The organism is Streptomyces kunmingensis (genome assembly GCF_039533535.1).
In the GTDB taxonomy this organism is placed as follows: Bacteria; Actinomycetota; Actinomycetes; order Streptomycetales; family Streptomycetaceae; genus Streptomyces; species Streptomyces kunmingensis.
The window spans coordinates 231,706-287,425 of sequence record NZ_BAAATS010000006.1; the positions used below are offsets into that span (position 1 = coordinate 231,706).

Consider the following 55,720-nt stretch of genomic DNA (forward strand, 5'->3'; position numbering starts at 1 on the left):
GTCGCCACACTGGCGCTGATGGTCGCGGGCCGCGGTCTCGCCCTCGTGCTGCTGCCTCAGCTCAAGGACGTCCGCGACCCGGGCCTGCGCTCGCTCGGCACCGGGGACGTGCTCGGCATCCCCTATCTCGTACTGATCGCGGCGGCCCTCGCGCTGCTCGTCGCCTTCGTCGTGCGGCGCACCACGTTCGGCCGCCAGCTCCTCGCGATCGGCGACAGCCGTCCGGCCGCGAAGCTCGCGGGCCTGCCGGTGCGGCGGGTCCTGATCCTGGTCTACGTCGTGTCGGGCGTGCTCGCCGCGACCGCCGGTGTCCTGGCCACCGCCCGCCTCACCGCGAGCGACCCGACCTCGCTCGGCAATCTGATGGAACTCTCCGCGATCACCGCGGTCGTGGTCGGCGGCACCCCGCTGACCGGCGGCCGGGTGCGTATCGGCGGCACCGTCGCCGGCGCGGTCCTCATCCAGCTGCTGACGGCCACGCTCATCAAGCACGACCTGCCGCCGTCGTGGACGCAGATCGCCCAGGCCGTGGTGATCGTGCTCGCCGTCTACGCGGCCAGGGAACGGGGGAAGCGATGACGATGACCGATGTCGAAGCGGCACAGCCGGCCAAGGACGCCGCGGAGGAACCGCTCGGCGCGACGCGCGCAGAACGGCTGAGCGCGCTCGCCCAACAGCACGGCGCCCTGGTCACACTGGTGATCGCGGTGATCGCCGCCTCGCTCTCCTTCGACACGTTCCTGACCGGCGACAACCTGGAGAACATGGCGCTGTCGTCCGCGTTCCTCGCGGTCGTCGCGCTCGGCATGACCTTCGTGATCATCACGGGCGGCATCGACCTCTCGGTCGGTTCACTGTTCGCGCTCGGCGGTGTCCTCGCGGCCTGGGGCTCGCAGTACGGGACGCTGGTGGCGCTGCTGCTGCCGCTCGCGGTGTGCGGTCTGATCGGCCTGGTCAACGGGCTGCTCATCGCCCGCTCACGCCTCGCCCCCTTCATCGTGACCCTCGCGGCGATGCTCGGCGCCCGCGGCATCCTCCTGGCCATCACCGACGAGGGCTCGAAGACGTACCTCGTCGACAAGTCGACGGTCTTCGCCTCGCTCGGCCAGGAGAAGCTGTTCGGGATCGGCCTGCCGGTCTGGATCACGCTCGCCCTGTTCGTGCTCGGCGCGGTGGTGCTCCGCCGGACCCGGTTCGGACAGTACGTGTATGCCGTCGGCGGCAATGAGGACGCGGCGGCCCTGATGGGCGCGCCGGTGGCCCGCACGAAGATCGGCGTGTACACGCTGTCCGGTCTGTGCGCGGGCCTGGCCGGCGCGCTGAACGCGGCCTGGCTGGTGTCGGGCGTGACGATCCTCGGCTCCGGCATGGAGCTGGAGGCGATCTCGGCGGTCGTCATCGGCGGCACCCTGCTGACGGGCGGGTTCGGGTTCATCAGCGGTTCTCTGGTGGGCGTGCTCCTCCTCAAGGTGATCCAGAACGTGATCAACCAGATCGGGTCGCTCGACTCCGCCTATCAGCAGGTGGTCAGCGGGGCGTTCCTGGCGCTCGTGGTGATCGCGCAGACGTGGCTGGGACGGCGGCGCCGGGTGCTGTGAGGCCCGACTTCGGTCTGCGGGCGAGCAGTTGGAGCCCCACCGCGAGCGCGCAGACCAGGCCTCCGCAGGTCCAGATCGTCAGATACGCGGCCAGCGTCGGGGTGTCCGTCGAGCCGATGACCAGGGCGCCGAGGGCGACCGCGAAGGCGGCGCCGCCGATGCTGCCGCCGAGTGTCTTGAGGTTGTTGTAGACGGCTGTGGCGCTGGCCGTGCGGTCGGCGGGGCTGCCCTCCACGATGACGGTGGGCAGTCCGCCGAGCGCGAGCCCGCAGCCGAAGCCGATCAGGGCGTTGGCGACGGCGAACGGCACGAGCCCGCCATGCAGGACGATCAGTCCGAGGTACCCGGCCGTGAGCAGGGCGAACGCCAGCAGGAGCAGCCGCCGGTACCCGATGCGGACGGCGAGCGCGGCGCACAGCGCGGACCCGGCGAAGGCCGTGATGTTCGGGGCGACCCCGTAGAGGCTGATCTGCCAGGCGGCGAGGTCGAACCCGTATCCCTCGTCGCCCGTCGACGCGGCCATGAAGCTGACGGCGACGCTCTGCCCGCCGAGCATCACGGCGCCGAGCACGAATCCGGACGCGTAGTACGGGGCGCTCTGCGGGCGCGCAAGGGCGCGGACGTCCACCAGGGCGTGCGGGCGGGCGAGTTGGAGCCGGGTCCATATACAGAGGAGGACGACGGCCAGGAGCAGGCCGCCTAGCGTGGGCGCGGACAGCCAGCCCCAGGCGGAGCCGCGGGATACCGTGCCGAGCAGGACGACCAGGGCGAGCGCGAGCAGGGCCGCGCCGGACCAGTCCATGCGGCCGCTCGCGCGGGTGCGGGACTCGGGGACCGCGGTGAACGACACGGCGACGCAGGCCACGGCGAGCGCCGCGAGCGCGAACAGGGTGGCGCGCAGGTCGCCGAGGAGCGAGAGCAGGGGGCCGACGAGGGCGTGGCCGAGGACGGTGCCGAGGGTGAGGGAGCCGACCAGGAGGCCTACGGCCCGGCGCCCGCCGTCGACGGTGAGCCGGTCCCGTACGAGGCCGATCTCCAGGGGCAGGAGCGCGGCGAGGGGGCCCATCAGGGTGCGGCCCAGGAGCAGGACGCCGAGGTTCGGGGCGCAGGCCACGAGGAGAGTGCCGGCGGCGATCGTGCCGAGGGCGACGCGGACCATGCGCCGGTGCCCGTACAGGTCTCCGAGGCGCCCGAAGGCGGGCACGCTGATGGCGGCGGCGAGGTACTGCACGGTGGTGAACCACTGGGCCTGGCCCGTGCTGATGCCCTGCCACTTCTGGACGTCGGGGACCAGGGGCACGGCGGCGCCCTGAAGGAAGCCGCTGATCAGCTCGAAGGCGACGAGCAGGCCGACGACGGCGCGGACCTTGGGGGCAGGTGTTCCGGCCGGCGCGCTCATGCCGCGGCTCCGCGTGCGAGACGCTCCTCGGCGAGCACGGTGAGCAGGGCGGCCTGGCGCTGGAGGACCCGGTCGTCGAAGACGGCGAGCGGCGAGTGGTTCATGGGTGCGGTGGCGGCGTCGACGCCCTCGGGGGCGGCGCCGACCAGGAGCATCGCGCCGGGGGCGCGCTGGAGGACGAACGCGAAGTCCTCGGAGCCGTTGGCCGGGTCGGGTGCCTGCCACACCTGGGTCGGGCCGAGCAGGTCGCGCGCGGTGTCGAGGGCGAAGGCGGTCTCGCCGGGGTCGTTGACGGTCACCGGGTACATGACGTCGTAGACCACCTCGGCCTCGACGCCGTGTGCTTCGGCGATGGAGCGGACCAGGCGGGGCAGCCCCTCGACGAGTCGCTCGTGGGCCTGTTCGGAGTAGCTGCGTACGGTGGCCTGGAACTCGGCGGTCTCCGGGATGACGTTCTGCTGGGTGCCCGCGTGGAAGGTGCCGACGGTGACGACGGCCGGGTCGAAGAGGTCGAAGCGGCGCGTCACCCAGGTCTGCATCGCGGTGACGATCTCGCAGGCTACGGGGATGGGGTCCTTGGCGCTGGCGGGCGTCGAGCCGTGGCCGCCCTTGCCGCGGACCGTGACGCTGAGGACGTCGGAGGCGGAGGTGACGGTGCCGGGCCGGGTGGCGACGAGGCCGCCGGGCAGCCGGTTGGCGGCGACGTGCAGGGCGAACGCGGCATCCAGGGGTTTGCCGGCGGCGTCCAGGACGCCCTCCTCGATCATGGCGCCCGCGCCGTTGTGCCCCTCCTCCCCCGGCTGGAACATGAACACGACGTCGCCGTGGAGGTGTTCGCGGCGCTCGGCGAGCAGCGTCGCCGCGCCGACGAGCCCGGCGGTGTGCAGGTCGTGGCCGCAGGCGTGCATCGCGCCCGGCACCTGGGACATGTAAGCGACCCCGCTCTTCTCGGTGACGGGCAGGGCGTCCATGTCACCGCGCAGGAGCACGGCGCCGCCGGACCTGCCGCCGCGCAGCACCGCGGTGACGGAGCTGAGGTCCTTGCCGAGGGTGATCTCCAGGGGCAGCCCGTCGAGGGCGGTGAGGACCTTCTCCTGGGTGCGGGGCAGATCGAGGCCGAGCTCGGGTGCGCGGTGCAGGGCGCGCCGCAGCTCGACGAGTTCGGGCTGGAGCTCCGCGGCGCGTTCGGTGATCGACATACGGGGATGAACCTCCTGGTACGGTCCGGCGGGACGGCGGGGAATGGCGTTCAGGGTGGAGCCCTGGCGCAGGTAAGGGTCGCAAATCGCAGGGAAAACGCAGGGGTGGGTCGATGGCGCAGGAATTCGGCGGAGTGCTCGACGGCCTCGATCAGGCCCTCGTGCATGCTCTGCAGATCGCGCCGCGGGCCGGGTGGGCCAGGGTCGGCGCGGCGATCGGGGTGGATCCGGTGACGGTGGCCCGACGCTGGGCCCGCCTGACGCGAGCGGGGGCCGCCTGGGTCAGCTGTCATCCGGCGCCGGTCGTCGCCGACTCCGGCCAGGGGTGCCTGGCGTTCGTCGAGGTCGACTGCGCGAACGGCCGCCTCCCCGATGTCGCCCGCGCCCTGACGGCGGAGCGGCACGTGGCGGCGGTCGAGCACGTCAGCGGCGGACGCGACCTGTTGCTCACGGTGTTCGCGCCGCACCTCCCGGCGCTCACCCGCTGGGTCACCCACCGCCTCGGCTCGCTCGAAGGCATCGTCGCCACGCGCACCCATCTGGCGAGCACCGTCTACACGGAAGGCAGCCGGTGGCGGCTGCGCGCGCTCGACTCCGCGCAGGTCGCCCGCCTCACGGGCTCGGCGCCCGCCCGCGCGGACGCGCAAGTGTTCGCGCTGACCGATCTCGACCACGCGTTGCTCGCCGAGTTGTCCGTGGACGGCCGGGCGAGCCACCGCGTCCTGGCCGAGCGGTGCGGGACCAGCCCGGACACGGTGCGCCGCCGCGTGAACCGGCTGTTCGCCGCGGGCATGGCGCAGACCCGCTGCGAGGTGGCCCGGCCGCTCTCGGAGTGGCCGGTGTCGCTGATCCTGTGGGGACAGGTGGCGGCCGGTGATCTGCGAGGGGTGGCCGAGCAGGTCACGGGCGCGCGTGAGGTGCGGCTGTGTGCGGGGGTGGTGGGCCGCCACAACCTCAAGGTGATCGCGTGGGTCCGCTCGCTCGACGACGCGCAGCGCTTTGAGGTGCGGCTCGCCGAGCGCGTCCCCGCCCTGACGGTGGTGGACCGGGCGGTGGCACTGTGGCCGATGAAGCTGAACGGCCATCTCCTGGACGAACGCGGCTACCGCGTCGGCGCCGTGCCGATCGACGTCAGAGGGGTGGCGCCGGACTGAGCGGATTGCGAGACGGTGCTGCCGGCACGAGCGGGCTTGAAGACGGTGGCGTCGGCATGAGCAGGTTCCGGGCGATGCCGTTCTTCTGGATCTCGGAGGATCCGGTGAGCACCCGGAACATCCGTAGCCTGCGGAAGATCCACTCCACTTCGGCGCCGCGCACAAGCCCCGCCTTGCCGTGGATCTGCACGGCCTCGTCGGCGATACGGAACGCGTTCTCGGCGACGAACAGCTTGCACATGAACGCCTCCGTACGGGGTTTCGCCCCGGCGTCCAGGGCGGCGAGCGCGTCGTAGGTCATGCTGCGGGCCGCGTAGTAGGCGGTGGCCATGTCGGCGAGCTTGTGCTGGACCGACTGGAGCGCGCCGAGCGGGGCGCCGAAGACCTGCCGGGTGCGGGCGAAGTCGAGTGTCAGGTCGAGGGCGCGGCGGGCGAGCCCGAGGACGGTCGGGCAGTGCAGGAGCCGGTTGGTGGTGACCCGGCCGAGCCCGATGCGCAGCCCGTCCCCCACCGAGCCCAGCAACTGCCCTGGTCCGACACGGCAGTTGTCGAGCACGATGTCGGCCTCGATGTGCTCCCCTGACATCGGGGTCTGTCCGGGCAGCACCGTGCAGCCCGGCGCGTCGAGATCGACGAGGAACGCGGAGAACACCGGCTCGGCGTCGGATTCCTCCGTCGCCCCGCCCGCCATCCGCGCGATGAGCACGGAGAAGTCGGCGAACGGGCCCGCGGACGAGAACACCTTGTGCCCGGTGAGACGCCAGCCGTCCCCGTCCGGTACGGCGACCGTCGTCATGGCCCGTACGTCGGACCCGGCGTCGGTCTCGGTCAGCGAGAAGCAGCAGGCGCGTTCGCCGCGGACGACGGGCAGCAGGTACTTCTCCAGCTGGTGTCCGGTGGCGTACTCGATGATGGACCCGGCGCGCAGCGGCCCGCCCATGTCGCCGAGCACGCTGTGCTGGAGGATCCGCCCGGAGGCGCCCACCTCCTCCTTGAGGGCGGCGAGTTCGGTGTGGGTGAGGCCGAGGCCGCCGTGTTCGGGTGGCAAGTGGACCCCGTAGAAGCCGAGTTCGCGGCTGCGGCGCCAGACGGGTTCGAGGACGGCGCGGGTGTAGGTGCTCTCCGGGACGAGCCCCGCTTCGGCCTCGTAGGCGGCGAGTTCACCGTCGAGGTAGTCGCGCAGGCGGTCCACGAGGTCTTGCAGGCGCGGGTTGTCGTCGTAGGACGGGGTGAGGGTGAAGGGCATGACGGCGCTCTCCTGTCGGCCGGGGGTCAGTGGACGCGGCGTTCGGCGCCGGCCCAGTGGCGGGCGCGGACGGCGCGGCGGTCGATCTTGCCGTTGCGGTTGACGGGGAGCGCGTCGACGAACTCCACGGACCGGGGCTTCTTCACCCGTGCCAGGCGCTCGGCGCAGAACGCGACGATCTCGTCCTCGCCGACGTCGGCACCCGGCCTGCGGACGACGACGGCTTTGACGGCCTCGCCCCAGTGCTCGTCGGGGACTCCGACCACACACACCTCGGCGAGCGCGGGATGCGTGTACAGGACGGCCTCGACCTCGCTGCAGTACACGTTGTAGCCACCGGAGATGATCATGTCTTTCTTGCGGTCGACGATGAAGAGATAGCCGTCCGCGCGCAGATGTCCCAGGTCACCGGTGTGCACCCAGCCGTCCTTGAAGGTCTGCGAGGAGAGTTCGGGTTCGTGCCAGTACTCCCGTACGCAGTCGGGTCCGCGAGCGATGACCTCGCCGACGGTCCCCGCGGGCACGGCCGCGCCGGTCTCGTCCACGATCCGTACCTCGGTGTCGTAGACGGGTCGGCCGCAGGACAGCAGCAGGTCGGGGTCGGTCGTGGTGCCCGCGAGGACGTCGTCGCGGGTGAGCAGCGTGATCCCGCTGGTCGTCTCGACCTGCCCGTACTGCTGGGCGACGATCGGCCCGAACGTCGCTACGGCGTCCCGCAGCCGCTGCGGCGCGACGGGAGCCCCGCCCACGTGCAGCGCTCTCAGGCTGGAGAGGTCGGCCGTGGCGGTGGCGGGGTGGGCGAGCAGCATGTTCAGCATCGTCGGCACGAGGAACGTCGAGGTGATCCGCTCCCGCTCGACGGTCCGCAGGAACAGTTCGGTGTCCCAGCGGGGCAGGACCACCACCGTTGAGCCGTTCGCCAGCGACGCGAGCAAGGGCATGCCGGGGGCGTGGGTGATGGGCCCGGCGGCGAGATAGCGCTCCCCGGCAGCGGGCGCGCTCTCCGAACTCATCATCCGCTTGCGCATGTTGGCGAGCCGGTTGCCCTGGGTCTGTACGGCGGCCTTGAGCCGGCCGGTGGAGCCCGAGGTGAAGTTGAGTACGGCGGGATCGTCCTCGCCGACCTCGACGGCGACGGCCGCCTCGTCCCCCTCCCCCAGCAACTCCTCGTACGTCAGGACGTCTCCGCCGTCGTACGTGATCAGCAGGCAGTCCGTGGTGGCCCTCCACTGTGCGGCGCGGGCCGTGTCGAGGCGCTCGGTGTCCACGAACAGCACGCGCACCCGGGCGTCGTCGAGGATGTGCGCGACCTCGTCGACGGAGAGCCGCGGGCTGATCGGCACGCGTACGAGCCCGCTCTTGCTCAGGGCCATCTCGGTCTCGACGGCCTGCGCGCAGTTGCCCGCGTAGGTCGCCACGGCCTGCCCCGGCGTCAGCCCGCGCCCGATGAGAGCGGAAGCGAGACGGTTGGTCGCCCCCTCCAACTCCCGGTACGTGAGCCTGCGTTCGCCGCATATCAGGGCTTCGCGATCGGGCTGGAAGGTACTGCTTCGAGTGATGTACGCACCCAGGTTCACGGGCTGCTCCCCTGCTCTCAGCCACGATCATCATCATGGCGGCCAGTAATGGACAGCGTGTACAGAAACCGTCGGGCTGTCAATGATCCGGTGTAGGCTGCCGCCACCGAAGGGGACGCGAGAGGAGCCGGGACCATGCCGCCGCAAGCGGGCGATCGACGAGTACGCCGCACGAGGCGCCTGCTGCGGGACGCACTGGTCTCACTGGTCCTGGAGCGGGGGTACGCGGCCGTGACCGTGGAGGACATCACTGAGCGGGCCGATCTGGGGCGGGCCACCTTCTACAGCCACTACACGGACAAGGACGATCTGCTCGACCGCGTGGTGACGGACCTGCTCGACGAGCTGGCGGAGCGGCTGCGTCCGCTGGAGCTCGGCTCCGAGGTGGGGTTCACCGGCAAGCCGGCCCTGGAGATCTTCCGGCACGCCCAGGAGGAGCGGGACGCCTACCGGATGATCCTGCGCGGCGAGGGCGACGGCCGGGCGCTGCGCCAGTTCACCGCGGCGCAGACGGAGGCGGCGGCCGGGGTCTTTTGGGCGCGCGCCGCCCACGAGGAGGTCACACCCCGGATCAGCGTCGAGGTACTGGCCCGCGCCTGGGTGGGCGAGCAACTAGCCGTGCTGCACTGGTGGTTGGAGTCGCAGCCCCGCCCGATGGAACCGGAGGAGGCCACGAAGATGCTGCTCGATCTGTCACTGCGCGGCCGCTACTGGGCCAACGGCTTCGAGGGCGAGCCGCCGGCCCAGGATGCGCAGTAGTCGGCCGCGTCAGCGCACCGCCTGGCCCTTGCCCAGGGCGATCACACCGTTCTTCGAGACCGTGTACAGCTCGGCGTCCCTGATCGGGTTGACGCCGATCGTCGCCCCGGCCGGGACCTCCACGTTCTTGTCGAGGACGGCGCCGCGCACGACCGCGCCCCGGCCGACCCGCACGTTGTCGTGCAGGACCGAGCTCTGGACGACCGCGCCGTCCTCGATCGTCACGCCCGGGGAGAGGACGGAGCCGGTGACCTGGCCGCGGATGACACAGCCGGGGCTGACGATCGACTCGCTCGCGATGCCCGCCGCGCAGAACTTCGCCGGGGGCAGCTGACCGGCGTGCGTGTAGATCGGCCAGCGCCGGTTGTCCAGGTTGAACATCGGCTCGTCCGAGATGAGGTCCATATGGGCCTCGTAGTACGTGTCGAGAGTGCCGACGTCACGCCAGTACGCGTGATCCCGGTCGGTCTCGCCCGGCACCCGGTTCTCGTCGAAGTCGTAGACCTGGGCGACACCGCGCTCGGTGAGCATCGGCAGGATCGAACCGCCCATGTCGTGCGCCGAGTCGTCGTCCTCGGCGTCCTGCTGCAACGCGTCGACGAGGGTCTTCGTGGTGAAGAGGTAGTTGCCCATCGAGGCGAACACCTGGTCGCCGCCACCGGGCAGCGGCGGCGGGTTCGTCGGCTTCTCCAGGAACGCCTCGACGCGGGTGCTGTCGCGGGCCGGTGTGATGATGCCGAAGGACGGGGCCTGGGCGCGCGGCACCCGGATGCCCGCGACGGTGACGCCCGCGCCGGACTCGATGTGCTGCGCGAGCATCTGCCGCGGGTCCATCCGGTACACGTGGTCGGCGCCGAACACCGCGATGAAGTCGGGCTGTTCGTCGTGGACGAGGTTGAGGGACTGCAGGATCGCGTCGGCGCTGCCCGAGTACCAGCGCGGGCCGAGCCGCTGCTGGGCCGGGACGGGTGTCACGTAGTTTCCGAGCAGGCTCGACATCCGCCACGTCGTGGTGACGTGCCGGTCCAGGGAGTGCGACTTGTACTGCGTCAGCACGCAGACCCGCAGGATGTCTCCGTTCACCAGGTTCGACAGGACGAAGTCGACCAGGCGGTAGGTGCCACCGAACACCACCGCGGGCTTCGCCCGGTCCGCGGTCAGCGGCATCAGCCGCTTCCCCTCTCCCCCCGCCAGTACGATCCCGAGTACCGAAGGCCCACCGCGCATGACCAGCCCCCTTCGAGTCACGGCGCTTCACGCGCCGTTGAGGATCCCGTCGTACACCCCGACCGTGCGCCGGGCCACCGCGGCCCAGCCGAACTCCGTCGCCGCCCGCTCCCGGCCGGCCTCCCCCATCCGGCGGGCCGCACCGGGATCGCCGACCACCTCGTTCAGGGCGCGCGCGAGGCCGGCCTCGAACGCCGCCGGGTCCGCCTCCGCGTACGGGACGAGTACCCCGTTCTCCCCGTCCGCCACCACCTCGGGGATGCCGCCGACCCCGGACGCCACGACCGCGGTCCCGCAGGCCATCGCCTCCAGGTTGACGATGCCGAGCGGCTCGTACACGGAAGGGCACACGAACACCGCGGCGTGCGTGAGGAGTTGGACGACCTCACCGCGGGGCAGCATCGACGGGATCCAGCACACGCCGTCGCGGGTCTTCTTCAACTCCGTGACCAGTTCCCGGAACTCGCGCCCGATCTCCGGTGTGTCCGGCGCGCCCGCGCACAGCACCAGCTGCACGTCCTTCGCCAGTTCGCGGGCCGCGCGCAGCAGATGCGGCACACCCTTCTGGCGTGTGATGCGGCCGACGAAGATGACGTACGGGCGCCCCGGGTCGATGCCGTAGCGGCGCAGCACGTCCGTGCCGGGGTCGGCCTGGTAGAGCGTCACGTCGATGCCGTTGTGCACGACGTGCACCCGCTCGGGCTCCAGGGCCGGATAGCAGGCGAGGATGTCGTCGCGCATCGCCCGCGACACGGCGATCACGGCGTCCGCGGCCTCGATCGCCGTGCGTTCCGCCCAGGACGACAGGGCGTAACCGCCGCCGAGCTGCTCGGCCTTCCAGGGACGCAGGGGTTCCAGCGAGTGCGCGGTCATCACGTGCGGGATGCCGAGGTGGAGGGCGGCCAGGTGGCCCGCGAGGTTCGTGTACCAGGTGTGGGAGTGCACGAGGTCGCGGCCTTCGAGGGCGGCGGCCATGGACAGGTCCACGGAGAGGGTCCGCAGCGCGTCGTTCGCCCCTTCGAGCGCGGACCAGGCGCGGTGGCGGCGCACCCCGTCGGCCGTGCCCTCGCCCCAGGTGTGCACTTCCAGGTCGACCAACGGGCGCAACTCCCGCGCCAGGAACTCGACATGGACCCCGGCGCCGCCGTAGACATCCGGCGGATACTCCCTGCTGAGCAGTCCCACGCGCACGCGCGGCTCCCGTCTCCGGTCGTCCCACAGGCTCATCGGTCGGTCGTGCTCGCTCCGGGTGTCATGGTCACCCATGGACGCCCGGCGGGGAAGAGTGCGTACGGTCATGGGGCCCCCGACCTCCCCGCGAGCACCCGTCCTGGGGATGACTCAGGAGACGGCGTACTCCATCGGTAGTAGGACGCAATGCGTGCTCAGGTCGGACGACAGGAACGCGGGCGCGAGAGATCGTAGAGGGTATGGAAACCGACCGCGCGCCGCACCACACGGCAGGGGGCACCCGATGAGTGCCCTGGCGTTGTCCGTGCTGCTTTCCCTGGTCTCCGCGGTGGCCTACGCGGGCGGGGCGATCGTGCAGGAGCGGGTCGCCGAGACCTCGCCCGACTCGGCGTACGCGCCGCTGCGCAGGCCCGCCTGGTGGGGTGCCGGGTGTCTGAACGGCCTGGGGGCGCTGCTGCACGTCATCGCCCTCGCGTACGGTCCGCTGAGCCTGGTGCAGCCGCTGGGCGCCCTGACGATCGTGCTCGCGCTGCCGATGGCGGCCCTGTTCGTACGCCGCCGGGCCGGGGCCACCGCCTGGCGCGGGGCGATCATGGCGACGGTCGGGCTCGCGGGCCTGCTGGCGCTGACCGGCTCGGCCTCCGAGGACTCGCTGGACGGTCCCGAGCGACTCCTTGTCGGCCTGATCACGGCCGGTGGCGTGCTGGTCCTGATGATGTCGGCGCGGGCCGCGCACCGGCATCCCGTGGTCCGCGCGGTGCTGCTCGCGATCGCCGCGGGCAGCGCGTTCGGCATGGCGTCGGTGTTCACCAAGTCCGTGGCCGTCGACTGGTCGGGCGAACCCTTCGAACAGCTGAGCACCCTGCTGGCGATCGCGGCCCTGGCCACGACAGGCATGCTGCTCTCGCAGGCGTCCTACCGCGGCGCGGGCCTGGCGGCGCCGCTGGCGACCGCGACCGTCGTGAACCCGGTGGCCGCGGCGGCCGTCGGCATCACCCTGTTCGGAGAGACGTTCCGGCACGGCACGATCGGTACGGTGCTGGCGCTCGGCTGCGGTGTGGTGGCGGCGGGCGGCCTGATCCTGCTGACGACCGAGCGCATCGGCCGGGACCGCACCGCGCACGTCATCGCGCAGCACACCCCGACCGTGCCGGACAGCCCGGCCGCCCTGGAGAACCTGCCGGGCCGGCCGAAGCCGCCCTCGGACGACTCGGCCGGCCGGAACGTCAGATCCTGACGCCGTGGGCCCGCAGATACGCGAGCGGGTCGATGTCGCTGCCGAAGCCGGGCCCCGTCCGCACCTCGAAGTGCAGATGCGGGCCCGTGCTGTTGCCGGTGGACCCGGAGCGGGCGATGCGCTGGCCCTCCACGACGCGCTGCCCGCTCTTCACGGACAGCGCCGACAGGTGCGCGTACTGGCTGTAGCGGCCGTCGGCGTGGCGGATCACCACCTCGTAGCCGTAGCTGCCGCCCCAGCCGGCCGAGACGATCCGGCCCGCGGCGACGGCCCTGACGGAGGTGCCGGTGGGCACGGCGAAGTCCACGCCCGTGTGGTAGCCCTTCGACCAGGAGGAACCGGTCGCGTGGTACGGCGTGCCGAGGCGGGCGTCGACCGGGGCGACGGCGCCGCGCGACGCGGTTCCGGTGGCCGCGACCTTCTTGGTTTCGGCCTTTTTGGTCTGCGCCTTCTGCGGTTCGGTCTTCTTCGGCTGGGTCTTCCTGGGTTCGGTCTTTTTCGGTTCAGTCTTCTTGGGGTGCGACTTCTGAGGCTGTGATTTCTGGGGCTGCGGGGCAGTCCGGGGTTCGGCGGTCTTGGCGGACGCGTCGGGCATCGCGAGCCGCTGGCCCGGAATGATCAGGTCCGGGTCGGCGCCGATGGTCTTGCGGTTGGCCGAGTACAGCCGCTCCCAGCCGCCGGGCACCTTGCGGGTGTCGGCGATGGCGGAGAGCGTGTCGCCGCCGATCACGGTGTACGACTCGGCGCGCCCCGCGGCGGACTGCGGGGTCACCTCGGGCTTGACGTCCTTGACGGTGCGGGCCGGGGTGCGGACCGGGGCGGGCCGCTCGGGCGTGCGGCTCAGACCCGCCCGCTCCGAACACACCGGCCAGGCCCCGGGACCCTGCCCTTTCAGGACCTTCTCGGCGACCGCGATCTGCTGGCCCTTCGTGGCCAGGTCGGCGCGGGGCGCGTAGGCCGTACCGCCGTACGCGGCCCAGGTGGAGCGGGTGAACTGGAGACCGCCGAAGTAGCCGTTGCCGGTGTTGATGCTCCAGTTGTTGGTCGACTCGCACGCCGCGACCTTGTTCCACGTCTGCACGTCCGCGGCCTGCGCGGTCCCCGCCCCGATGAGCGGAATCGCCATGCCGGCGCCGCCGACGGTCACGGTCAGCGACGCCCGGTTGACCCGGCTCGGCTGGTACCGGCGGTGCCGGCCGCGTAACGCCATGAAAGCCCCCTCTGAAACCCGCACAGGCATGTAGGAGCGGCAAATTAGCCGCTCCCACACCGTCATGACAAGAGTGCCGGGAGCCCCGATGGCTGCTTTCAGTCCCTCAAGTGGCCGGGAATCCAACGTAGTTGCACGGCCTGCTGGAAGGGGCCGCCGCCCTCGTGGTCATTGAAGGCGTACACCTCCATGGAGCGCTCGGCCCCAGCCCAGTGGTTGTATGCCGCGAACACCGTCGACGGCGGGCAGGTGAGGTCCTCCAGGGCCGCGGAGAACAGTCCGGGCGCGGTGGCACGGGCCGCGAAGTTCATGCCGTCGAAGTACGACAGCGTCCGGAAGACGCGCTCGTCCTCGCCGATGTGCGCCTTCAGGTAGAGGGCGATCTCACGGTACGGGTGACGCTCCGTGAGCGTGGCCGCGCGGCCGAAGTGGCACAGGAACGGCACGTCGGGTGCGGCCGCCCTCAGGCCCGGCACGAGTCCGGCCACGGCGATCGTGATGCCGCCGCCCTGGCTGCCGCCGGTCACCGCGATGCGGTCCGCGTCGATGAGCGGATGCGAGCGGGCCGCGTCGACGGCGCGCACGGCGTCCGTGTAGACGCGCCGGTAGTAGTACTCGTGCGGGTCCTGGATACCCCGCGTCATGAACCCGGGGGCCGCCGGTCCGCTGCCCACCGGGTCCGGGGTGTCACCGGCGGAGCCGCCGCTGCCCTGGCCGCGGGTGTCCATCACGAAGTGCGCGAACCCGGCGGCGGCCCATCTGAGGTGGGTGTGCGGCAGGCCCCGGCCGCCGCCGTAGCCGATGTACTCGACGACGGCCGGTATGGGCTCCGTCGTGCCCGCGGGAAGGATCAGCCAGCCCTTCACGGGATGCCCGCCGAAGCCCGCGTACGTAACGTCGAATACGTCCACTGCCGTGAGCGGGACGTCGACGGGCCGAAAACGCGCGTCGAGGTCGTGCTCCCTGGCCTCGGCCAGGGTCTTCTCCCAGAAGGCGTCGAAGTCGTCGAGGGCCGTCAACGCGGGCTCGAAGGCACGCAGTTCGTCGAGCGACAGGTCGAAATGAGGCACGCGCGGCTCCAGCATCGTAGAGAGTGCAGACGAGGGTGGTGTGGGGGCGAAGGCCAACGCTACGCCCAGCCACGCAGCAACTGAACAAAAATCTTCAATTTCCCAATCCAGGAGCGACAGGCATGAGCACTACAGCCCAGATCGGTGTCACCGGGCTCGCTGTCATGGGGCGCAACCTCGCCCGCAACTTCGCGCGGCACGGATACACGGTGGCGCTCCACAACCGCACCGCGTCCCGCACCCACCAGCTGGTGGAGGAGTTCGGGGAGGAGGGCATCTTCGTTCCGACCGAGAGCGCCGAGGATTTCGTGGCCGCCCTCGAGCGGCCCCGGCGCCTCGTGATCATGGTGAAGGCGGGCGAGCCGACGGACGCCGTGATCAAGGAGTTCGCGCCGCTGCTCGAGCCCGGCGACATGATCGTCGACGGCGGCAACGCGCACTTCGCCGACACCCGCCGCCGCGAGAAGGAGCTGCGCGAACAGGGCATCCACTTCGTCGGCACCGGCGTCTCCGGCGGCGAGGAGGGCGCCCTGCACGGGCCGAGCATCATGCCCGGCGGCAGCGTCGAGTCGTACGAATCGCTCGGCCCGATGCTGGAGAAGATCTCCGCGAAGGCGAAGGACGGCGCCCCGTGCGTGACGCACGTCGGCCCTGACGGCGCGGGCCACTTCGTCAAGATGGTGCACAACGGCATCGAGTACGCCGACATGCAACTCATCGGCGAGGCCTACCAGTTGCTGCGCGACGTCGCCGGGTACTCCCCCGCGCAGATCGCCGACATCTTCCGCACGTGGAACACCGGCCGCCTCGACTCGTACCTGATCGAGATCACGGCGGAGGTCCTCTCCCATGTGGACGCCGCCACCGGCAAGCCGTTCGTGGACGTCGTCCAGGACCAGGCCGAGCAGAAGGGCACCGGCCGCTGGACGGTGCAGATCGCGCTCGACCTGGGCGTGCCGGTGTCCGGCATCGCGGAGGCGGTGTTCGCCCGCTCGCTCTCCGGCCACGCCGAACTGCGCGCAGCCTCCAAGGAGTTGGCGGGGCCGACCGCCAAGGCGCTGAGCGAGTCGGAGGCCGCGGCCTTCGCCGACAAGGTCGAACAGGCCCTGTACGCCTCGAAGATCGTCTCCTACACGCAGGGCTTCCACGAGATCGCCGCGGGCAGCGAACAGTACGACTGGAACATCGACTCGGGCGCGGTGGCCCGCATCTGGCGCGGCGGCTGCATCATCCGGGCGGCGTTCCTGGACCGGATCACCGCCGCCTACGAGGCCGAGCCCGGCCTCGTCTCGCTCCTGTCGGACAAGAGCTTCGCCGACGAGATCGCGGCGGCCCAGGACGACTGGCGTGCCGTCCTGGTCGCCGCGACCACGCAGGGCGTGCCCACGCCGGGCTTCGCCGCCGCACTCGCGTACTACGACGCGCTGCGCGCCGAACGTCTGCCGGCCGCGCTCACGCAGGGCCAGCGGGACTTCTTCGGCGCGCACACGTACCGCCGGGTCGACCGCGAGGGCTCGTTCCACACGCTGTGGGGCGGCGACCGCTCGGAGACCGACGCGTAGGCGTCACCCCCGGCCTGCTGGGGTGAGTGACTCACACCAGTGACTGCCTCACACCAGTGACTGCCTCACACCAGTGACTGCCTCACACCAGTGACTGCCTCACACGGGTGACGGTTCGGGCTCCGGCGGCGTCGGGTCCGGATCCGGCTGCGGACCCGGCGGCGCCGGGGCCGGCGGGGGCTGCGGCACGGGCCCCGGCCCGGGGTTCGGCGCCGGGAAGGGGTTCGGCGCCGGGGTCGGGTCCGGGACGTCGGGCCCCGGCCCCGGGACCGGGGTGGGGTTCGGCGGGACGGGATCGGGCCCCGGCACCGGGTTCGGCGGGACGGGATCGGGGAACGGCTGGGTCATCGCACTGCCTCCATAGGTTCGGAGGGGGTCCTGTCCACTGTCTCCCGCCTCGCCTGCCCACGCCCGCCGAGCTCACGCGTCCGGCCGAGCCCACTCCGCCGACGGGCCGAGCCCGGTCAGACGTCCGTACGCGTCAGCCGTCTGAACGGGTCAGGCCTCCGTACGGGTCAGGCGTCCATACGGGTCAGACGCACCACGGGGATGTCCCGGCTGGTCTTCTTCTGGTAGTTCGCATAGTTCGGGAACAGCTCGACGAGGGAGTCCCAGACCCGCGCCTTGTCCTCGGCCGGCAGGGTCTCGGCGCGCGCGGTGAACCGCTCGGTGCCCACCCGCAGCCGTACGTCCGGGTTGGCCTGCAGGTTCAGGTACCACATGGGGTGCTGGTCGGAGCCGCCGTAGGAGGCCACGATCAGGTAGTCGTCGCCGTACCGGCCGTAGATCAGTACGGTGCGCCGCCACTGCCCCGACTTGCGGCCCTTGTAGTCGAGCAGCAGGCACGGGACGCCCTGCATGGTGACGCCCTTGGTGCCGCCGGACTCCTCGTAGATACGGGCCTGGTCCGCCACCCATCCCGTGGGGCTGATGACGACCTCGCTGTCACTGCCGGTCATGTCGGCTCCTCTCGCACGGCGCACTCGGTTGCTGCGCGGCAACTCCGCCCAACCTAAGCCCTTTTGACGGACGCACATTCCATCGCCGCGGCATCGAGTCCGGGGGCCGGGCTGGAGAGCACCGGGAGCGCGGTGCGGGCGCGGTCGGCGGCGTCGGCCATGGAGGCCTGCGCGAGGACGATCGCGTCGCACTCGGCGACCGCGTCGACGGCGGCCGCGATCCGGTCGAGGTAACCGTCCCGGTCACCGGCGAGGAAGCGCTCCCAGGCCCCGTCGACGAAGACGGTCCGCACGTCCACGGCGCGCCCGGCCCGGGCGGCCTCCTCCTCGACCAGGGCGACGGTCGGCGCGAAGGTGCTGCGCACCGTGGCGACGACGGCGACCCGGTCCCCCGCGGCGACGGCCCGCGCGGCCATCGGCCGGTCCACGCGCAGCACCGGCACGCCTAGCGCCGGCGCCAGGTCCTCGGCGACCCCGCCGATGCTGGAACAGGTGCACAGCACGCCGTCCGCGCCGTCGTCCCGCGCTGCCTCCAGGAGCGCCCGCACGTCGCCCGCGACGGAGTCCGGACCGCTCTCACCAGCCCGCACCAGCAGGTCCTCCCGTACGACATGGCGCAGCGTGAGGTCCGGTTGACCGGCGTCGCGCAGGGCGTCGAAGACGGGTATGTGCGCAGGTGAGGTGTGCAGAAGGGCGAGAAGCATGCCCGGCACCCTATCGACGGGGCCGGATGCGGGTCACCGCATTTGCGGGTCGGCGTGGCCGGTCACCACTTTTCCGGTTCGGCGGCGAGGGCTGCCTCGGCGGCGGCGAGCAGTTCGGCGGGCGCGGCGGGCGCCTCGCCGGGATGCCGCTCCGCCCACGCGGCGACGAACGAGCACAGGGGCGCGACGGCGAGCGTCTCGCGGGCGGCCAGCGCGTACAGCTCGCGCGCGAGCGAGCCTGCGATGCCCTTGCCCTCGTGCGCGCGGTCCACGACGGTGTGCGCCGCCACGAGGGCGGGCGCGGGCTCGTCGAGCACGAAGTACTGGAGGTACCCGACGATCTCGCCCGCGGCCCCGCCCGCGCGGGCGGTCAGGAGGCCCCGGTCACGGTCGTCGTAGAGGTCGGTGTCGATGCCGCTCATGGGGCGCTCCTCGGATGATCAGGTGCGGTAATCAGGGAGGCGGGCGCTCAGCCCGGCCTGTGATCAGGCGGACACGGCTTGCGGGCTGCGCTCGGTGTCGCTGCCCGGGACCGGTTCGGACGGGTCCGCGCCGAGCGCCACGATCTTGTTGTCCCGGTCGACGTGCACGACCCTGGGCCGCAGCGACCGCGCCTCGGCGTCCTCGACCTGAGCGTAACTGATGATGATCACGAGATCGCCCGGGTGTACGAGGTGGGCGGCGGCTCCGTTGATCCCGATGACACCGGAGCCGCGCTCACCCTCGATGACGTAGGTCTCCAGGCGGGCACCGTTGTCGATGTCGACGATGTGCACGAGCTCGCCGGGCAGCAGATCCGCGGCGTCGAGCAGATCGGCGTCGATGGTGACCGAGCCGACGTAGTGCAGGTCGGCCTGGGTGACGGTGGCGCGGTGGATCTTGGACTTGAACATGGTGCGCAGCATGGGGCACTCCCGGAAATAGGCTCCCTGCCCGCGTTATTGCAGGTCAAGGGCGTCCGCTCACTTTACAGCGGCTGCCCTTCCCGGACAGGTGCCCGCCGGCCCCTTTTTGGTCACAACGGCCCGGCTCACAGCGGCCCGGCTCGCAGCGGCTCACCTTCATGACGCCCCGGGCGTCACACCGCCCCCGCCGTAGACCGCCCCAGGTACCAGACCGGCCCCGGATCCGGCACCCGCAGGAGGCTGAAGCCCAGCCGGTCGTAGAACGCCCGGGCCGCGGTGTTCGCCTGCACCATGCACAGGTGTACGGCGGGCACACCGTCCCGGCGCAGCGCGTCGAGCAAGGTGCGCATCAGGGTCCGGCCGTGTCCCCGGCCCTGCCACGCGGGCAGCAGGTCGATGTGCAGGTGCGCGGGGAACTGCTCCAGCTCCGGCAGGACCATGCGCTCCGGGGTGTGCAGCAGCCCGATCATCTCCTCCGACGGCGTCCGCGCCTCGTCCGTGAGGGCCGGGTAGCGGTCCGCCACCCGCGGCAGCCACTCCGTACGGAATCTCTTGGCGAACGTGACGGTGTCGGGTGCGCCCAGGATGTAGCCGACCGCGTGGCCCTCCCCGTCGTCGAGGACGAAGGCGTACTCCGGCGCCAACTCCACGTAGGGGTAGGCGAATATCGACGGCATCAGCTCCGGGTCCGGGTAGACGGACGATGAGTCCCGGCCCTCCAGCGCCGTGCGGACACAGATGTCCGCCAGCTCGGCTCGGTCGGACGGGAGGTAGGAGCGGACGAAGGGTTCCTTGGTCATGGCGCTCACGATCGCAGCATGGGAGCGCTCCCGCACGCGCTTTCACGTGAAGCACCTTGCACCAGAAGCACCTTTCACCTGAAGCAACTCTCACCCGACGCGGGCTTCAACTGCGTCCGTCAGAGGCCCAGTTCCGTCACCACGTCGGACAGCGCCTGCCCCAGGGGCAGGCCCACGCGATGGGCGGCGAGCGTGTCGCCGCGGCCCGGGCCCTGGTTGACGATCAGCACCGGTGTACCGGCCTGCGCCGCCTGCCGGACGAACCGCAGGCCGGACATGACCGTCAGCGAGGAGCCGAGCACGAGCACGCTCGCCGCCTCCGCCACGAGCCGGCGACAGACAGCGACCCGCTCCGCCGGCACGTTCTCCCCGAAGAAGACCACGTCCGGCTTGAGCACTCCGCCGCAGACCTCGCAGTCCACGAGGTGGAACTCCGCGACCGCCTCGTCGGGCAGCTCCACGTCACCGTCGGGGTTGACGCGCGCCGCCGCCGCGTGGCGTTCGGCTGCTTCCTCGAACTCCGGGTTGGCCCGCCGCAGGCGCTGGTCGAGCGTGTCGCGATCGCTCAGGTCCCCGCAGTCGAGGCAGATCACGCGACGCAGGCTGCCGTGCAGCTCGACGACGTCGCTCAGGCCCGCGGCCTGCTGGAGTCCGTCGACGTTCTGCGTGATCACGCCCGTGAGGAGGCCGGCTCCGGCGAGGGTGGCGACGGCCCGGTGGCCGCTGTTCGGCAGCGCCCGCGTCATGGCCCGGTAGCCCACCTGGCTGCGCGCCCAGTACCGCTGCCGGGCCCAGGCGTCGCCGGTGAACTCCTGGTACGTCATGGGGGTGTGCCGGCGCAGGGAGCCGTGCTCTCCGCGGTAGTCCGGGATGCCCGATTCGGTGGAGAGCCCGGCGCCGCTCAGCACGAGGGCACCGCCCGCCCGCACGGCGTCGAGCACCGGTGTGAGGTCGGTCGAGGCCGGGGGCAGTCCGGCGACGGGTTCCCAGGTCAACGTGGGGCGCGTACGCATGCCTGCCAGCTTACGCATCCGTGCGGTCCTCGTTGATCCCGCCGAGAACGGGTAACGGGTAGCGGAGGGACCGACACAGGGACCTCGTACACGGGACACGGGACACGGGACTCGGTCCACTTGCACGGGAGGCACGCATGATCGCCGCAGAGAACATCCGGGACTGGCGCGGACAGGACGTGGTGGACCCGGAGGGCCACAAGATCGGCACGCTCGAATCCATCTATGTCGACACCGTCTCCGACTCGCCGTTCTTCTGCGCCATCACCGTGGGGCTGCCGACCCGGCGCCGGCTCGTGTTCGCGCCGCTCATGGGTGCGTCGGTGGGCCCGACCCACCTGAAGATCCACTTCGCGAAGGACCTGGTCAAGGACGCGCCGTCGATCGACACCGACGGTGAACTGATGGCCGACCAGGAGTGGCCGATCTTCGACCACTACAAGCTGCCCTTCGAGCCCGGCGCACGCGGCGAACGCAGGCTCGCCCGTCGCTGATAGCAAGGCCGCCGAACGGGTAACCGGCCGGGGAGCGGACCGCACGACCCGAGAACCACGACCACGAACGGAGACGCCATGGCCGGCATCCTCAACCGCATCAAGCAGTACAGCCGCAGCCCGCAGGGGCAGCGGACCATCGCCACCGCGCGGCGCACCGCCGCGGACCCGCGCAGGCGGGCTCAGGCGCGCGCCTGGCTGGGCCGGCTGCGCCGCCGCTGACCGGCGGCCTCGGACAGTTTGCGGGAGACGGTCCGCGGGCCGGGGCCGCAGACGGCGGGCACCCTCAGATCGAGTCCTGTGCGGGGGTCGGCCCCGATGCCGAGTCGGCGTCGCGGGCCTGCCCCCAGGACGCCTCCACCGCTGCCGCCACCGCGTCGTGCACGTCCACGGAAAGCGAGTCGGCTCCCGCGGCACGCAGCGCGGCACGGCCGGCCGGTCCCGCGACGAACGCCAGGACCCCGCCGTCCGCCGTGATCGCGCGGCTGCCCTCGACAAAGCGGTGGGCGCCGTCGGCCAGGCACTGCTCGGCGGCGCGGAAGTCCACGACGAAGCTGTGCTGCCCGGTGGTGGCCATCCGCGCCAGCAGGGAGCAGAGCTCCGCGGCGGCCTCGTCGTCGAAGGGTCCGGGAACCTCGACGACCAGTACGCCGCTTCCGGCCCAACGCACCGGGAAGCGCCTCCTGGGTCGCTGCATGTCCGCCCCTCCCCCCGCTCGCGGCGCTGGTCCGCCGCGGCCTCCTTGGGGCTTGCCTGCCCCCGATACGGTCCGGCACGCCTGTGAAACGGGGTTCTTGTCGGCCGGGCGCGCGTCGCCCGTCCCGGGTGACGTGCGGTGGCCCGGCGGGTCCCAAGGTGACGGGCAGGAGTGCGTCCCGCCACGAGAGGACCGCGTCATGCCGATCGTCGGTGCCGTCCCGCCGCTGGTCGGACGCGTCCTCCAGCAGCTCGTGCACGTCAACCTCCTCGACATGGCGACCCGTCTCGCGGCGCAGGCCTTCCTCGCGGCGCTGCCGATGCTCATCGCCGTGACCTCGTTCTGTCCGCCGCCCGTGCGGCGGCAGATGCAGCGATCGCTCCAGACCATGCTGGGCTCGGACGGGGCGGTGGTGGCGAAGGCCGAGCAGCTGACCGGGGGCGGCGACACCGCGCTGCACAACTGGGGCTTCGCGGGCGTCCTGGTCGCCCTGCTCTCCGCCACGTCGTTCACGCGCGCTCTGCAGCGGCTGTGCGAGCGCGCCTGGCACCTGCCGCGTTCCGGTGTGCGCCTCGCGGCCTGGCGCTGGGCGGCGTGGCTGCTGGTGTGGCTCAGCGTGCTGGTGGTGCAGGGCGCGCTGCACAAGGCCTTCGGCGTGGGCGCGGTCCTGGGCATCCCGTTGCAGTGCGCGACGGTGACGCTGATGTGCTGGTGGACCCAGCACCTGCTGCTGGCCGGCCGCGTGGCGTGGCCGGCTCTCCTGCCGGGCGCCGTGCTGACGGGGGCGGGCGTCGTCGCGTTCACCCTGCTCTCGCAGCTCTGGCTGCCGCGTGCACTGCACATGAGCCTGAACCGGTACGGGACGCTCGGCTCGGTCTTCACCCTGCTGTCCTGGCTCATCGTGTACTTCACCGTCGTGGTGTTCGGCATCGCGGTGGGCCGCACCCTCGCCCAGGAGGACTTCGTGCGCCGCAGGCTGGGCGAGGCGGACACCCCGCCGTCACATTGAGGCCGCGGCCACCCTCCCGTTGCGCACCGCCGCGACCAGCGCCCGGTGGTCGCGCTCGTTCTGGTCGGCGTAGGACTCGGCGAAGCGTGCCACGGCCCGGTCGAAGGGGTCCGAGCGGCCCAGATAGGCGGCGATGGCGATGCGGTCGCCGGAGCGGGCGTGCGCGCGGGCCAGCGTCGCTCCGCAGGTACGGCCGAACAGTGCCATGACGTCGGGGGACATCAGCTCGGCCTGGGGTATGGCCTTCCAGTCCCTCAACTGCCGGATGTAGAAGTCGCGTTGGCGGCCGTCGAGACCCTCGACGCGCTCCCAGCCCAGGAACATGTCACTGGTCGCCTGCATCAACCGCTGCCCCGCGACGACGCGTTCGCCCTGGTTGGTGTGGAGGCTCGCGCCCGCGGCCTCCTCGAGGACCGACTGCTGGGCCTCCTTCGCCTGGAGCAGCAGGGGGTCGCGCTGGTCCCGGCCGAGCAGCAGGATGATCCAGCACCGGGTGCCGACGCTGCCGACGCCGACGACTTTGCGGGCCATGTCGACCACCTGGTACTGGGCGAGCAGCGCCTGCCGGTCGGCGGGCAGGGTGCGCGCGTACCGCTCGACCAGTTCCCGCAGCTGCTCCTCCAGGTGTTTGCGTTCGACGCCCGGCATGAGCTCGTCCAGGGGCATGATCAGCGGCGGGTCGGGGTTGATGCGCAGTTCGCCGTCGATCGTGCGCACCAGCTTGTCGAAGGCCTGGAGGCTGTCGCGGCCGCGGGCCTTGTCGAAGGCGCGCGACATCCGGTTGCGGGTGCGCGTGTCGAGCCGGGCGGACACGGAGGTGAGCAGTTCCTGGGCGTCGATCCGCGCGTACCAGACGTCGATGGTGCGCATCCCGGCGAACTTCTCCATCGACTTCCGGTACGCGGCGACGGTCGTGCGCACCACACGGGAGCGCTCCGAGGCCCGGTAGCCGTTCCCGCGCCCCGCGATCACCAGGCTGGCCGCGAGGCGTTTGACGTCCCACTCCCAGGGGCCGGGCAGCGTCTCGTCGAAGTCGTTGACGTCGAACATCAGGCGCCGCTCCGGTGAGGCGAGCAGCCGGAAGTTCAACATGTGTGCGTCGCCGCACAGCTGGGCCCGCAGCCCGGTCGCGGGGGTGCCGGCCAGGTCACCGGCCATGATCGCCGCCGCGCCGCGGTAGAACCGGAACGGCGATTCGAGCATGCGGCCGTAGCGGATCGGCACCAGCTCGGGCACCCTGCTCGCCGACTGCCGCCCGATCACGTCGACGGGGTCGGGACGGTCCTCGGCGGGCGTGTACTCGGCGTGGCTGGACCGGCGGACGCGGGCCCGGGCCTCCCGGCCCCGGTCCGCCCGGTCGCGCGGGGTCCCCATACGGAACGTGGTCTCGGTCATGGCGCGCTCCTTCCCGGTGCCCAGAACTCTGGTCCCGCCGGGGCGCGGCGGCGTCACCCCGGCCGTGTGAGCCAGTCCCCCGGACCACCGCCCGGGTCGCCTCCCAGGGGTGAGGACCGGCGCCCGGCCCGGTTCCAGACTGCCGGTCATGGAACCGAGGATGGGCGGGACGACGGGCGACCTGCGCGGACAACGATGGCTGGCGCGTGCGTCCCTGGCCTCGGCCGCGGCCGCCGCGCTGGTCCTCGCCGTGTTCGCGGGGCTGAAGACCTTCGCGCTGCTCGGCGTGGGCCTCCTGGGCCTGATGGTCACGGTCGCGGCCGTCTGGTGGATCGTCAGCCGGCGGGGGCCGGCGAGGTATCTGGCCGTGCTGCTGGCGGTCGCCGCCCCGGTCTGGGTGCTGGTGACGTACACAAGGGCCCGGCTCACCTGGGTGGTCCTGGTCTCGGCCGCGCTGTGGCTGGTGGCCGCGGCGGCGGGGCGCGCGGCGCTCGCCCGGCGGAGGGCGCCCGTCGGGATGACGGAGCGTCCGGCGCCGGCGTTCAGGAGCGCCGTCCTGATCATGAACCCGCGGTCCGGTGGCGGGAAGGTGCGCCGGTTCGCGCTGCCCGAGCGGGCGGACGCGCTCGGCGCGCGGGTGGTGCTGCTCGAGGAGTCCAGTGAGACGGACGTGGCGGCGCTCGCCCGTAAGTGCGCGGCGGAGGGCGCCGATCTGCTCGGCGTCGCGGGCGGCGACGGGACGCAGGCGCTGGTCGCCGAGGTCGCCGCGGCGCTGGATCTGCCGTTCCTGGTGATCCCGGCGGGCACCCGCAACCACTTCGCCCTCGACCTGGGCCTGGACCGTGACGATCCGGCGAAGGCGCTGGACGCGCTGCGCGACGGGCGCGAGGTGCGGGTGGATCTCGGCCTCGCCGGCGGGCGGCCGTTCGTCAACAACGTGTCGTTCGGCGCGTACGCCGAGGTGGTGCAGAGCCCGTCCTACCGGGACGGCAAGACGCGCACCACGCTCGGTCTGCTGCCCGAGCTGCTCATGGGGCAGAAGGGCGCGCGGCTGACAGCACGGGCCGGATCACAGACCTTCACGGATCCGCAGGCCCTGCTCGTGAGCAACAACCCCTACGGCGCGCGGGACATCGCCGGGCTCGGCCGGCGCACCCGCCTGGACACAGGGGTCCTCGGCTGTGTCGGCGTACGGGTCACGAGCGCGGCGCAGGCCACCGGGCTGCTGCGCGGCCGCCGGGCCACCGGGCTGACCCGGGCGACGGCGACCACCGTGATCGTCGACGCCGACCAGGAGTCGCTGCCCGTCGGCCTCGACGGCGAGGCGGTGCGCATGCCCGTCCCCGTGCGCTGCGAGATCCGGCCGGGGGCGCTGCGCGTGCTGGTGCCCCGGCACCGGCCGGGGGGCTACCAGGAGCGTCCGACGCTCGACTGGCGTCTGATCGGCAGGCTCGGGCTGACGAACGGGAGCTGACGCCGTGCCCCCGCCGCTACTTGCGCGAACCGTACACCCGGTGCGCCGCCTGATGCCCGTACATGGCCAGGGACCAGATCACCAGGACGTCGAGCGCGATGATGATGGCCGACCACACCGGCTGGTAGGGAGTGAAGAAGAAGTTCTCCAGCGCGCTGAACATCGCCACCAGGATGCCGGCGGCGCGGGCCCAGACCCGGCCGGCGAACAGGTTGAGGGCCGCCACCAGGACGATGAACCCGGAGATCATCTGGACCCAGCCCCGGCCGTTGACGTCGAAGTCGAAGGCGTAGTCGTTCTGGGCCTGGTAGTAGTTGTCGCCCAGGATCGCGGAGAGCCCCGCGATGGTGTGGTACGAGCCGATGATGACCATCAGGCACACGGCGAAGACGACTCCGCCGACGGCGAGCGGGTTGACGTGCGGCTCCGGTTCCGGGGCGCCCGGCGGGGCGGGGTCCCGCGAAATCTGGTCGGTCATGGCGAACCTCCTCGGCGGTGTGGACGGAGCATCCCGCCGCCCGGCGGCTCCACCGTCACCCGCACAAGGTGATGTCGTGCGCCGTGCCGCGAGAAGAATGGCGGCCGATGGCCGAGCCGTCGCACAGGAGGTGTCGCCATGGGCGACTTCGAGATCCGGGTACGCGGCAAGATCGGCGAGGCCTTTCGTTCGGCGTTCGGCGAACTGACCGTGGTCCTGCGCCCTTCCGAGACGGTGCTGCTCGGTTCGGGGCTCGACCAGGCCGCCCTGTACGGGATCCTCGACCGCATCCAGGGGCTCGGGCTCGAACTGCTCGAGGTACGGCGGCTGCCCGACGGCCACGGCTGAGCCGGGAAGCGGGCGGGCGAGGACAGGGCCGACAAGCCTCTTCCGTCCGTACGGCCGTGCCCCCCAGGGTGGTGGGGTGATGCCCTCCACATGGGGAGGTGAGGGGCATGCCCGTAGTGCTGTACGCAGAACCTCCGGTTGCCCGCTCGACGGATGCGGCCCACGCCGGCGTCCTGCGGGGCCGGCTCGATTCGCTGCGCCACGAACCCGGGACGACGGACGCCACCGTGACGACCTGCCTGGTCTGGGTGGCCGGCACGCTGGTCAGAATCGCCGGGGACATGGCGGATCCGCGCAGCGCCGGGGTGCTGATGCGGGAGGCCGCGGCCGTGCTCGCCGCGGCGACGGCCGGGGTGCGGCCTGTGCCGCCGCCCGCACCACCGCCCGCGCCGCTGTCCTCACCGGCCTCCGTGCCTCTCTTCGAACCCTTGACCACCCGTCAGCTGGCGGTGCTGTGCCGACTTCAGGAAGGGGCGTCGCTACGGCAGATAGCCGACGGTCTCTACGTCTCGCACAACACGGTCAAGAGTCATGTCCGCGCCGTGTACCGCAAGTTGGGTGTCGGTTCACGGGCCGAGGCGGTGCGGCGCGCTCGCGCGCTGGGGCTCGTCTGAGGCGCATCACAGGAGTTGGAGTTCGCGGGCCCGGCGGACCGCGGCCGAGCGCCGGGTCACGGCGAGCTTGCGGTAGACGCTCTTGAGGTGGGTCTTCACCGTGTTCACCGAGAGATACAGCTCCGCCGCGATCTCCTCGGTGGTCATCATCTGGGCGAGGCGCGCCAGCACGTCGCGTTCGCGTGCGCTGAGCTGCTCGGTGGGGGTCGGACGGCCGCCCGTGTGATCCGGCGCGGTGGTGACGGTGATGCGTCCGTGCCGGGTCGCGCCGAGCACGGCGGCGCAGGCCGGGGCGACCGCCCGCACCACGGTGCGGGGCAGCCGCGAGCCGCCCACGAGGTCGACGGCCGCCGTCGCCGGGCTGCCCTGCTCCACGGCCGCCGCCAGGCCCGCCGCCACCGCACGCACCTCGGCGAGGAACTCGTCCGGCCGCCCCCTCAGCACCTCGTCCGCGCGGCCGAGTTCGTACCGGGCCCGCCCCGGACCGCCCCGGGCCAGTTCGACCCAGGCCCGGACGAGATGCAGGGCCGCCTGCGAGCGTTCCGCCGCCGTCCAGCTCGGCAGGGGCGGCTGGGTGGCGTGGGCGGCGAGTTCGTCGGCCGCGCGAAAGCGCCCGCGCAGGGCTTCGAGCAGCGCGAGTTCGACCAGGCAGTCTCGGCGCAGGGTGCCGTTCCCGGCCGCTCCCGCGGCCTTCAGCGCGCCGGTGAGGAAGGCCTCCGCGGCCTTGAGGTTGCCGGCCTGCACCTCACGGCTGCCGCGCACCGACAGGGTCAGCGCGGCGATCTCGGGGTGCTGGGCGAGGAGCGCGTGCGGCAGCAGCGGCATCAGCTCCTCCGCGTCGAGCGCGGCGGCGTGGGCCTGCTCCAGGTCACGGGAGCGCAGCAGGTCCATGCGGATGATGGCGTGGGTCAGGCGACACCGGGCCATACGGTCGGCAGGGCCGTGGGGCGCATGCGGGTCGCGGGGCCCGTCCTGATCGTGGGGCCCGTTGGGCGCATGCGGGTCGCGGGGCCCAGCCTGATCGTGAGGTCCGTGGGGCACCTGCGGGTCGCGGGGCCCGGCCTGATCGTGGGGCCTGTGGGGCACCTGCTGTTCACGAGCCTCTTGCTGATCGTGAGGTCCGTGGAGCGCATGCCTGTCTTGAGGCCCCTGCGCGGCGAGCGACCCCCGTTCGTCCCCCGCCAGAGCCGTGAGCAGGCGTTGCGCGCGGTCCAGGTGGCGGCGGCAGGACTGGTCGTCGCCGCGGACCCGGGCGACGGCGGCGGCCAGCAGCACGGGCTCGGGGCTGTCCCCCTCCGGGTCCTCCGGCAGCCTGCGCACGAGTTCCGCGGGCAGCCGGGTCCGGGACAGGCCCAGGACCTGGCCGATGGCGAGCCGGCGTACGACGAGTTCGCCCGCCGGCTCCCAGTCGTCCGCGGCGAGCAGATGCCGGACCGCGTCGGAGAGCAGACCGTGGGTGTCGAGCCAGGCCGCCGCGCGCCGGTGCAGGGGGGCGACCAGGCCGGGTGACTCGTGGCGCAGACACATCCGCAGGACCTCGGCGAACATCTGGTGGCAGCGGTACCAGCCCTGGCCCTCCGGCTGCAGGAAGGAGTTCTCGCGGACGAGGTCGGCGAAGTGCCGGCCCACGTCCTCGCCGGACAGTTCGGTGGCGAGCTCCGCGTTGAGCCGGTCCAGGACGCTCGTCATGAGCAGCAGTTGCCGCATGCCGGGCGGCTGGAGGTCGAGCACCTCCTCGACGAGGTAGCTGGCGATCGCCTCGTCGTCCCCGGCGAACTCGGCCACGAAGCGCTCGGGTTCGCGGCGTTTCTCCATGGACATCGCGGCGAGCCGCAGCCCGGCCGCCCAGCCCCCGGTGCGCCGGCGCAGCACGCTCACCGTCTGCCGGGGTACGTCGATGCCGTGCTGGGCGAGCAGCGCCGCGGTCTCCCGGTCGTCGAAGGCGAGGTCCGCGGTGCGCAGTTCGGTCAGCTCGCTGGTGAGCCGTCCGCGGCGCAGGTGCAGGGGCGGGTCGCGGCGGGCCAGTACGACCAGCCGCAGCACGCCGGGCGCGTGCCGGAGCAGACTGCCGACGCCGTCGGCGAGCGGGGAGCCGGGGGCGGGCTGGAAGTCGTCGAGGACCAGTACCACCGGCTCCGAGCGCTTGTTGAGCGCGGCGGCGAGTGCCGCCACGAGGAGCGGCCCCTCCCCCGCCGCGACGGATTCCGGCAGCTCCACGCCCGCGTCGCGCAGGGCTCCGGTCACGCGCGGCCAGAAGACTCCGGCCTGTTCGGCGCGGCCGTCGCAGGTGACCCAGGCGACGGGGCCCGGTGGCCGCCGGGTGTGCGCCCACTCCAGGGCGACGGCCGTCTTGCCCGCGCCCACCGGTCCGAGGATCACGGTCAGCGGTCCCCGTACGCCCCTGGCCAGGCGGTCCGTCAGCCGGGGGCGCGGTACGAGCCAGGTGGGCAGCGCGGGCGCGGTGGAGAGCGGCGGGCCGTCCGGGCGGGGGTCCGGTGGGCGGGGGCGGGGCTGGGGCTGCTGGACCATCACGGCACCTCGCTCTCGGGGCACGGTGGTTCGGCTCAGGGCCCGCCCAACGGTCGACGCCGCGGTCGCGGGGCCCGGCCCGCCGGCCTACGGCGGTGCTCCCCCGCTCGGGGACACGGAGCGGCGCGGGCAGCCTCGAAGCGACCTGTCCCGGACATGACGCGCCCGGGTGGACAGGTGCCAGCCCAGTGTGGAGCAGGGCCGGGCGGTCGGCGCGCACGGCGGCGCCATCTCACCCGGGTGAAGTTCCGGCGTGAGACGGCGCGTGCCGGGGCGCCCGGACCGGGCTCCCCGGCGTGGGGTTTCAGGCTCCGTGCAGGGCGCTGACCAGTTCGTCCTCCCGGTCCTTGGTGAGCGAGGTGCGGATCACGGTGGGGTTGAAGGGGCGCAGGGCCTCACGGACGCGATCGGGTGTGGAGCGGCGGACGAGGGCGAACACGGCGGCCCGGCCGGGTTCGAGGGTCGCCGCGGTCTCCTTGACGAACGCGTCGTTGATGCCGATGTCGCTGAGCTTGCCCGCGAGGGCGCCGGTCGCGGCGCCCACCGCCGCGCCGAACACCGGCATCAGGAAGAGCAGCCCGAACAGCGAGCCCCACAGCGCGCCGCCCGCCGCCCCGGCCGCCGTGGTGTTGAAGGTCTGGTGCGTGTGGAGCTTGCCGTCCATGGTGCGCCAGGCGATCGCCGAGTCCTCGAGGTCGAGCAGTTCCTGACGCGAGAGGTCCTTGGCGAGCCGCAGCACCCCTTCCGCCTTCTCCTTGTCCGAGAATCCGAGCACGACGAGATCGGCCATCAGTTCCTCCTACGGTGGTTGCGTGCCTTCTTGTCCGGCGGGGACGCGGGGGCGACCGGTTCGCCCAGCCGCTGTGCCGCCGCCGCGATCTCGACCGCTACGGGTTCGAGCGCCTCCTCGGTGAGGAAGCCCTCCGCGACGGGCACGCCGCCCGCGTCGCGGATCGCGGTGCGCAGGTACTTCGCCCAGACGTGCTCCAGGAGGACGAAGGCCGCGGCCGTGCCGGGGTCGAGCGACTCGGCCATCTCCTTGACCTCGTCGAGCGTCAGTCCGAAGGCGTTGCCCTCGACGAGGCTCGGGTACGTCTCCTGGGCCTCCTTCACCTGCTCGCGGGAGATGCCGAGCAGTGCGGCGACCGTCTCCCCCATGCCTTCCGCCTGGTAGTCCAGGGTGAACAGGCCACCGCTGGGCTCCCTGCGGACGAAGAGCATGTCGAGGACGCGGATCTGCCCGTTCGCCTCGAGGATCCCCAGCTCCTCGATGATCCGCCCCTCGAACTTGGCATCAGGGCCGAACTCGACCGTCAGGAGCTGCACCGGTCCGATCGCAGCCATCGTGCCTCCCTTCCACGGAAACCGCCCCCGTCACGGGTGTCATCACAGCGCTCGCACCCGCCGTGGCGCGTCACCCGCCGCAGGTGAGGGAGGCGGGCGCGGAGCCCGCGACGGTGGGGGGCGGAGGTGGCGCCCATGTCCCCCGAGCAGACCCCGGATCCACCGGAGCGTGCGGCAGACGCGTCAGGACGGCCCGAGCCGGCCGCTGCCGAGCTGGAGCGACTGCGTGCGGAGGTGGCCGAGCTGCGGGACCGGTCCGGCACCGAACGGCGGCGCGCCGCCCGTCTGCTGACGGTGCGACGCGTAGTGGCGGCGGTGCTGATCGCACTGGTCGCGGTGGTCTCCGTGACCTCGGTCGTGGGGGTGTGGGGTGCGCGGACGACCCTGAACACGGACCGCTGGGTCGCCGCGGTGGGCCCGCTGCCCGAGGACCCCGACGTCAACAAGGCGGTCTCGACGTATCTCGCCGACGAGATCTTCGACCAGCTCGATGTGGAGCAGCGGCTCTCCGAGGCGCTGCCGCCGCGCGCGAGCTTCCTCGCGGCGCCGGTCACCGGCGCCGTCCACGACTACATGCGGAAGTCGGTCTCCAAGCTCATCGCGACGGACGAGTTCCAGGCGGTGTGGCGGGGGGCGAACCGGTTCGCGCACGAGCGGATCGTCTCGATCCTGGACAACAGCAACAAGACCGTGCAGGTGCGCGGTGACACCGTCACCCTGAACCTGCTCCCGATCGTCAACAACCTGCTCAACTCCCTGGAGCAGGAGCTTCCGACGGTCTTCGGCAAGAAGCTCGACCTGCCCACCCTCAAGTCCGGTGAGATCCCGCCCGGCCTGCACCAGCGCATCGAGACGGCGCTCGGCGTCGATCTGCCCGAGAACTTCGCCCAGATCCGCCTCTACGACCGGCACGAACTGGGCCAGCTCCAGCAGGCGGTACTCGTGTTCAAGAAGAGCCTGGTGGGTCTGCTGATCGCTGTCCCCGTGCTGCTCGCGCTCTCCTTGTGGGTCTCGCCCAACCGGCGGCGCACCGTGCTCCAGCTCGGTCTGTGGCTGGTGGTGTCGGTGACCGTCCTGTCGACCGTCCTGCGCGCCGTCCGCGAGCAGTTGCTGCACCAGGTACCGGAGGGCGTCTACCGCGACGGGCTGCAAGCCGCGCTGTGGACGATCTTCACGACCCTGCGCGACCGCGGCGACCAGTTGCTGTGGCTCGGCGTCGGCATCGCCGTACTGGCGTACCTCGTCGGGCCGGGACGGCTGCCGACAGCGCTGCGCCGGTACACGGCCCAGGGCGCGCGCGCCGCCGGCCAGTTCCTGGCACGGGCCGGCGAGCGGGCCGCCGGGGACAGGACGCTGCGGCCGTGGCTGGTCCGGCACGTCGACGTGCTGCGTGTCGGCGGCGCGGTCGTCGCCGTCCTGGTGGCACTGCTGCTCTCCTCGTGGACCGCCCTGTTCGTGGTGGGTGCGCTGCTGGCCGCGTACGAGATCGCGCTGACGCTGCTGGCCCGCGCCGACGGCGGCTCACCCCCCTCAGGTGAGGCGGGTCATCAGGCGCCCGCCAAGACTGGCGCCTCCGGCTGACCGAGGCAGGGAGAGCGCGCATGAACACACAGGCGCAGGGCGCGGGGATCGGGCCGACGGCCGACGGGAACGCGCGGGCACGTCTGTGGGGCCCGTACCTCAGCGAACGGCAATGGGGCACGGTCCGTGAGGACTACAGCCCGGGGGGTGACGCGTGGTCGTACTTCCCGCACGACCACGCGCGCTCGCGCGCCTACCGGTGGGGCGAGGACGGGCTCGGCGGGATCTGTGACGAGAAGCAGCGGCTGTGCCTGGCGCTGTCCCTGTGGAACGGCCACGACCCGATCCTCAAGGAGCGCGCCTTCGGCCTGACCAACGGCGAGGGCAACCACGGCGAGGACGTCAAGGAGTACTACTTCTACCTCGACAGCACACCCAGCCACTCCTACCTGCGCTACCTCTACAAGTACCCGCAGCAGGCCTACCCGTACGACGAGCTGCTTTCCGTCAACCGCGACCGCACCCGCCAGGAGTTCGAGTACGAGCTGATGGACACCGGGGTCTTCGACGAGGACCGGTACTTCGACGTGACGGTGGAGTACGCCAAGGCGGACCACGACGACATCCTGATGCGCATCACCGTCGAGAACCGGGGCCCGCGCGAGGCCGCGCTGCACGTACTGCCGACGCTGTGGTTCCGCAACACCTGGTCCTGGGAGCACAGCACCGGCGACGCCACGAAGCCGCGCCTGTGGGCGGCCGAGGGCCCGCGCTCGACGAGCACCGTCCGCGTCGACCATCCCGAACTGGGCTCCTACGACCTGCGGTGCGCCGGCGCTCCCCGCGTGCTGTACACGGAGAACGAGACCAACAACGAGCGGCTGTTCGGCGCGGAGAACGCCTCGCCGTACGTCAAGGACGGCATCGGCCGGTACATCGTCGAGGGCGAGGGCACGGCCGTGAACCCGGCCCAGGAGGGCACCAAAGCGGCGGCTCACTACTCGCTGGTGGTCGCCCCAGGCGGGTCCGAGACGTTGCGGCTGCGTCTCGGGCCCGCGGGCGGACAGCTCTCGGTGGCCCGCGGCTTCGACGCGGTGTTCAAGCAGCGCATCAGCGAGGCCGACGCCTTCTACCGGGAGCTGACCCCGCCGCGGGCGAGCGAGGACGAGGCGCGGGTGCTGCGGCAGGCCCTGGCGGGGATGCTCTGGTCCAAGCAGTACTACGCCTTCGACCTGGAGACATGGCTGGCCGAGCACGATCTGACCCCGTGGAGCCTGCCGAAGCCCGGGGTGCGCAACCGCGAGTGGTTCCACATGGTCAACGACGACATCATCTCGATGCCGGACAAGTGGGAGTACCCGTGGTTCGCCGCCTGGGACCTGGCGTTCCACACCGTGGCCTTCTCGGTCGTCGACATCGACTTCGCCAAACAGCAGCTCGAACTCCTGCTGCGGGACTCGTACTTGCACCCCAACGGCCAGATCCCGGCGTACGAGTGGAACTTCGGTGATGTGAACCCGCCGGTGCACGCCTGGGCCGCGTACTTCGTCTACATGATGGAGGAGCGGACCACCGGCCACGCCGACCACGCGTTCCTGGAGCGCAGCTTCCAGAAGCTGCTCACCAACTTCACCTGGTGGGTCAACCGCAAGGACCCCTCCGGCCGCAACGTCTTCCAGGGCGGTTTCCTCGGCCTCGACAACATCGGCGTCTTCGACCGCAGCGCCCCGCTGCCCACCGGCGGCACCCTGGAGCAGGCCGACGGCACCGCGTGGATGGCGCTGTACTGCCAGTCGATGCTCCAGATCGCGCTGGAGCTGGTGCAGCACAACGAGTCCTACGAGGAACTGGTGCTCAAGTTCGTCGAGCACTACCTGTGGATCGCCGCGTCGATGGACCGGATCGGGGACCTCGGCGACGAACTGTGGGACGAGGAGGACGGGTTCTACTACGACGTGCTGCGGCTGCCCGACGGGCAGGCGGTCCGCCTGAAGGTGCGCTCCATGGTGGGACTGCTCCCGCTCTGCGCCTCGACCGTCTTCCAGCCCGACCAGCTGGCACGCCTCTCCGGTCTCGGTGAGCGGTTGCAGCGGTTCGCCGAGCGGCACCCGTCGCTGTCCGTGACGCTCACCACCGCGGCGGCCGGCAAGGCGGGCGGGCCCCGGCTGCTGTCCGTCCTGGACGAGAAGAAGCTGGTGCGGGTCCTGCACCATGTCCTGTCGGAGGACGAGTTCCTCAGCCCGTACGGGATCAGGGCGCTCTCCCGCCATCACGCCGAGCACCCGTACACGTTCTGGGTGCACGGCGAGGAGTTCCGCGTCGGCTATCTGCCCGCCGAGTCCGACACCGGCATGTTCGGCGGCAACTCCAACTGGCGCGGCCCCGTGTGGCTGCCGATGAACACGCTCGTCGTGCGCGCGCTGCTCAACCTCTACAGCTTCTACGGCGACGACTTCACCGTCGAGTGCCCGACCGGCTCGGGCGTGCAGAAGAACCTGTACGAGGTCGCCGAGGAGATCACCGCCCGGCTCACCCGCATCTTCCTGCGCGACGAGGAGGGCAGGCGGCCCGTCTACGGCGGGCAGGCCAAGTTCCGCGACGATCCGCACTGGCGGGACCTGATCAGCTTCTACGAGTACTTCCACGGCGACAACGGCGCCGGGGTCGGCGCCTCGCACCAGACCGGCTGGACCGGTCTGATCGCCCCCCTGATGCAGATCTTCGGCCGGCTCGGCCCCGAGGACTTCCGCTCCGGTACCGCGAGGAGGCACAGCCGATGACCGCGTTGCCCGCGCAGCCCGTCATTCACGAGATCAACACCCGCGTCTGGCTGCGGGAGACCGGCCTGCGGGCCGGGCGGCCCCTGCACCTGGGCGACCTGCCCAAGGAGACGTGGGACGAGATCACTCCGGCCGGGGTCGACGCCGTCTGGCTGATGGGCGTATGGGAGCGCAGCCCGCTGGGGCGCTCCATCGCCCTGGACAACCCGGCCCTGCGCTCGGCGTTCACCGCGGCCGTCCCGGGCGTCGGTGAGGAGGACATCGCCGGGTCCCCGTACTGCATCCGCCGCTACGTGGTGGACGAGGCCATCGGCGGCCCGGCGGGGCTCGCCGCCGCCCGCGCCGAACTCGACCGCAGGGGCATCGGCCTGCTCCTGGACTACGTGCCCAACCACGTGGCTCCGGACAGTCCCTGGGTGAACGCGCACCCCGAGTACTTCGTGCGCGGCGACGCCTCGGACGTCCGGCGTGATCCCGCGGGCTTCCTCGACACCGGCCGCGCGGTGCTGGCCCGCGGGCGCGACCCGTTCTTCCCGCCCTGGCCCGACGTGGTGCAACTGAACGCGTTCGCGCCGGAGTTGCGGCGTGCGACCGCGGACGTGCTCGGCTCCATCGGCGACGTCTGCGACGGGGTGCGCTGCGACATGGCGATGCTGCTGCTGAACGACGTCTTCGCCCGGACCTGGGGGCAGCGCGCCGGCGCCGTGCCCGAGCGGGACTTCTGGGCGGACGTCATCACGGAGGTCCACGGCCGGCACCCCCGGATGGTCTTCGCGGCGGAGGCGTACTGGGATCTCGAATGGGCCCTGCAGAGGCAGGGGTTCGACTTCTGCTACGACAAGCGCCTGTACGACCGGGTGCTCAACGAGAGCGCCGCGTCCGTGCGCGGGCATCTCCAGGCCGACGAGCAGTATCAGCGTCGCCTGGTCCGGTTCCTGGAGAACCACGACGAGCCGCGGGCCGCGCTGACGATGCCGCCGGACAAGGAGCGTGCGGCGGCGGTGCTCATCGCCACGCTGCCCGGCGCGACCCTGTGGCACGAGGGGCAGTTCACCGGCCGCCGGGTCCATCTGCCGGTGTTCCTGGACCGGCGCCCCGAGGAGCCGGCGGACCAGGGGCTGCGCTCCTTCCACGAGCGGCTGCTCGCGCGGGTGCACCACAGCGGTATGCGCACCGGCCACTGGCAGCTGCTCGACTGCACGGGCTGGCCCGACAACGACTCGGGGAACGATCTGATCGCCTCCTGCTGGACCGGCGACGCGGGGCGCTTCCTGACCGTGGTGAACCTCTCCGACCACCCGGCACAGGCCCGCATCCGGCTACCGTGGCACGAACTGGGCCAGGACACCTGGGAGTTGACGGAGCTGCTGACCGCCTCCGACCGCTACGGCCGCTCCGGCGCGGAGCTGCTCGACAGCGGCCTCTACGTCGAACTGCCGCCGTGGGGCACGCATCTGTTCTCCGTGGAGGCGGGCCGGCCCTAGGGCCGTACTCACTGCGCCGGGTCGGACCACCGGGCGCCGCTGAGCGCCCGGTACGCGGTCACCGCCGCTTCCACCGTCGGGTGGAAGCGGCTCGGGTCGAAGGTGCGGGTCAGTCCGTAGCGCTCGATCTTGCGGCGTACCGGGTCCTTCAGTTCGGCGAGGACGAGGCGGACGCCGCGCTCCTGGAGCGCGGCGTCCAGCTCCTGCAGGATGTCCGCGGCCGTCGTGTCGACATCGGTGATCGGCTCGGCCGCCAGCAGGATCCAGCGCGGCGCGGGCGTGGTGCGTGCGACGCGCAGGACCTCGTCGCGGAACGACTTGGCGTTGGCGAAGAACAGGGGTCCGTCGAAGCGCAGGATCGTGCAGCCCGGCAGGTGTGCGGCGGTCGGGTGCGAGCGCACGTCGTGGTAGCCCTCGAGTCCGGGCACGCGGCCCAGTTCGGTGCTGTAGGGCCACCAGGCGCGCCGGAAGACGTTGAGGATGGACAGGCCGACGGCGACGGCGATCCCCGGCAGCACCCCGAGCAGGGCGACCCCGAGGAACGCGGCGACGGACAGGCAGCACTCCGCCTTGCGCTGGCGCCACAGCCGCCTCGTACCGGGCAGGTCGGCCAGGGACAGGGACGCGGTGATGACGACGGCGGCGAGCGCGGGCTGCGGCAGGTCGCGGAAGAGTCCTGGCAGCAGGACCAGCATGAGGAGGATCAGCACGGCGCCGACCACACCGGTCAACTGGCTCTTGGATCCCGCCCGTTCGGCGACCGCGGTGCGGGATCCGCTGGTGCTCACGGGGAACCCCTGGAACAGTCCGGCGGCGGCGTTCGCCGTGCCGATCGCGATCATCTCGTCGTTGCCGCGGACCTCCTGGCCGGTGCGGGCCGCGAAGGCCGACGCGTTGGAGATGGTGTCGGCCAGGGAGACGAGGGCGATGCCGAGGGCGCCGACGCTCAGGGCGCCGAGGTCGCCCCAGCCGATGTGCGGGAGCGTGAACGGCGGGAGCCCTTCGGGGAGCCGGCCGACGGTGCGTACGCCGTGCTCGTCCAGATCGAGGACGACGGACGCGGCGACGGCGAGCACGACCATGACGAGAACCGCCGGAACCTTGGGCAGCAGCCGCTGGAGCAGCAGGATCAGGGCGATGCAGCCGAGGCCCACGGCCACTGCCGCTGGGACCGTTTTGCCGTCACCGAGCCCGTCGGCGAAGGCGCCCACCTCGGCGACGAGCCCGTCGGCGTCGGTGGAGAAGCCGAACAGTTTCGGCAGCTGCCCGATGAGGATCGTCAGGGCCAGGCCGTTCATGTAGCCGATCATGGTGGGTTTGGAGATCAGGTCGGCGACGAAGCCGAGCCGTGCCACGCCCGCCAGGATCGTGATCGCCCCGACCATCAGGGCGAGGACCGAGGCGAGCGCGACCGCGCGCTCCGGATCGCCGTCGGCGGCGACCAGCGGCAGCACCGTGGCGGCGATCATCGGGCCGAGCGAGGAGTCGGGGCCGAGGACGAGGATGCGGGACGGGCCGAAGACGGCGTAGGCGAGGAGGCAGAGCACGGACGTGTAGAGGCCGGTGATGGGCGGCAGCCCGGCCAGTTCCGCGTAGGCCATGCCCTGCGGCACGAGGAGCGTGCTCAGGACGACGCCCGCGACGACGTCCTTGACCAGCCAGGACCGCCGGTACTCCCGCAGGGTGCGCGCTCCGGGCGGCGTCCAGACCACGTGTCTCACCCGGCGTGCCGGCGGCGGGCGAGCAGCTTGCCCAGCTCCCACAGCGCGAGCAGGGCGAGCGCGGGCAGCAGGGCCCAGCCGAACTGGCCCAGGTGCAGCGGTGTCGTGTCGAGGAGCCGGTTGAAGGCGTCCGTCTGCGTCACCAGTACGGCGAGCACGAACTCCCCGAAGACCGTCCAGTTGAGCTGTTTGCTGTCGAAGGTGTCGACCGTCAGCACGGTGCCGGTCTGGTTGCGGCATTCGAGTGCGGCGACGATCAGACAGAACGTGAACGCGGTGAAGGCGATGGAGTTGCCGACGCGGGCGCTGTCGTAGCGCTGCGTGCCGAGCTCGATCAGGGCGAGGAGAGCGGCGGCGATGCCCACGCCGACGAGTCCGACGGTGAGCATCAGGCCGCCCGTCATCACGGGTTCGCCGCGCGGGCGCGGCCGGCGGTCCATGAGTCCGGCGCTGACCCGGTCGAAGCCGAGGGAGAAGCCGAACGCCGCGTTGACGAAGAAGTGGATCCAGAGCACCTGGGCGGGGGTGAACGGTTCGCCGCCCGCGATGTCGAAGAGCGTCGCGCCGAGGAAGGTGAGCACGAAGACGACCAGCAGGACCAGGACGAACCGGATGTACTTGGTGAGGTTGTCGTAGATCTTGCGGCCCTGTTCCACGGCGTGGACGATCGTGGCGAAGTTGTCGTCGGACAGGATCATCCGGCCTGCGTTCTTGGCGACCTCCGTGCCGGAGCCCATGGCGATGCCGATGTCGGCGGCCTTGATGGCCGGGGCGTCGTTGACACCGTCGCCGGTCATGGCGACCACGTCACCGTTCTCCTCCAGCGTCTCGGCGAGCAGCACCTTGTGCTCGGGAGCGACCCGGCCGACCACCCCGATCCGGTCGATCCGGGCAAGGCGCTCCTGCGGTGACAGCGCGGCGAAGTCGGCGCCCAGGATCGCCTCGCCCTCGATGCCGACCTGCCGGGCGACGGCCGCGCCGGTGATGACGTCGTCGCCGGTCACCATGCGTACGCGGATGTGGGCGGCCTGCGCCGCGGCGACCGCCTCGCGGGACTCCGCGCGGGGCGGATCGACCATGCCGACGAGACTGGTGACGCTCAACTCCCGTACGAGGGCGAGCAGATCGCCGTCCGGCGTGAACAGGGCCGGGTCGAGGTCCCGGACGGCGGCGGCCATCACGCGGCGGCCGGCCCGCTCCATCCGTTCGACCTCGTCGTCGGCGCGGCGGCGCAAACCGGCGTCGAAGGGGATGGCCTCGCCCTTCGACAGGGCGCTCGTGGTGCGGGCAAGGACGGCCGGCGCCGCTCCTTTCACGAAGCAGCGCACGACCGCCCGGCCCCTCCCGTCCCGGTGGGCGTGGAAGGTCGCCATGAGTTTGTAGGCGGGGTCGAACGGCAGGCTCGCGAGGCGCGGCAGCCGCTCCCGGGTGGCGCCGACGTCGAGGCCCGCCTTGTGACCGAGGACGAGGAGCGCGCCCTCGGTGGGGTCGCCGACCACCTGCCCGTCCACGAGGGAGGCGTCACTGGCGACGAGGTAGGGCAGGATCGCGTCCTCGATGTCCGGGGTGGATCCGGCGGCGTGGTGGACGCGGCCCTCCAGGGAGTAGCCGGTGCCCGAGACCGTGTACCGGTCGAAGGCGTCGACGACCTCGACCACGGTCATCTGGTTCATCGTCAGCGTGCCGGTCTTGTCGGAGTTGATCGCCGAGGTGAAACCCAGTGTCTCCACCGACGGCAGGTCCTTGACGATCGCGTGCCGGTGGGCGAGGTCCAGGCCGCCGAGGGAGAGGATCGTCTGCGTCACCGTGGGCAGCGCCTCGGGGACGGCGGCGATGGCCAGGGAGACGGCGCTGACGAAGAGCGCGTCCCAGGGCTCGTCCCGGCCGCGCCCCAGGGCGAACATCACCACCATGGTCAGCCCGGCCGCGCCGACGATCCACAGGGTCAGCCGGTTCAGCTCACGGGTCAGCGGCGACGGCTCCCGTTTGGTGGTCGTCAACATGCCGGATATGCGGCCGAGTTCGGTGCCGGACCCGGTGGCCGTGACGACGAGGACGGCGCTGCCGTGCGTGACGGGCGTGTTCATGAACGCCATGTCCGTCTGGTCGGCGGGGCCCAGACCGCTGCCCCGTACCGGCGCGGCGTCCTTCGCGGCGGGCACGCTCTCCCCGGTGAGCGCGGACTCGTCGATCTGGAGGGCGCTGGTCGTCAACAGGCGTCCGTCGGCGGGGACTTCGTCGCCCGCGGCGAGCAGCACGATGTCGCCGACGACGACCTCCTCCGCGGGGATCTCGGCCTCGGCGCCGTCCCGGCGCACCCGCGCGGTGGCCTTCGCCATCTCCTTGAGGGCGTTCATGGCGCTCTCCGCCTTGCCCTCCTGGCGGATCCCGATGACCGCGTTGATGACGGTCAGGGCGAGCAGGACCACCGCCGTGCCCCACTCCTGGATGGCGAGCGACACCGCGGCGGCGGCGACCAGGATGATCTGCATGTACGAGGTGTACTGGCCGGCGAACCGGACCCAGCCGGGCCTCGTGCGTTCCTGCGGCAGGGCGTTGGGCCCGTCCTCGGTGAGGCGCTCGGCCGCCGCCGCGGCGCTCAGGCCGGTGGCCGGGTCGACCCCCAGCTCCCCGGCCACGCTCTCGGCCGGCCGCGTGTACCAGACGTCCGCCTCGGCGTGTGCGGTCATCGCTTGCGCCTCCGATCGTCCCGGTGCCCCCGGCCGTCCCTGGCGGCCGGCGCCGCGTAGGGGTCGGCCACCGCGCCGTGCGGTGCCTCGCGCTCCAGCTTCTTCTTCTCCCTGGCGAGCGCGAGACGGCTCTTGTCGTCGATCTCCGGGTAGCGCGGGTCGATGGAGATCAGGGTGTGGGCGAGCACGGCGGCCGCGCAGATGCGCGCGTACCACTTGCGGTCGGCGGGCACGACGTACCAGGGCGCCCAGGGGGTGCTGGTGGCGGAGAGCATCTCGGCGAAGGCGTCCTGGTACGCGTCCCACATCAGGCGTTCGCGGGCGTCGGCGGCCGAGAACTTCCAGTTGCGGTCGGGCAGGTCGATGCGTTTGAGGAAGCGGACGCGCTGCTCCTCCTTGGACAGGTTCAGGAACAGCTTGACGACGTGGAAGCCGTTCTCCGTGAGGTGGCGCTCCCAGTCGTTGATCTGCCGGTAGCGGCGCCGCCAGAACTTCCTTCCCGTGGCCGCGTCCGGCAGTCCCTGGCGGGTGAGGTGCTCGGGATGCACCCGGACCACCAGGACCTCCTCGTAGTGGGACCGGTTGAAGATGCCGATCTCGCCGCGGCGCGGCAGTTCGCGGACGTAGCGCCACAGGTAGTCGTGGGCAAGCTCCCTGGAGGAGGGCACCTTGAAGCCGGCCACGCGCACGCCCTGCGGATTCACCCCGCTCATCACGTGGCGGATGGTGCCGTCCTTGCCCCCGGCGTCCAGCGCCTGGAGGCACATCAGGACGCCGTGGGAGCCGTCGGCCGCGAGCCTGCGCTGGTATTCGGCCAGGAGCGCCACGCCGGAGCGCAGCAGCTCCTCGCCGGCTTTCTTCTTCTTGACGCCCGCCTTGTACGCCGGGTCGTAGTCCGTCGCCAGGTTCACTCGTGAGCCGGGCTCCACCCGCAGCGGCGCGATGAACTCGGCGATCCGCTCGGCCCTTTCGTCCACCGTCCGTGCCGGTCCGTCGCGCATGTGTCCCCTCGCTGTCAGTGGGTCCGGTGGGTCCGGACGGTCAGAAGACGCTGTCCCGGTCCACCACGCACAGCGCCCAGATGACGAAGCCGTTGATCGCGATCAGCGTCAGGGACCAGAGCGGGTAGTACGGGATGGAGAGGAAGTTGGCGATGAGCAGCAGCGTCGCCAGGACGATGCCGAGGACGCGGGCCCATTTCGCGGCGATGAAGAGACCGAAGCTGATGCCCACCGCGATCACGCCGATGACGATGTGGATCCAGCCCCAGGTCGTCAGGTCGAACTCGAAGACGTAATCGCGTGTCGTCAGGAAGACGTTGTCCTTCAGTACCGCCATGAGGCCCCGGCAGAACCCCATGGTCCCGGAGATGAACAGCATCACGGCGGCGAAAATGGTCAGCCCGCCGGCCGCGGCCTGTTTGGCGCCGGTGCGATGGTGCGGAGTCGTCGAGGTGGCCATGACAGGACCTCCGTGCTTGTGGAGGGTGCCCAATGCACCGCTGTGCCCCGAGTGTCGCTCCCGGGTGGTACCTCCGGTCGTCACCCTCCGTGGGTGACGACCGGAGGCGGTCCTGCCTGGAATCTGTCGCTCGTCCGGCCCTTGATCGGAGGCGAGCCGATGACCGTGCCACCCAGTCAGAGCGAGGCGGGTGCTCCGGGCGAGCACCGCCCGTGGCCGCGCCGCATCCTCGCGCCGCTGGCCCTCGCCCAGTTCATCTGCAGTTTCGCCGGCTCGAACATGAACGTGATGATCAAGGACATCAGCGACGACCTGGACACCACGGTGCAGGGCGTGCAGACCGCGATCACCGTCTTCCTGCTGGTCATGGCGGCGCTGATGATCCCGGGCGGTGTCCTCACCGACCGCTACGGGCGCAAGCGCTGCCTCGTCATCGGCCTCTCGGTGTACGGCGTCGGTGCGCTGCTCAGCGCCGCGGCGCCGGGCCTGGGCGTGCTCATCCTGGGCAACTCCATCCTGGAGGGCATCGGTACGGCCCTGCTCATCCCGCCCGTGTACATCCTGACGACGCTGCTGTTCACCGGGGTCGCCGACCGCGCCCGCGCCTTCGGGGCGATCATGGCGATGGGCGGGGTCGGCGCCGCGGCGGGCCCGCTGATCGGCGGTCTCATCACCTCCGCGATCAGCTGGCGGGCGGCCTTCCTCTTCCAGGCCCTGGTGGTCCTGGTGATCATCGTCCTCGTCCGGCGGCTCGAGGACCCGCTTCCGCCGGACCCGGGCTGCCACTTCGACGGCGTCGGCGCGGCCCTGTCGGCGACCGGCCTCGTGCTCGTCGTCATGGGCATCCTCGTCGCCGACGACAACGGCTGGCTGACGCTGGGCCTCGTGCTGCTCGGTGCCGCGGTGCTGGCCGCCTTCTTCGCCTGGGTGCGGTCCAGGGAACGCAAGGGCGTCCAGGCGCTGTTGCCGACCACCCTGTTCCGCAACCACACCTCGAACCTGGGCCTCGTCACCCAGCACGTGCAGTGGCTGGTGCTGATGGGCGTGTCCTTCGTCGTGGCCACGTATCTGCAGGTCGTACGGGGCTACAGCGCGATCGGCACCGGTGTCATCTTCACCGCGTCCACCGTGGGCATGCTGGTGTCGTCCCTGGGCGCGAGCCGCTTCGCGAGGCGGCGGGCGCAGCGCACGCTCATCATGGTCGGCTTCGGCACGACGATCGGCGGCATCGGCGTCCTGATCGCCCTCGCGGACAACGCGCACAATGCCTGGCTCTTCACGCCCGGCCTGCTGCTGATCGGGCTCGGCCTGGGCCTGATGCTGACGCCCTCGGTCAACGTCGTGCAGTCGGCTTTCCCGGACGATCTCCAGGGGGAGATCTCCGGTCTCTCCCGCGCCGTCTCCAACCTGGGCTCCTCGGTCGGCACCGCGGTCGCGGGCACCATCCTGGTCGCGAATCCGGCCGTGGGCCCGTACCTGACGGCGCTCGTGGTGCTCGGTGCCATCGGGCTCGGCGGGCTGGTGGCCGCGGCGCGGCTCCCCCACGATCATCCGAAGCGGGTGAGCCAGGCCGCCGCACAGGCCCCGCCTCACCTGCCGTCGTAGCGCACGCAGGTGGCGACGAGCAGGTCCGGCACCGAGGCCCGGCGCCTGCTGAAGGGCACCCACAGCAGGGTCGCGGGGAACGAGACGCTCAGCGCGGCCCGCAGCAGGGAGCGCGGCACCCGCAGCCGGCGTCCCGCGCGGTCGCTCACGCGGACCCCCATGAGCCGGTTGCCGACGCTCTGCCCGGTCGTGGCCCAGGAGCCGCCGAGATAGCACACGGCGAAGGTCCAGCCGAGCATGCCGGAGAGCCAGCCCGGGAGTTCGGGCACTCTGAACGGCGGCCCCACGACGAGCAACAACGCGCAGCCCACGCCCAGTTGGACCGTGACCGCGGTGAGCGCGACGACCAGCGCGTCGAGCATGGCGGCGACGCCGCGGGAGACGAGGCCGGCCGGCTCCGGAGCGGGCGCCTGTTCCGGCTCCCCGGCCGGCACGTTCATCGCGCCGGTCCGTCGGGCCCGCCGGCCTCGGCGTCCGGCCCGGCGGCGGCCCGCCGCAGCGCGCGGTCGGCGAGCCGGTTCACCCCTCGGTCGCCGCGCCTGCCGAGCAGCCGGATCGCGGCCCCGGTGTCCGCGGCCATCCCGCCGCCGGTGTCGCGCACGATCCGCCCGAGATCGATCTCGTGCAGCACGTCACGGGTGAGACCGACCAGATCGATCCGGGCGATCACCCGCTCGACGTCGACCCGGTCGGCGATCCCGTTCACGTCGACGCGGGCGGCGATCCCGTTCACGTCGACGCGGGCCACGACGGCGTCCAGATCGATCCGGTCGAGCACCGCGCCGACCACCGCGCCCACGACGGCGCCCGTCGTCCGGTCCACGGTGTCCCGCACGTACCGCGCTTGTCGCGCCACGAAATCCGCCCACTCACCGGCCCCGTATCCCAGCATCATTGGCAGACCGCAGCAGCGGGCGGCGGCCCTGGCATCCTCCGTGGCGGGTGAGCCGGCGGCGGGCCACGCGGGCGACGGGGGCCCGAAGACACCAGGTTCTGTTGCGGAGTACGTCGTTTCCCTGCCCGGACGGCGGATGTGACCGTACGCTCGTCACCCCCTCCCACACCGCTTCGGGCGTTCTGCCCCGGTGCCCCCTACCCGGGGCCGGGCCAGGAAGCCTCATCCGTCCGCAGGAGGTCGCCATGCACCCGAGGAGCACATGGGCCGCCGGGTACATCCGGGTCCACGAGACCCACGGACTCACGGTGGTCGAGTTCCACAGCGAGATCGACATCGCCGCCGGTCTGCGCATCCTGCCGGTCCTCGACGAGGCGACCGCCCCCGCGGGGCGGACCGTCGTGCTCGACCTCGGACCGGTGACGTTCTTCGACGTCTACGGGCTGCGGTTGCTGTGCCGGGCCCAGGACCGGGTCCACGAGCGCGGCGGCCGGCTGCTGCTGGTCTGCGCGCATCAGAGCATTTTGAAACTCCTGCACGTCAGCGGCCTGCTGAGCCGGTTCGCGCCCTACCCGGAGCTGCGGGACGCCGTCGCGGCCGGCCTTCAGCAGGCTACGGGCGCGCGGCTGAAGGGGCAGCAACTGCACGTGAGCGACAGGGAGTTGGGGGGCGGTCACCTCGCGCACGACACCGAAGGCGAGCCCGTGCCGGTCGGCCAGGACGCGGGCGAGCCGCAGGGCACTGAGGCCTCCGGCGCCGGGGTCGCCGATGTGGCGCAGGTCGACCAGGACGGCGGTGGCGCCGGGGCGGATGGCGCCGTGCAGCAGCCGGCCGAGCGAGGCTTCGGCGGCCGGTCCCAGCTCCGCCCGCACCTCGATCACCAGACATCCGGCGAAGCGCCGGACCACGACCGGTGAGGGCCGGCCTCCCCACCATGAGGTCCGCAGGAACCTCGGGGTCCGCAAGCGGCGCAGCCGCGGCGCGGGCGTCCATGCCATGGTGCCCCCTGAGAGCCTGGTGCTGAACCCCCGCCCGCGCTGCGACGCCCGGCCCGGCTGAGCACGACCGGACCACTGCGGCACGCTCCACGGCGCGGCGGACGCACAGAGTCGCGCCGGGGTCAGAGCTTCGGCAGGGGCCGTTCGGCCCTCACCCGGGGGGCCGGTCGGCCCCGCTCAGGAGGGCTTCGGCGACTACACCACCCGTCGTATCCCCCTGGTCCGTGAACCCAGGGTTTTCACCGTGGCTCGATCGGCGGCGCGGGTCCATCGTGGAGTCAGGAAAGTTCACGGGGCTTTCCACCACGGGGGAACCAACGGGGGATCTCACGGGGGATCTCACGGGGGATACGGGGGACACGGGGGGACGGGGGTGCCCGGCGCGGGCACCCCCGCTGTTCCTTGTGTGGGGGTGTTCCTTGTAGGGGGCCGTTCAGGGCGCCGACTGGCTGAGCAGGCGCACCAGTTGGGCCCTGCGGTGCACACCGTCGAGCTTCCGGTAGATGTTGCCGAGGTGGAACTCCACCGTCTTGACGCTGAGGAAGAGCTGTTCGGCGGCCTCGTGATTGGTGACACCACGGCCGACGGCGAGCGCGACGCGCAGCTCCTGCGGGGTGAGGACGTCCAGCGGGGTGGGGCCCGGCCGGACCCGGTCGCCGCCCGCCGCGTGCAGTTCGGCGGCGGCCCGCGCGGCCCAGCCAGCGGCGCCGAGCCGCTCGAACGTGGCGAGGCCGCGCTGCAGCCAGCGCCGCGCCTCGCCGCGCCGGCCCTGGCGGCGCAGCAGTTCTCCCCGCGTGAACTCGGTGCGGCCGCGCTCGAACGGGGCGGCCACGGCGCTGAGATGACGCAGGGCACGGTCCAGGTGGCGCTCCGCGCCGGCCGGTTCGAGCAGGGCACGGCAGCGGGCGGCGGCGGCCGCGGCGATCGGGCGGTGTCCGCGGCCCGCCTCGTGCTCCAGGACGCGCAGCACCTCGTACGCGTCCTCGGTGCGGTGCAGGTGGGCGTAGGCGTCGGCGAGGTCGGCGGCCCAGGAGAGGTAGAGGCCGTCGCCGCGGCCGTTGGCGACCGAGAACTCCCGTACCTTCTCCAGGTGTTGGACGGCTTCCTCGAAGCGGCCCAGGCCCAGTTCGAGCAGGCCGAGGGCGCCGTGGGCGCGGGCGGCGTCCATGGGCAGATCGGCGTCGGCGGCGAGCGCGGCGGCCTGGGCGCCGTGCAGGCGGCAGTCCGTCTCGCGGTTCAGGGCGGCCTCGGCCTTGGCCTGGGCGGCGAGGGCGCGGCACACCTCGATGACGCGTCCGGTGTCCTCGCCGAGGCGGGCCGACTCGTCGGCATGGGCGAGCGCCGAGGTCCACTGGCCGCGCCAGAACTCCACGACCGACAGGGTGCCGAGGAGGTGGGCGAGCAGCCCCACGGTGCTGGCGGCGCGCGCGGCGTGCACGGCGCGGTCGAGCAGGTCGTGGCCCGCGTCGAGTTCCTCGGCGGCGAGATGGCACAGTCCGCCGACGCCGGAGACGGGGTAGGGGAACGTCAGATCCGGTTCGGCCAGCGGCTTTTCGAGCTCGTGCAGCAGGGCGCGGCCGTTCTCCGCGTCGCCGCCGAGGAGCTCGACGAGGGCGTGCAGGAGCCGTACGGGCAGGGCCGCGGAGGCGTCGCCGAAGGCGTCGGCGATCTCCATCGACTCGGCGGAGGTGGCGCGGGCTGCGGTGAGGTCGCCGATGGCGAGTTCGGTGAAGGTGATGCCGCCGAGCATGACGGCGGCGAGGGCGGGGTCGACCCGGCGGGCCTCGTCGACGGCGGCGCGCAGTTGCTCGCGGGCGCGGGCGGGGCGGCCGCGCTGGATGTCGACGTAGCAGCGCAGTTGCCGCACGTCGAGGCGGGTGCGGGGGTGGGCGGCGTGGCCCAGGGCCCGGTCGAGGAGGTCGGCCGCCTCGTCGAGCGATCCGGCGGCCTGCGCGGCGCGGGCGGCGGCGTGCAGGCGGAGCGCCTTGTGCTCGCCCTCGGGGGTGAAGCGGGCGGCGTGCGCGTACAGGCGGGAGGCGAGCGGGAAGGTGAGGCTGCCGGGTCCGCCGGACGCGGCGCGTTCGAGGGCGGCGGCGACCTGTTCGTCGGGGTCGGCGCCGGATTCGGCGAGGTGCCACGCGTAGCGTTCGAGCGCCGTGGGGGCTTTGGCGTCCTCGAGGGCGTGGGCGACGGTGCGGTGGGCGCGCCAGCGGTGGACGGCGGAGGCGCCGTGGTAGACGCCGGAGCGGACGAGCGGGTGGCGGAAGACGTACGCGCCTTCTTCCACGCTCATCAGACCGGCTCGTTCGGCCGGTTCGAGGGAGGCGTAGGTCAGTCCGTGGGCGCGCAGGACCCGTTCGGTGCCGGCGAGGGGGCGCGGCCCGAGGACGGCGAGCAGCAGCATGGCGTCCTGCGCCTGCGCGGGCAGCCGGGTGATGGCGCTGTGGAAGGTGCGGGCGAGTATCTCGCCGATGGGCAGCGGGGCGCCGGTGTCGAAGCGGTGGCCGCCGCGGGCGAGCAGGGCGGGCAGTTCGACGAGGGCGAGGGGGTTGCCGCGGGCTTCCGAGAGGAGCCGGGTGACGTCGTGCGGGGAGAGGGGTTCGCCCTCGACCAGTTGGCGCGCGGCGTCGGCGTCGAGGCCGCGCAGGGTGAGGGTCTCGACGGGGGCGAGCCGGGAGGCGGCCCCGCCGTTGTCGCGGGTCGCGAAGAGGGCGACGACGCCTTCGCGGCCGAGCCGGCGCGTGGCGAAGGCCAGGGAGTCCAGGGAGTAGGGGTCGAGCCACTGCGCGTCGTCGACGACCACGAGGACAGGCCCGGACTCGCTGACCGCGCCGAGGAGGCTGAGGGTGCCGGCGGCGACACCGAACCGGTCCTGGGCGACGGCCGGGCCGAGCGCCAGGGCCCCGGTGAGAGCCGCCGCCTGCCGGCCCGGGATCCGCTCCAGGTGGTCGGTGACGGGCCGGAACAGGTCGGCGAGGCCCACGTACGGCAGTCTGGATTCGGTTTCGATGCCGTGCGTACGGAGCTGGGTGAGGTCCCCGGCGATCGATTCGGCGTAGCGGAGCAGACTGCTCTTGCCGATGCCGGCCTCGCCGCGGATGACAAGGGCCGTGCTCTGCCCTGCGCGTGCGTCGTCGACCAGGTCGGCGATCCGAGCGCATTCCGCCGTGCGACCCAGCAGCATGGACTCAGGGTAACCGGGGGCGGGGGCTCGCGGCATGGCCCGACTGGGCGCGTATTGACGGGAGTTCGGCCCGCCTGGCGGGTCACGCCGCTTCCGGTGCCCCCTCCCGCTCGTCCGGTGCGAACTGGGTGCGGTACAGCTCCGCGTAGCGGCCGGGGGTGGCGAGGAGGGCGGTGTGGGTGCCGCGTTCCACGATGCGGCCGTCCTCCACCACGAGGATCTGGTCGGCGGAGCGGATCGTGGAGAGGCGGTGGGCGATGACGATTGCCGTGCGGTCCGTGAGCGCCTCGGCGAGCGCTTCCTGGACGGCTGCCTCCGAGGTGTTGTCGAGGTGGGCGGTGGCCTCGTCGAGGATGACCACGCGCTGGCGGGCCAGCAGGAGGCGGGCGATGGTCATGCGCTGGCGTTCGCCGCCGGAGAGGCGGTAGCCGCGTTCGCCGACGACCGTGTCGAGTCCGTCCGGCAGTTCGCGGACGAGGTCTTCGAGGCGGGCCCGGCGCAGGACGTCCCACAGCTCGTCCTCGCTCGCTCCGGGCCTTGCGAGGAGCAGGTTCGCGCGGACCGAGTCGTGGAAGAGGTGGCCGTCCTGGGTGACCATGCCGAGCGTGGCCCGCATGGACGGCGCGCTCAGGTCGCGTACGTCGACGCCGCCGATCCGGACGGCTCCGGCGTCGGTGTCGTAGAGGCGGGGCAGCAGTTGCGCGATGGTCGACTTGCCCGCGCCGGACGAGCCGACCAGGGCGATCGTCTGGCCCGGTTCGGCGCGGAAGCTGACGCCGTGCAGGACCTCGGCGCCGCCGCGGGTGTCGAGCGAGGCGACCTCTTCGAGGGAGGCGAGGGAGACCTTGTCGGCGGACGGGTAGCCGAAACGGACGTCGTCGAACTCCACCGTGACCGGCCCGTCGGGGACCTCGCGCGCGTCCGGTTTCTCGTCGATCAGCGGCTTCAGGTCGAGCACTTCGAAGACCCGCTCGAAGCTGACCAGGGCGCTCATGACCTCGACGCGGGCGCCGGCCAGGGAGGTCAGCGGTGCGTACAGGCGGGTGAGGAGGAGGGCCAGGGAGACCACCGTGCCGGCTTCCAGGGTGCCCTCGAGCGCGTAGTAGCCGCCGAGGCCGTAGACGAGCGCCAGGGCGAGGGCGGAGACCAGGGTGAGCGCGGTGATGAACGCGGACTGGGCCATCGCCGTGCGGACGCCGATGTCACGGACCCGGCGGGCCCGCGCGGCGAACTCGGCGGACTCCTCCTCGGGCCGTCCGAACAGCTTCACGAGCGTGGCGCCCGGTGCGGAGAACCGCTCGGTCATCCGCGTCCCCATCGCCGCGTTGTGGGCGGCCGCCTCGCGCTGGAGCCGCGCCATGCGGCTGCCCATACGGCGGGCGGGCAGCACGAAGACGGGGAGCAGGACGAGGGCGAGGAGGGTGATCTGCCAGGACAGCGTGAGCATGACGGCCAGGGTCAGCAGCAGAGTGACCACGTTGCCGACCACCCCGGACAGGGTGTTGCTGAAGGCGCGCTGGGCGCCGATGACGTCGTTGTTGAGGCGGCTGACGAGCGCCCCGGTGCGGGTGCGGGTGAAGAACGCGACGGGCATCCGCTGGACGTGGTCGAAGACCGCGGTGCGCAGATCGAGGATGAGGCCTTCGCCGAGGTTGGCGGAGAGCCAGCGGGCGAGCAGGCCGAGCCCGGCCTCGGCGAGGGCGATGACCGCGATGAGTACGGCGAGCCGGATCACCACGCCCTGTCCGTCGCCGCCGACGATCGCGTCGACGACGTGTCCGGCGAGGAGCGGCGTCGCCACGGCGAGCAGCGCGCCGAGGACGCTGAGAATCACGAACTGGATGATGCGGCGCCGGTGCGGCCGGGCGAACTCGGCGATCCGGCGCAGGGTCTCACGGGCGAAGGGGCGGTTGTTCGGGCCGCCGTTCTGGGCGTTCATCACGCTGTGCAACTGCGTCCAGGCTGTCGTTTCCATGCTCATACGGACGACCCTAGGACCTCAACCAATGTTGAGGTCAAGGATTTGGGGACAGGGCGAGGAGGCGGGGTCGTGAAAGGATGCGCCCATGCCGTCCGTCCGCGTCGAACGCGTAGGTCACGTCACCACCGTCGTCCTGGCCCGCCCCGAGGCCCGCAACGCGGTCGACGGGCCGACCGCCGCCGAACTGGCGCGCGTCTTCCGCGAGTTCGAGGCCGACGACACGGCGAGAGTCGCGGTCCTGTGGGGCGAGGGCGGCACGTTCTGCGCGGGCGCCGACCTCAAGGCCGCCGGCACCGGGCGCGGCAACCAGGTAACCCAGGAGGGTGACGGCCCGATGGGTCCGACGCGGCTGCGCCTGACGAAGCCCGTGATCGCGGCGGTCAGCGGTCACGCGGTGGCGGGCGGCCTGGAACTGGCCCTGTGGTGCGATCTGCGGGTCGCCGAGGAGGACGCGGTGTTCGGCGTGTTCTGCCGCCGCTGGGGCGTCCCGCTGATCGACGGCGGCACGGTGCGGCTGCCACGCCTCATCGGGGAGAGCCGCGCCATGGACCTCATCCTGACCGGCCGCCCCGTACCGGCGCGCGAGGCGTACGAGATGGGCCTCGCCAACCGCCTGGTCCCGCCGGGCCGGGCCCGCGCCGCGGCCGAGGAGCTCGCCGCACAGCTCGCCGCGTTCCCGCAGGCGTGCCTGCGCAGCGACCGGGCGTCGGTACGGGAGCAGGGCGGCCTGGACGAGACGACGGCCATGCGGGCCGAACTCCGTTCTGGAGCCGCCGTGTTGGCCGAAGGACTGGAGGGAGCTCGACGGTTCGCGGCCGGGGAAGGGCGGCACGGGGAGTTCGGCGGCGGCTGAGCGCGATCGGTACGCCCGGCGCCGAGCGGGTGGCGTCAGTACATCGCCGGGCGCCGTCAGAACATCGCCAAGTGGCGTCTGTACGTCGCCAGGTGGCGTCAGTACATCGCCAGGTGGCGCAGCAGCTCGGGCACCGCGCGCCTCCCCTCCGCGGCGGACGCCCGCGCCGACCAGGACACGTGCACGAGGTTGCCGAGCGCGAAGACGCCCGGACGGGAGGTCCGGTGCGCCGCGTCGGCGGCCGGACCCCGGGTCACGGGGTCGAGCAACAGGCCACCTCTGCGCGCCAGTTCATGGTCGGGAACGAAGTCGCCGGTGAGCACGACCGTGTCGCAGGGCAGTACGGCGGAGCGGCCGTCGGCGTGCCGGACGCGGGCGCCCGTGGCGCGGGGCCGGCCCAGGATCTCCGTGAGCGTGGTGCGGGTGAGCACCGGGACACCGAGGCGCAGGCGGGCGTCCAGGTCACGCGGGCCCCCGCCGTGCTCGGTGATCAGCGCGGTGACGGCGACACCCGCCCGCCGCAGGGTGCTGACGGCGGCGAACCCGACGGGCTCACCGCCGACGACCACGGCCCGCGCGCCCACATAGTGGCCGAACAGGTGGACCGACTGCTGGAGTTCACCCGTGGTGAGGATGCCGGCGGGCCGGGTGCCGGGCACCAGGCGGGCGGCCCGGGACCGCTCCCTGGCGCCGGTGGCGAGCACGACCGCCCGCGCCGCGATCCGCTCGTGCCCGTGGGCGTCGACCGTGTCGAGGACCGGTGACGTGGCGTCCGCCCAGCCGAGGGCGGTCACCCCGGTCCGCACGGCTACCCCGGCCTCCTCGGCCGCCCGCACCGTGCGGCTCGCGTACGCGGGTCCGCTCAGCGGCCGCCACCGCGTGCCGAACCCGCCGTGCCGGCAGTGCCGCGGGACCCCGCCCGCCTGCTGCTCGCGCTCCAGTACCTCGACCCGTCCGGCCCCGGCCGCGGCGAGCCCGGTGGCGGCGGCGAGTCCGGCGGGACCGGCTCCGACGACGAGCACGTCGACGGGGCGCACCTCGTGACTCATGTCCCGCTCCCGTCGTGGGGTGACGCTCGGCCGGCCGGTTCGCGGCCCAGCAGCTCGCGCACCGCGGCCCCGCAGGAGAACCCCTGGCAGCGCCCGCCGCGCGCCCGGGTCCTGCGCCGCAGCCCCTCGGCCGTGACGGGCGGGATCGTACTGGTCAGCGCCGCCCGGATCTCACCCCGGGTGACCCGCTCGCAGTGGCAGACGATGGTCCCGAACTCCGGGTCGTCCGCGATGAGTTCGGGGCGCTGGTACGGGCGGGGGAACACCTCGCCCAGGTTCGGCATCGTGACCGGCGGCAGCTCACGGGCCGCGCCGAGCGTCGTGCACCCGCTGTCGGCCAGCAGATCGGCGGTGTGCGCGGCGATGGCCATCGACGCGGTGAGCCCGGTGGAGCGGATGCCGCCGACGGTGACGCAGCGCCGCGCCGGGTGGGCGTCGATGCGGTAGTCGTCCTGCCCGGTGGCCGCCCGCAGCCCGGCGTAGACGGCGGTGACCTCCTCCTCGACGAGGCGCGGCAGGATGCGCCGGCCCTTGTCCCGCAGCAGGTCGAGCGCGGCGGCGGTGGTCTGCGTGGCCCGCTTGTCGTCGAGGTCCTCGGCCGTGGGCCCCAGGAGTACGTTCCCGTGGACGGTCGGGGCGACGAGCACGCCCTTGCCGAGTGCGGTGGGGACGGGCAGCAGGATGTGGCGCACGAGGTCGCGGGCGAACTTGTCGTAGACGATCAGCTGGCCGCGGCGCGGGGTGACGGTGAACGTGTCGAGGCCGAGCAGCCGGTCGACGGCGTCCGCGTGCAGACCGGCGGCGTTGACGAGCCACCGGGTGCGCAGCAGGCCTCGCCCGGTCCTCAGGTGGTGGGTGCCGCCGCGGCTCCTTCCGGCGTCGTGCACCCGGGAGTTGAGGTGCAGGTCGACGCCGGCGCGGACGGCCTGGGTCGCGTACGCGAGCGTCGTCGTCCAGGGGCAGACGACACTCTCGCCGGGCACGTCGAGGGCGCTCAGCGCGCCGGGGCCCAGGTGGGGTTCCCTGGCGCGGAGTTCGTCGGGTCCGATGATGCGCGCCTCGGCGTACTGGTTGCGCACGGCCTTCTCGGCGAGGGCGGGCAGGGCCGCGCGCTGCATGTCGTCCCAGGCGACGAGGAGAGCGCCGACCGGCTCGACGGGGATGCCCGACTCCGCGGCGTAGGACTCCAGTTGGCGCTGCCCCTCGCGCACGAGCCGTGCTTCGAGCGAGCCGGGCACGGCGTCGAATCCGGTGTGCAGGATCGCCGTGTTGGCCTTGGAGGTGCCCTCGCCGACGTCGTCCGCCGCGTCGAGCAGCGCGATCCTCGCGGCCGGCGCGCGCCGGACCAGTTCCCGGGCGAGCGCGCAGCCGACGACTCCGGCGCCGATGACGGTGACGTCGTAGGGGAGGGTGGGCAGCGGCCCGGTCCGGGTGACGGTCACGAGGAGCGGTCCACAGCGCTGCGGAACCGGGCCAGGCGCTCCTCGGCCCGGGCCGCGTCGATGCGCGGCTCGTACACGCGCGCCGCGGGGCCCGCGCCCACGCGGCCCACGGCGTCCTCGACGGACAGGCCCGCATCGAGGCCGAGGTGGGCGGCGGCCGCCGCGCCGAGCGCCGTCGTGTCGGGCACGGCCGACACCTCGACGGGGAGCTGGAGGAGGTCGGCCTGCGTCTGCATGAGCAGCTCCGAGCGGGTCAGGCCGCCGTCGACCCTGAGGGAGGCGAGCGGCGCGCCCAGGTCGGCGCCAGCGGCTTCGGCGAGCGCGACGACCTGCGCGGCGATCCCGTCGCACAGGGCGTGCACCAGGTGTCCGGGTGAGGTCTCCAGGCCGAGCCCGGTGAGCGAGCCGCGGGCGTCGCCGCGCCACCAGGGGGCGGCGAGGCCGGAGAGCGCGGGCACGAACGTGACGCCGCCGCTGTCGGGCGCCGTCGCGCCGACGGGGTCCAGGGCGTGGGGGCCGTCGATGACGCCGAGGTCGGTGAGCCAGCGGACGGCGGACGCGGCGGCGTACACCTGGCCGTCGAGGCAGTAGTCGGTGCCGCGTCCGGCGAGCCGCCACGCCACGCAGGAGACGAGTCCGGAGGAGCCGCGGCGCGGCCTGTCCCCGGTGTGCGCGAGCAGGAACGCCCCCGTCCCGTACGTGCACTTGGCGGCGCCCGGCGCAGTGACCCCGTGGGCGAGCAGGGAGGCCTGCTGGTCGACGAGGAGGCCGGTGAGCGGAACCGGAGGCCCGTCGAACGCGGCGATCGTCCCGAACTCCCCCGCCGCGTCCACGACTTCGGGCAGCTTCTCGGTGTCGAGTCCG

At 72.4% G+C, this 55,720-nt stretch carries 48 protein-coding genes and 1 pseudogene (2 of these 49 running past the window's edge); 18 read left to right on the forward strand and 31 right to left on the reverse strand.

All coding sequences use genetic code 11. From position 1 onward, the window contains the following. Nucleotides 1–579 carry the 3' portion of an ABC transporter permease gene (locus tag ABD366_RS09365; RefSeq protein ID WP_324766290.1) on the forward strand. 384 nt of this gene lie to the left of the window's left edge, so only the last 579 of its 963 coding nucleotides appear in the window; the start codon falls outside the window, past its left edge; its stop codon occupies nt 577–579. A gap of 2 nt (nt 580–581) precedes the next feature. Further along, nucleotides 582–1,598 (forward strand): ABC transporter permease, encoded by a 1,017-nt coding sequence (locus tag ABD366_RS09370; protein WP_411293611.1) that lies wholly within the window; start codon nt 582–584, stop codon nt 1,596–1,598. Here the strand turns inward: ABD366_RS09370 and ABD366_RS09375 are convergent. Continuing rightward, nucleotides 1,528–2,997: an MFS transporter gene (locus ABD366_RS09375; RefSeq protein WP_324766288.1), complete on the reverse strand. Its 1,470-nt coding sequence runs from the start codon at nt 2,995–2,997 to the stop codon at nt 1,528–1,530. The genes ABD366_RS09370 and ABD366_RS09375 overlap by 71 nt on opposite strands. After that, on the reverse strand, nt 2,994–4,196 hold the full coding sequence (locus ABD366_RS09380) for a M20 metallopeptidase family protein (protein ID WP_324766287.1): 1,203 nt from the start codon (nt 4,194–4,196) through the stop codon (nt 2,994–2,996). Before ABD366_RS09380 ends, ABD366_RS09375 begins: the two co-directional genes overlap by 4 nt. A 113-nt stretch (nt 4,197–4,309) precedes the next feature. On the opposite strand from ABD366_RS09380, the gene ABD366_RS09385 reads away from it, so the two are divergent. Further along, a complete protein-coding gene (locus ABD366_RS09385) occupies nt 4,310–5,350 on the forward strand; it encodes an Lrp/AsnC family transcriptional regulator (RefSeq protein WP_324766286.1) in 1,041 nt (346 codons plus the stop codon). Here ABD366_RS09385 and ABD366_RS09390 read toward each other — a convergent pair. Then, complete coding sequence (locus tag ABD366_RS09390; protein WP_324766285.1) at nt 5,328–6,596, reverse strand: acyl-CoA dehydrogenase family protein; 1,269 nt, start codon at nt 6,594–6,596, stop codon at nt 5,328–5,330. The two genes, ABD366_RS09385 and ABD366_RS09390, sit on opposite strands and share 23 nt — an antisense overlap. Nucleotides 6,597–6,622: 26 nt before the next feature. After that, complete coding sequence (locus ABD366_RS09395; RefSeq protein WP_324766284.1) at nt 6,623–8,173, reverse strand: acyl-CoA synthetase; 1,551 nt, start codon at nt 8,171–8,173, stop codon at nt 6,623–6,625. Between the two features lie 135 nt (nt 8,174–8,308). Between ABD366_RS09395 and ABD366_RS09400 the strand changes: the two genes are divergently transcribed. Then, nucleotides 8,309–8,932 carry a TetR/AcrR family transcriptional regulator gene (locus ABD366_RS09400; protein WP_324766283.1) on the forward strand — a complete coding sequence of 208 codons (624 nt, stop codon included), beginning with the start codon at nt 8,309–8,311 and terminating at the stop codon, nt 8,930–8,932. A 9-nt stretch (nt 8,933–8,941) separates the two neighbouring features. On the opposite strand, the gene glgC is transcribed toward ABD366_RS09400, so the two are convergent. Next, nucleotides 8,942–10,159: a glucose-1-phosphate adenylyltransferase gene (gene glgC / locus ABD366_RS09405; protein ID WP_324766282.1), complete on the reverse strand. Its 1,218-nt coding sequence runs from the start codon at nt 10,157–10,159 to the stop codon at nt 8,942–8,944. Between the two features lie 27 nt (nt 10,160–10,186). After that, the gene (gene glgA / locus ABD366_RS09410; RefSeq protein ID WP_324766295.1) at nt 10,187–11,350 is read right to left on the reverse strand and encodes a glycogen synthase; all 1,164 of its coding nucleotides are present in this window, start codon (nt 11,348–11,350) and stop codon (nt 10,187–10,189) included. A 283-nt stretch (nt 11,351–11,633) separates the two neighbouring features. Between glgA and ABD366_RS09415 the strand changes: the two genes are divergently transcribed. Beyond that, a complete protein-coding gene (locus ABD366_RS09415) occupies nt 11,634–12,587 on the forward strand; it encodes a DMT family transporter (RefSeq protein WP_324766281.1) in 954 nt (317 codons plus the stop codon). On the opposite strand, the gene ABD366_RS09420 is transcribed toward ABD366_RS09415, so the two are convergent. Continuing rightward, nucleotides 12,577–13,797 carry a transglycosylase family protein gene (locus tag ABD366_RS09420; RefSeq protein WP_324766280.1) on the reverse strand — a complete coding sequence of 407 codons (1,221 nt, stop codon included), beginning with the start codon at nt 13,795–13,797 and terminating at the stop codon, nt 12,577–12,579. The genes ABD366_RS09415 and ABD366_RS09420 overlap by 11 nt on opposite strands. A 98-nt stretch (nt 13,798–13,895) precedes the next feature. Then, nucleotides 13,896–14,867 (reverse strand): acetylxylan esterase, encoded by a 972-nt coding sequence (locus tag ABD366_RS09425; protein ID WP_324766279.1) that lies wholly within the window; start codon nt 14,865–14,867, stop codon nt 13,896–13,898. A 122-nt stretch (nt 14,868–14,989) separates the two neighbouring features. On the opposite strand from ABD366_RS09425, the gene gndA reads away from it, so the two are divergent. After that, a complete protein-coding gene (gndA, locus tag ABD366_RS09430) occupies nt 14,990–16,429 on the forward strand; it encodes an NADP-dependent phosphogluconate dehydrogenase (protein WP_324766278.1) in 1,440 nt (479 codons plus the stop codon). 515 nt (nt 16,430–16,944) lie between these two features. Here the strand turns inward: gndA and ABD366_RS09435 are convergent. From ABD366_RS09435 to ABD366_RS09460, 6 genes are all read right to left on the reverse strand, one after another. After that, nucleotides 16,945–17,388 (reverse strand): nitroreductase family deazaflavin-dependent oxidoreductase, encoded by a 444-nt coding sequence (locus tag ABD366_RS09435; protein WP_324766277.1) that lies wholly within the window; start codon nt 17,386–17,388, stop codon nt 16,945–16,947. Between the two features lie 53 nt (nt 17,389–17,441). Next, nucleotides 17,442–18,092: an aspartate/glutamate racemase family protein gene (locus tag ABD366_RS09440; RefSeq protein WP_324766276.1), complete on the reverse strand. Its 651-nt coding sequence runs from the start codon at nt 18,090–18,092 to the stop codon at nt 17,442–17,444. 62 nt (nt 18,093–18,154) lie between these two features. Beyond that, nucleotides 18,155–18,514 (reverse strand): GNAT family N-acetyltransferase, encoded by a 360-nt coding sequence (locus ABD366_RS09445; protein ID WP_324766275.1) that lies wholly within the window; start codon nt 18,512–18,514, stop codon nt 18,155–18,157. A 63-nt stretch (nt 18,515–18,577) separates the two neighbouring features. After that, entirely contained in the window at nt 18,578–18,997 is a 420-nt protein-coding gene (gene panD / locus ABD366_RS09450; protein WP_324766274.1) for an aspartate 1-decarboxylase, read from the reverse strand. Between the two features lie 173 nt (nt 18,998–19,170). Then, nucleotides 19,171–19,797, reverse strand: coding sequence for a GNAT family N-acetyltransferase (locus tag ABD366_RS09455; RefSeq protein WP_324766273.1), 627 nt, complete (start codon nt 19,795–19,797; stop codon nt 19,171–19,173). A gap of 119 nt (nt 19,798–19,916) precedes the next feature. Then, nucleotides 19,917–20,810, reverse strand: a complete 894-nt coding sequence (locus tag ABD366_RS09460; RefSeq protein ID WP_324766272.1) for an NAD-dependent protein deacetylase — start codon at nt 20,808–20,810, stop codon at nt 19,917–19,919. A 137-nt stretch (nt 20,811–20,947) separates the two neighbouring features. On the opposite strand from ABD366_RS09460, the gene ABD366_RS09465 reads away from it, so the two are divergent. Then, nucleotides 20,948–21,304 carry a PRC-barrel domain-containing protein gene (locus tag ABD366_RS09465; RefSeq protein WP_324766271.1) on the forward strand — a complete coding sequence of 119 codons (357 nt, stop codon included), beginning with the start codon at nt 20,948–20,950 and terminating at the stop codon, nt 21,302–21,304. Nucleotides 21,305–21,382: 78 nt separating this feature from the next. After that, complete coding sequence (locus tag ABD366_RS09470; RefSeq protein ID WP_344441466.1) at nt 21,383–21,526, forward strand: hypothetical protein; 144 nt, start codon at nt 21,383–21,385, stop codon at nt 21,524–21,526. 64 nt (nt 21,527–21,590) lie between these two features. On the opposite strand, the gene ABD366_RS09475 is transcribed toward ABD366_RS09470, so the two are convergent. Beyond that, nucleotides 21,591–22,001, reverse strand: a complete 411-nt coding sequence (locus ABD366_RS09475; protein WP_344441468.1) for a hypothetical protein — start codon at nt 21,999–22,001, stop codon at nt 21,591–21,593. 199 nt (nt 22,002–22,200) lie between these two features. Between ABD366_RS09475 and ABD366_RS09480 the strand changes: the two genes are divergently transcribed. Next, nucleotides 22,201–23,010, forward strand: a complete 810-nt coding sequence (locus tag ABD366_RS09480; RefSeq protein WP_324766808.1) for a YhjD/YihY/BrkB family envelope integrity protein — start codon at nt 22,201–22,203, stop codon at nt 23,008–23,010. On the opposite strand, the gene ABD366_RS09485 is transcribed toward ABD366_RS09480, so the two are convergent. Beyond that, nucleotides 23,002–24,405, reverse strand: a complete 1,404-nt coding sequence (locus ABD366_RS09485) for a DUF2252 domain-containing protein (RefSeq protein ID WP_324766809.1) — start codon at nt 24,403–24,405, stop codon at nt 23,002–23,004. The genes ABD366_RS09480 and ABD366_RS09485 overlap by 9 nt on opposite strands. Nucleotides 24,406–24,553: 148 nt before the next feature. On the opposite strand from ABD366_RS09485, the gene ABD366_RS09490 reads away from it, so the two are divergent. Beyond that, complete coding sequence (locus tag ABD366_RS09490; RefSeq protein ID WP_324766810.1) at nt 24,554–25,879, forward strand: diacylglycerol/lipid kinase family protein; 1,326 nt, start codon at nt 24,554–24,556, stop codon at nt 25,877–25,879. A gap of 16 nt (nt 25,880–25,895) precedes the next feature. Here the strand turns inward: ABD366_RS09490 and ABD366_RS09495 are convergent, their stop codons facing one another. Then, nucleotides 25,896–26,357, reverse strand: coding sequence for a DUF7144 family membrane protein (locus ABD366_RS09495; RefSeq protein WP_324766811.1), 462 nt, complete (start codon nt 26,355–26,357; stop codon nt 25,896–25,898). Nucleotides 26,358–26,495: 138 nt separating this feature from the next. Between ABD366_RS09495 and ABD366_RS09500 the strand changes: the two genes are divergently transcribed. Beyond that, a complete protein-coding gene (locus tag ABD366_RS09500) occupies nt 26,496–26,705 on the forward strand; it encodes a hypothetical protein (RefSeq protein ID WP_324766812.1) in 210 nt (69 codons plus the stop codon). Nucleotides 26,706–26,812: 107 nt separating this feature from the next. Further along, nucleotides 26,813–27,319: a helix-turn-helix transcriptional regulator gene (locus tag ABD366_RS09505; protein ID WP_324766813.1), complete on the forward strand. Its 507-nt coding sequence runs from the start codon at nt 26,813–26,815 to the stop codon at nt 27,317–27,319. Between the two features lie 6 nt (nt 27,320–27,325). On the opposite strand, the gene ABD366_RS09510 is transcribed toward ABD366_RS09505, so the two are convergent. The 3 genes from ABD366_RS09510 to ABD366_RS09520 all read right to left on the reverse strand — a co-directional run bounded on the left by ABD366_RS09510 (nt 27,326) and on the right by ABD366_RS09520 (nt 31,192). After that, the gene (locus ABD366_RS09510) at nt 27,326–29,848 is read right to left on the reverse strand and encodes a winged helix-turn-helix domain-containing protein (protein ID WP_324766814.1); all 2,523 of its coding nucleotides are present in this window, start codon (nt 29,846–29,848) and stop codon (nt 27,326–27,328) included. A gap of 304 nt (nt 29,849–30,152) precedes the next feature. After that, on the reverse strand, nt 30,153–30,638 hold the full coding sequence (locus ABD366_RS09515; RefSeq protein WP_324766815.1) for a DUF1269 domain-containing protein: 486 nt from the start codon (nt 30,636–30,638) through the stop codon (nt 30,153–30,155). Continuing rightward, nucleotides 30,638–31,192: a DUF1269 domain-containing protein gene (locus ABD366_RS09520; RefSeq protein WP_324766816.1), complete on the reverse strand. Its 555-nt coding sequence runs from the start codon at nt 31,190–31,192 to the stop codon at nt 30,638–30,640. Before ABD366_RS09520 ends, ABD366_RS09515 begins: the two co-directional genes overlap by 1 nt. A 135-nt stretch (nt 31,193–31,327) precedes the next feature. Here ABD366_RS09520 and ABD366_RS09525 point away from each other — a divergent pair, with 135 nt between their 5' ends. The 3 genes from ABD366_RS09525 to ABD366_RS09535 are packed head-to-tail and all read left to right on the forward strand — an operon-like array spanning nt 31,328 to nt 36,977. Beyond that, nucleotides 31,328–32,773 (forward strand): hypothetical protein, encoded by a 1,446-nt coding sequence (locus tag ABD366_RS09525; RefSeq protein WP_324766817.1) that lies wholly within the window; start codon nt 31,328–31,330, stop codon nt 32,771–32,773. A 20-nt stretch (nt 32,774–32,793) separates the two neighbouring features. Next, the gene (locus tag ABD366_RS09530; protein WP_324766818.1) at nt 32,794–35,493 is read left to right on the forward strand and encodes an MGH1-like glycoside hydrolase domain-containing protein; all 2,700 of its coding nucleotides are present in this window, start codon (nt 32,794–32,796) and stop codon (nt 35,491–35,493) included. Then, nucleotides 35,490–36,977 (forward strand): alpha-amylase family protein, encoded by a 1,488-nt coding sequence (locus ABD366_RS09535; RefSeq protein ID WP_324766819.1) that lies wholly within the window; start codon nt 35,490–35,492, stop codon nt 36,975–36,977. The genes ABD366_RS09530 and ABD366_RS09535 overlap by 4 nt, the downstream gene beginning before the upstream one ends. A gap of 8 nt (nt 36,978–36,985) precedes the next feature. Here ABD366_RS09535 and ABD366_RS09540 read toward each other — a convergent pair whose 3' ends face one another. The 4 genes from ABD366_RS09540 to ABD366_RS09555 are packed head-to-tail and all read right to left on the reverse strand — an operon-like array spanning nt 36,986 to nt 42,849. Further along, a complete protein-coding gene (locus tag ABD366_RS09540; protein ID WP_324766820.1) occupies nt 36,986–38,689 on the reverse strand; it encodes a SulP family inorganic anion transporter in 1,704 nt (567 codons plus the stop codon). A gap of 5 nt (nt 38,690–38,694) precedes the next feature. Beyond that, nucleotides 38,695–41,388, reverse strand: a complete 2,694-nt coding sequence (locus ABD366_RS09545; RefSeq protein WP_324766821.1) for a cation-translocating P-type ATPase — start codon at nt 41,386–41,388, stop codon at nt 38,695–38,697. After that, nucleotides 41,385–42,389, reverse strand: a complete 1,005-nt coding sequence (locus tag ABD366_RS09550; protein ID WP_324766822.1) for a polyphosphate kinase 2 family protein — start codon at nt 42,387–42,389, stop codon at nt 41,385–41,387. The genes ABD366_RS09545 and ABD366_RS09550 overlap by 4 nt, the downstream gene beginning before the upstream one ends. Before the next feature lie 40 nt (nt 42,390–42,429). After that, on the reverse strand, nt 42,430–42,849 hold the full coding sequence (locus tag ABD366_RS09555; protein ID WP_324766823.1) for a DUF7144 family membrane protein: 420 nt from the start codon (nt 42,847–42,849) through the stop codon (nt 42,430–42,432). Between the two features lie 159 nt (nt 42,850–43,008). Here ABD366_RS09555 and ABD366_RS09560 point away from each other — a divergent pair, with 159 nt between their 5' ends. Beyond that, nucleotides 43,009–44,454: an MFS transporter gene (locus ABD366_RS09560; protein WP_324766824.1), complete on the forward strand. Its 1,446-nt coding sequence runs from the start codon at nt 43,009–43,011 to the stop codon at nt 44,452–44,454. On the opposite strand, the gene ABD366_RS09565 is transcribed toward ABD366_RS09560, so the two are convergent. Together ABD366_RS09565 and ABD366_RS09570 are read right to left on the reverse strand one after the other, a co-directional pair. Next, a complete protein-coding gene (locus ABD366_RS09565) occupies nt 44,439–44,894 on the reverse strand; it encodes an RDD family protein (RefSeq protein WP_324766825.1) in 456 nt (151 codons plus the stop codon). The two genes, ABD366_RS09560 and ABD366_RS09565, sit on opposite strands and share 16 nt — an antisense overlap. Continuing rightward, a complete protein-coding gene (locus ABD366_RS09570; protein ID WP_324766826.1) occupies nt 44,891–45,349 on the reverse strand; it encodes a hypothetical protein in 459 nt (152 codons plus the stop codon). The genes ABD366_RS09565 and ABD366_RS09570 overlap by 4 nt, the downstream gene beginning before the upstream one ends. 245 nt (nt 45,350–45,594) lie before the next feature. Here ABD366_RS09570 and ABD366_RS09575 point away from each other — a divergent pair, with 245 nt between their 5' ends. Then, a complete protein-coding gene (locus tag ABD366_RS09575) occupies nt 45,595–46,266 on the forward strand; it encodes an STAS domain-containing protein (RefSeq protein WP_324766827.1) in 672 nt (223 codons plus the stop codon). Nucleotides 46,267–46,780: 514 nt separating this feature from the next. On the opposite strand, the gene ABD366_RS09580 is transcribed toward ABD366_RS09575, so the two are convergent. Then, complete coding sequence (locus ABD366_RS09580; RefSeq protein ID WP_344441473.1) at nt 46,781–49,531, reverse strand: ATP-binding protein; 2,751 nt, start codon at nt 49,529–49,531, stop codon at nt 46,781–46,783. Between the two features lie 82 nt (nt 49,532–49,613). Then, nucleotides 49,614–51,512 carry an ABC transporter ATP-binding protein gene (locus tag ABD366_RS09585; protein ID WP_324768710.1) on the reverse strand — a complete coding sequence of 633 codons (1,899 nt, stop codon included), beginning with the start codon at nt 51,510–51,512 and terminating at the stop codon, nt 49,614–49,616. A gap of 85 nt (nt 51,513–51,597) precedes the next feature. Between ABD366_RS09585 and ABD366_RS09590 the strand changes: the two genes are divergently transcribed. Continuing rightward, on the forward strand, nt 51,598–52,365 hold the full coding sequence (locus ABD366_RS09590) for a crotonase/enoyl-CoA hydratase family protein (RefSeq protein WP_324768711.1): 768 nt from the start codon (nt 51,598–51,600) through the stop codon (nt 52,363–52,365). Between the two features lie 107 nt (nt 52,366–52,472). Here the strand turns inward: ABD366_RS09590 and ABD366_RS09595 are convergent. The 3 genes and pseudogenes from ABD366_RS09595 to ABD366_RS09605 all read right to left on the reverse strand — a co-directional run. Then, a pseudogene (locus tag ABD366_RS09595) lies at nt 52,473–53,414 on the reverse strand (NAD(P)/FAD-dependent oxidoreductase); the annotation flags it as partial. Beyond that, nucleotides 53,411–54,856 (reverse strand): FAD-dependent oxidoreductase, encoded by a 1,446-nt coding sequence (locus ABD366_RS09600; RefSeq protein WP_324768712.1) that lies wholly within the window; start codon nt 54,854–54,856, stop codon nt 53,411–53,413. The pseudogene ABD366_RS09595 and the gene ABD366_RS09600, both read right to left, overlap by 4 nt. Then, nucleotides 54,853–55,720 carry the 3' portion of an FGGY family carbohydrate kinase gene (locus ABD366_RS09605; RefSeq protein WP_324768718.1) on the reverse strand. 572 nt of this gene lie beyond the right edge of the window, so 868 of the gene's 1,440 nt are visible here — the last part of the coding sequence; its start codon lies beyond the right edge, outside the window; its stop codon occupies nt 54,853–54,855. The genes ABD366_RS09600 and ABD366_RS09605 overlap by 4 nt, the downstream gene beginning before the upstream one ends.

Bases quoted from the DNA above. Each gene is read 5' to 3' on its own strand.
- ABD366_RS09535 (WP_324766819.1), top strand. From the start codon at position 35,490: ATGACCGCGTTGCCCGCGCAGCCCGTCATTCACGAGATCAACACCCGC.
- ABD366_RS09465 (WP_324766271.1), top strand. From the start codon at position 20,948: ATGATCGCCGCAGAGAACATCCGGGACTGGCGCGGACAGGACGTGGTG.
- ABD366_RS09480 (WP_324766808.1), top strand. From the start codon at position 22,201: ATGCCGATCGTCGGTGCCGTCCCGCCGCTGGTCGGACGCGTCCTCCAG.
- ABD366_RS09385 (WP_324766286.1), top strand. From the start codon at position 4,310: ATGGCGCAGGAATTCGGCGGAGTGCTCGACGGCCTCGATCAGGCCCTC.
- ABD366_RS09515 (WP_324766815.1), bottom strand. From the start codon at position 30,638: ATGGCCGATCTCGTCGTGCTCGGATTCTCGGACAAGGAGAAGGCGGAA.
- ABD366_RS09475 (WP_344441468.1), bottom strand. From the start codon at position 22,001: ATGCAGCGACCCAGGAGGCGCTTCCCGGTGCGTTGGGCCGGAAGCGGC.
- gndA (WP_324766278.1), top strand. From the start codon at position 14,990: ATGAGCACTACAGCCCAGATCGGTGTCACCGGGCTCGCTGTCATGGGG.
- ABD366_RS09490 (WP_324766810.1), top strand. From the start codon at position 24,554: ATGGAACCGAGGATGGGCGGGACGACGGGCGACCTGCGCGGACAACGA.
- ABD366_RS09590 (WP_324768711.1), top strand. From the start codon at position 51,598: ATGCCGTCCGTCCGCGTCGAACGCGTAGGTCACGTCACCACCGTCGTC.
- ABD366_RS09555 (WP_324766823.1), bottom strand. From the start codon at position 42,849: ATGGCCACCTCGACGACTCCGCACCATCGCACCGGCGCCAAACAGGCC.
- ABD366_RS09400 (WP_324766283.1), top strand. From the start codon at position 8,309: ATGCCGCCGCAAGCGGGCGATCGACGAGTACGCCGCACGAGGCGCCTG.
- glgC (WP_324766282.1), bottom strand. From the start codon at position 10,159: ATGCGCGGTGGGCCTTCGGTACTCGGGATCGTACTGGCGGGGGGAGAG.
- ABD366_RS09500 (WP_324766812.1), top strand. From the start codon at position 26,496: ATGGGCGACTTCGAGATCCGGGTACGCGGCAAGATCGGCGAGGCCTTT.
- ABD366_RS09550 (WP_324766822.1), bottom strand. From the start codon at position 42,389: ATGCGCGACGGACCGGCACGGACGGTGGACGAAAGGGCCGAGCGGATC.
- ABD366_RS09380 (WP_324766287.1), bottom strand. From the start codon at position 4,196: ATGTCGATCACCGAACGCGCCGCGGAGCTCCAGCCCGAACTCGTCGAG.
- ABD366_RS09390 (WP_324766285.1), bottom strand. From the start codon at position 6,596: ATGCCCTTCACCCTCACCCCGTCCTACGACGACAACCCGCGCCTGCAA.
- ABD366_RS09470 (WP_344441466.1), top strand. From the start codon at position 21,383: ATGGCCGGCATCCTCAACCGCATCAAGCAGTACAGCCGCAGCCCGCAG.
- ABD366_RS09570 (WP_324766826.1), bottom strand. From the start codon at position 45,349: ATGATGCTGGGATACGGGGCCGGTGAGTGGGCGGATTTCGTGGCGCGA.
- ABD366_RS09445 (WP_324766275.1), bottom strand. From the start codon at position 18,514: ATGAGCGGCATCGACACCGACCTCTACGACGACCGTGACCGGGGCCTC.
- ABD366_RS09525 (WP_324766817.1), top strand. From the start codon at position 31,328: ATGTCCCCCGAGCAGACCCCGGATCCACCGGAGCGTGCGGCAGACGCG.
- ABD366_RS09510 (WP_324766814.1), bottom strand. From the start codon at position 29,848: ATGGTCCAGCAGCCCCAGCCCCGCCCCCGCCCACCGGACCCCCGCCCG.
- ABD366_RS09370 (WP_411293611.1), top strand. From the start codon at position 582: ATGACCGATGTCGAAGCGGCACAGCCGGCCAAGGACGCCGCGGAGGAA.
- ABD366_RS09375 (WP_324766288.1), bottom strand. From the start codon at position 2,997: ATGAGCGCGCCGGCCGGAACACCTGCCCCCAAGGTCCGCGCCGTCGTC.
- ABD366_RS09560 (WP_324766824.1), top strand. From the start codon at position 43,009: ATGACCGTGCCACCCAGTCAGAGCGAGGCGGGTGCTCCGGGCGAGCAC.
- ABD366_RS09495 (WP_324766811.1), bottom strand. From the start codon at position 26,357: ATGACCGACCAGATTTCGCGGGACCCCGCCCCGCCGGGCGCCCCGGAA.
- ABD366_RS09460 (WP_324766272.1), bottom strand. From the start codon at position 20,810: ATGCGTACGCGCCCCACGTTGACCTGGGAACCCGTCGCCGGACTGCCC.
- ABD366_RS09415 (WP_324766281.1), top strand. From the start codon at position 11,634: ATGAGTGCCCTGGCGTTGTCCGTGCTGCTTTCCCTGGTCTCCGCGGTG.
- ABD366_RS09520 (WP_324766816.1), bottom strand. From the start codon at position 31,192: ATGGCTGCGATCGGACCGGTGCAGCTCCTGACGGTCGAGTTCGGCCCT.
- ABD366_RS09505 (WP_324766813.1), top strand. From the start codon at position 26,813: ATGCCCGTAGTGCTGTACGCAGAACCTCCGGTTGCCCGCTCGACGGAT.
- ABD366_RS09545 (WP_324766821.1), bottom strand. From the start codon at position 41,388: ATGACCGCACACGCCGAGGCGGACGTCTGGTACACGCGGCCGGCCGAG.
- ABD366_RS09585 (WP_324768710.1), bottom strand. From the start codon at position 51,512: ATGAGCATGGAAACGACAGCCTGGACGCAGTTGCACAGCGTGATGAAC.
- ABD366_RS09440 (WP_324766276.1), bottom strand. From the start codon at position 18,092: ATGCTTCTCGCCCTTCTGCACACCTCACCTGCGCACATACCCGTCTTC.
- ABD366_RS09565 (WP_324766825.1), bottom strand. From the start codon at position 44,894: ATGAACGTGCCGGCCGGGGAGCCGGAACAGGCGCCCGCTCCGGAGCCG.
- panD (WP_324766274.1), bottom strand. From the start codon at position 18,997: ATGCTGCGCACCATGTTCAAGTCCAAGATCCACCGCGCCACCGTCACC.
- ABD366_RS09530 (WP_324766818.1), top strand. From the start codon at position 32,794: ATGAACACACAGGCGCAGGGCGCGGGGATCGGGCCGACGGCCGACGGG.
- ABD366_RS09420 (WP_324766280.1), bottom strand. From the start codon at position 13,797: ATGGCGTTACGCGGCCGGCACCGCCGGTACCAGCCGAGCCGGGTCAAC.
- ABD366_RS09485 (WP_324766809.1), bottom strand. From the start codon at position 24,405: ATGACCGAGACCACGTTCCGTATGGGGACCCCGCGCGACCGGGCGGAC.
- ABD366_RS09580 (WP_344441473.1), bottom strand. From the start codon at position 49,531: ATGCTGCTGGGTCGCACGGCGGAATGCGCTCGGATCGCCGACCTGGTC.
- ABD366_RS09575 (WP_324766827.1), top strand. From the start codon at position 45,595: ATGCACCCGAGGAGCACATGGGCCGCCGGGTACATCCGGGTCCACGAG.
- ABD366_RS09455 (WP_324766273.1), bottom strand. From the start codon at position 19,797: ATGACCAAGGAACCCTTCGTCCGCTCCTACCTCCCGTCCGACCGAGCC.
- ABD366_RS09435 (WP_324766277.1), bottom strand. From the start codon at position 17,388: ATGACCGGCAGTGACAGCGAGGTCGTCATCAGCCCCACGGGATGGGTG.